The following is a 56,195-nucleotide window of genomic DNA, read 5'->3' on the forward strand; positions in this document are numbered from 1 at the left end:
GAGCAGTACGCTCCCAGGGATATCATGGCGTGGGCCAAGAGTTTTCTGTCGGAATTGTCCGACGCGTCCTTGCGGGCGTTCTACCTGCCCCGCATTGCGAGCGGGCTCGGGTTGTCGGAGGCTGATTTCAGGCGCGACGCGGGTGCGGCCACTCCGCAACAGCGCAATCCAAGGCATCAGCCCCGACAGACGCAACGAGTCGAACAGCAGCCGGGCATGGGCGTCGGCAAGGACTTTGCGGATGATCGGTATTTTTTGCGGTTTTCGATCCAGTACCCGGACTATGTGCCGGAGCTGGCCAAAAGGGGAATGACCCAGGTTCTTCGCACCCCATGGGCGCAGTCACTGTGGAAGAAGCTTGAAACAACGCAGCAAGGCCAAGTAACGAGCCTGCTGAACGAACAGGAAAAAGGCTTCTACATCCAGTGTCGCGAAGAATTTCGTGAGAATGTCCTCTCCGGCCGGGAACTGCTGGAAGAGTGGAATCATATTTGTCACACGATCGCGCTTGAACAGGAGAAACTGGACAAGCGCCAGCTCACTGAGGCCATACGTCAGGCACAGCAAAGCGGAGACACCGAACGGGCATTGCAATTACTGGCCCTGAAGGAATCCCGCAGGAGGGACGATGAGCAACATTAAGGAAATCCAACAGATCAAAGCTCTTATCGCCGAAGGTAAGAAAAAGGGATTCCTGACATACGAAGAGTTGAGCAAGGCCCTGCCTTCCGACTATAACAGCCCCGACCAGCTCGAGGAAATCCACGCCATCTTCGACCAGATGGATATCGCCCTGGTGGATTCGGACGATTCCGACAAGAAGCTGACCGACGATGACGACGACAAGGAATTGGAGTTCGACGATACCGACGACGATTCCTCCGAGTACGCCTCGCGGAGCACCGACCCCGTGCGCATGTACCTGCGCGAAATGGGCGCCGTGCCGCTCCTGGACCGCGAAGGCGAGGTGGTCATCGCCAAGAAGATCGAAAACGGCGAGATGGACGTCCTCTACTCTCTGGTGGAGGTGCCCGTGGCCGTGGAAGAGCTCATTTCCGTGGGCGAGGACCTGGAAGAGGGCCGCATAAAGCTCAAGGACGTGGTCAAGACCATCGAGGAGGACGACCCCTCCGAGGACGAGATGAACCAGCGCCAGCGGGTCATCTTCCTGCTCGCCGAGGTCAAGAAGCTCTACGGCAGGAAAAAGAAGATCTACGAGAAGCTCGACTACTGCGCCTGTCTGGACAAGCGCGTCTACGGCGTGCAGCAGGAGATTCTCAGCTATAAAGAGGACATCGTCACCCGGCTGCGCGACATCAAGCTGGAAAAGACCCTCATCGACCGGATCATCGAGACGGTCAACGACTACGTGCGGCAGATGCACAACTGCCAGCGCGACCTGTCGGCCTATGTCCTGTCCGTGGGCAAGACCAAGGCCGAGATCGAGGTGCTGTTCAAGCAGGTGGATGACCGCGAGATCAACCCGGTGGCGGCCTCCACCCAGCTCGGCATGACCGTGGAGGAGTTCTTCTCCTTCAAGGAAATGCTCGCTGGCAAGCTGGAGATCATGAACCGCCTGCAGGACAAGTGTTGCCACTCCGTGCACGACCTCGAAGAGGTCCTGTGGCGCATCAAGTCCGGCAACCGGACCGCCATGCAGGCAAAGCAGGAGCTCATCCGCGCCAACCTGCGCCTGGTGGTCTCCATCGCCAAGAAGTACACGAACCGCGGCCTGCAGTTCCTGGACCTCATCCAGGAGGGCAACATCGGCCTGATGAAGGCCGTGGACAAGTTCGAGTACCAGCGCGGCTACAAGTTCTCGACCTACGCCACCTGGTGGATCCGCCAGGCCATCACCCGCGCCATCGCGGACCAGGCCCGGACCATCCGTATCCCGGTGCACATGATCGAGACCATCAACAAGCTCATCCGCACCTCGCGCTACCTGGTGCAGGAGCTCGGCCGCGACCCGTCTCCGGAGGAGATCGCCGAGCGCATGGATTACCCGCTGGAGAAGGTCAAGAAGGTCCTCAAGATCGCCAAGGAGCCCATTTCCCTCGAGACCCCCATCGGCGACGAGGAAGATTCCAGCCTGGGCGATTTCATCGAGGACAAGAAGGCCACCGCGCCCGCCGAGGAAGTGGTCTCCACCAAGCTCAGCGAGCAGATCGCCTCGGTCCTGTCCGACCTGACCCCGCGCGAGGAGCAGGTCCTGCGCAAGCGCTTCGGCATCGGCGAGAAGTCCGACCACACCCTTGAGGAAGTGGGGAAGCTCTTCAACGTCACCCGCGAGCGCATCCGCCAGATCGAGGCCAAGGCGTTGCGCAAGCTCCGCCATCCCGTGCGGAGCGCGCTGCTGCGGTCCTACTTCGAGAACTAAAGACCATCAGGGCCGGGAAGAGACGCTCTTCCCGGCCCTTTTTTCATACCCAATGGAACATCCCGCCGCCGTCTTCCTCATCCCCGCCCTGGCCGTGGTCCTGGACCGCCTCCTCGGCGACCCCGTCAACTGGCCGCACCCGGTCCGGCTCATCGGCAAGGGGCTCGACCTCTTCGAGACGGCCGTCCGCCGCACGGGCGTCAATCTCCGCCTGGCGGGGTGGGGAGCCGTGCTCCTCTTCGCCTGGGCGGCCTGGTTCGTCGTGGCCGAACTCACGTCCATCCGCTACCTCGGCCCGCTCCTGGCCGTGTATTTCGCTTACGCGGGCCTGGCTCTGGGCTGCCTGCTGAAGGACGCCCGCCGGGTGGCTGAACTCCTCGATTCCGGCGACCTGAACGGCGCGCGCACGGCCCTGTCCATGCTCGTCAGCCGCGAGACCGCCGGGCTCGACGCGCCCGACATCCGCCGCACCCTGGCCGAGACGGTCAGCGAGAACCTCAACGACGGCTTCACCGCGCCCCTGTTCTACCTCGCGCTCCTCGGCCCGGGCGGACTGTGGGCCTACAAGGCCGTGTCCACCATGGACTCCATGTGGGGCTACCGCACGGACCGCTATATCGACCTGGGGCAGGGCGCGGCCAGGACCGACGATGTCCTGGCCTGGATTCCGGCCCGGCTGACCGCCTTTTTCCTGTTCATCGTCGGCAAGCGGCTCGGGCTGAAGGCGGCCACGGCCAGGGGACGCTACCGCGAAGACGCACGCAAGATGGAGAGCCCCAACGCGGGTTACCCCATGGCGGCCGCGGCCTGGCTCCTGGAGGGACGGATGGGCGGGCCCACCGTCTATTTCGGGAAGGTCAAGGACAAGCCCATGCTCGGGCCCGAAGGAACCTGGTGGGACGGCGTAAAACTCCACAAGCTGTTCCGCCTGGCCGGAAAGACCGGCACCCTGGCCGCGTGCGTGCTTATCCCGGTGCTCGGGCTGATCCGGTTGTTGTTCGCCTGACGGCGAATCGGGGGAAGGGAGGGGAAAAACTTTTGAGAAAGTTTTTCCCCTCCCTTCCCCCGAACCCCCATCCCTCCATTTTTCAAAACTTTTTGGGTCGCTGCGCGAGATGCGCGGGACCGCATCTTCCGTGCCGTTTCTCGGTACGCCCTAACCTGCGCCTAAAAAAAAGACGCGCATCCACTGACGCACGCCCTTGCCGAAGGCACACAAAAAGTTTGGGAAAGAGGGGGTTGGGGGGTACGGGGGAAGGGGGAGAAAAAACCTTTTCAAAGGGTTTTCTCCCCCTTCCCCCCGATTCTATTCGCTATTGTTCGCCCAGTTCGATGCTGCGGTAGTAGGACTCGAAGACACCGTCGATGATGTCGCCTTTGAGCGCCTGCCGGTCGAAGTGCATGAGCGCGCGGATGGTGGTGCCTCCAGGGGAGGTGACCATTTCGCGAAGTTCGGTCACGGAGTGTTCGCTCCGGTCGGCCATGGTGGCGGAGCCCAGGAACAAGCCCTTGACCATCTCCACGCTCTGCGGCCGGGTGAGCCCCAGGGCCACGCCGGACTCGATCATGGCTTCCATGAAGTAGAAGACATAGGCCGGGCCGGAGCCGATCACGCCGGTGAAGGCGTCGAACAGCTTTTCCGGCAGCACGTGGGTCTGACCGATGGAGGCGAAGAGTTCGGGCACAAACGCCTTCATCTCATCGGTCAGATTGTGGTTGTCCAGGCAGATGGCCGACACGCCCAGGCCGACCAGGGCCGGGGTGTTGGGCATGATGCGCACCACGGGGCAGCGGTCCTCAGTCCATTCCTCGTAGGTGGACAGGGGGATGCCCGCGCAGATGGCGGTCAGGCATTTGCTCATGTCGAGCAGGGGCGTCAACTCCTTGACCACGGGTTCGGCGTGCTGCGGCTTGACGGCCAGGACGATGTAATCGCACGCCTTGGCCAGGTCGGTCGCGCTCTCATGGATGATGAGCCCGTGCTCCTTGTTGAGCCGTTCGAGGTTGGCCTTGTTGAAGTCCGCCCCGTGCAGTTCGATGTCGTCACGCGAGGCCAGCCCCTTGACTATGGCCGACCCCATGTTGCCTACGCCTATGAACCCGATTTTCTTTGTCATTATCCCACCAGCTCGTCGTCGTTGAAGAAGTATGCCACCTCGGTCTTGGCGGTGTCGGGACCGTCGGAACCGTGGCAGGAGTTGTTCTGGATGTCCTGGCCGTAGGCGGCGCGGATGGTGCCGGGAGCGGCCTGGGCCGGATTGGTCGCGCCCATGAGGGTACGGTATTTCTCGATGGCGTTCTCGCCCTCGAGGCAGGAGACCACCACAGGCCCGGAGATCATGTAGTCCACCAGCTCGCCGAAGAAGGGGCGCTCCTTGTGCACCGCGTAGAAGCCTTCGGCCTTGGCGCGGTCCATGTGGATCATCTTCATGCCTTTGATCTTGAGGCCGGAGTCGGTGATCATTTTCAGGATCTCGGCGATGAGGCCGCGTTTGACCGCATCGGGCTTGATGATGGAAAAGGTCTTTTCGATAGCCATAGAAGCCTCCGTTTGTCTGTTTCCGTCTTATACGTGTCGGCAATGAATTGCCAGCATATGGATCGCGGCCCGCACCGGCCTCAACCCAACAACATGCGGTCGGAGACCCCCTCGTCCCCGCGCAGGCGCGAGAAGCGTTCCAGGAGATCTTCGACCTTGAGATTCTTCTTTTCCTCGCCGTCGATATCCAGGACCACCTCGCCGCGATGGAACATGATCAGCCGGTTGCCCATGGAGATGGCCTGCTTCATGTTGTGGGTGACCATGAGGGTGGTCAGATTGAGCGAGCCGACGATCTCGTCGGTCAGGTCCAGGACCATGCCCGCGGTCTTGGGGTCCAGGGCGGCGGTGTGCTCGTCGAGCAGCAGCAGCCGGGGGCGGACCAGGGTGGCCATGAGCATGGTCAGGGCCTGGCGCTGGCCGCCGGAGAGCAAGCCGGTGTGGCTTTTGAGGCGGTCTTCGAGGCCGAGGCCGAGGATGGCCAGCTTTTCCCGGTAGTATTCGCGGTCCTTGCTCTTGACGCCCCAGGAGAGGCCCCGGAACTTGCCGCGCTTGTTGGCCATGGCCAGGTTCTGTTCGATGGTCGCCCCGGCGCAGGTGCCGAGCAGGGGATCCTGGAAGACCCGGCCGATGAGCGAGGCGCGTTTGTGTTCCGGCCACCTGGTGATGTCCAGATCGTCGAGGATGATCTTGCCGGAGTCCACGGGGAAGGAGCCGGCCAGGGCGTTGAGGAAGGTGGACTTGCCCGCGCCGTTGGAGCCGATGATGGTGATGAAGTCGCCGTCCTTGACTTCGAGGTTCACGCCGTTCAGCGCGGTGACCTCGTTGACGTCGCCCCGGTTGAACGCCTTGGTGATGCGGGAGATGGAAATCATTTGGACCTCCCGGCCATGAACTGGCGTTTCATCTTGGGCATGACCAGGGCGAAGACCACCAGAATGGCGGTGATCAGGTTCAGGTCGCTGGGGGTGATGGCGAACGAGCCGAGCTTGAGGCCGAGCGCCAGGCCGATGGCGATGCGGTAGAGCACCGAGCCGAGCAGGGCGGCGATGAGCGCGCGGCCGATGGTCTTGTCGCCGAATACGGTCTCGCCGATGATGACCGAGGCCAGGCCCGCGACGATGGTGCCCACGCCCATGTTCACGTCCGCCGCACCCTGGTTCTGGGCCACCAGGGCCCCGGAGGCGGCCACCAGCGCGTTGGACAGGCCCACGCCGAAGATGATGACGTTGTCGGTGTTCACGCCCTGGCTGGTGATCATCTGCTTGTTGTCGCCCGTGGCCAGGAAGGCCAGGCCGAGCTCGGTGTGCAGAAACCAGATGAGCACGATGACCACGGCGAAGCAGATCAGGCCGAAGAGCAGCGGGGTGGAGTGCTGGGGCAGCATGTTGGTGAAATTCACGAACCAGTCGACCACGGTATCCTGCCCGAGCAGAGCCATGTTGGGCCGTCCCATGATGCGCAGGTTGATGGAGTAGAGCGCGATCATGGTCAGGATGGAGGCCAGCAGATGGAGGATCTTGAACTTGGTGTTCAGGATGCCGGTGGCCGCGCCCGCCAGGAACCCGGCCCCGGCGGCCATGAAGATAGCCAGGAGCGGGGAATAGCCCGAGGTGATGGCCACGGCCGACACGGCCGCGCCCAGCGGCAGGCTGCCGTCCACGGTCAGGTCCGGGAAATCGAGCACCCGGAAGGTCAGGTACACGCCGATGACCATGAGGCCGTAGGCGAACCCCTGTTCGATGGCGCCGAAAAATGCGTAGAGAGTCATGTGCTAATCCTAATGGTTACCGGGCCGGGCCGTATCCGGCGGGTCCGGCGAAAAAACGAAAAAGGCGCGTTGATGAAGCAACGCGCCTTGTATCGTTTATGGGCACAATTGGCAAATGCGTTTCGCGTCTACTCGATGACCTTGTCGGCCCGGTCGAGCACGGACTGGGGCACGGTCACGCCCATGGCCTTGGCGGCCTTCAGATTGACGCGCAGATTGAGATCGTTGAGGAATTCGACGGGCATGTCGGCCGGCTTCGCGCCGTCCACCAGGATGCGGGCGATCATGTCGCCGGTCTGCAAGCCCATCTTGTAATAATCCACGGCCTCGGCCGCAATGGCGCCACGCTCCACGGAGTCCACGTCGCCGACGATGAACGGCAGCTTGTTGTCCACGCAGACCTTCACGGCGGACTCGAGGGCCGAGACCACGGTGTTGTCGGTGCCCACGTAGACCGCGTCGCACCGGCCGACAAGGCTCTTGGCCGCCTGGTACACGCCGCTGGAGTTGGAGATGGTCGCCTCCTCCACGTTGATGCCGAGCTTGGCAGCCTCTCGCTTCAGGGCCTTCAGGATGGGCACGGCGTTGGGCTCGCCCGAGTTGTAGATGATACCGATGGTCTTGACGTTCGGCACGAGCTCGCGGATCAGGGCCACCTGCCTGTCGATGGGGCTGAAGTCGGACATGCCGGTGATGTTGCGGGCTCCCGTGTTTTGGAGGTCCTTGACCAGCCCGGCGGTGACGGGATCGGTCACGCCGGTGAAGACGATGGGGGTGTCATGGATCTTCTGGGCGCAGGCCTGGGCGCCGGGGGTGGCGATGGCCAGGACCACGTCGGGCCGCTCGCCGATGATCTGGCCGACGATCTGGGTGTTGGTGGCCATGTTGTTCTGGGCGTTGTGCACGTTGTAGTCGAAGTCGATGCCCTTTTCCTTGAGGCGGTCGGCCACCCCCTGGCGCATGGCGTCCAAGGCCGGGTGCTCCACGATCTGGGTCACGGAGATGACGTACTTCTTGCCGGCAAAGGCGGTGGAGGCGACCAGCAGGGCGGCCGCCAGGAACAACAATATCTTTTTCATCGGGAAACTCCTCCTCGAAGTGCTTTTCAAAAGGAAACTTTGACCGCGCTTCCGGCTTTTCGTCAAGGGATTTTGATTTGAAGCCGCGAATCGCGCCGAAGGCGAAAAAAGGGCCGCGCAAGGCGGCCCTCTGAAATACATTTTATCAGGGTGGGGTCAGAAACGGATTTCCTCTTCCTTGATGACCTTGAAGGACTTGTTGCCCTTGACCCGGCCGGGCAGCCCCTGGAACTTGCGCACGCCTTCCACCTCGGCCTCGAGGAGTTCGTCCTCGTCGGTGTCAAGCAGGATGATGTCGCCCTCCTGGAGATAGAGCAGCTGGCGGCCGGAGATGGTGGTCCGGCCCAGGCGCACGACCATTTCCACCGGAGTCTCCATGAGCCGCTCCTTGAAGCGGTTGATCCAGACGTGGTCCACTTCCAGGCGCTCGGACTGGAAGGAGGCGTGCAGTTTCGAGCGGATGGGCTCCATGGTGGCGTAGGGCAGGCAGACGATGAGCGAACCGATGGCGTTCTCCAGCTCGACCTCGAAGGTGACCACGATGACCACGTCCGAAGGCGGCACGATGGCCGCGAACTGGGGGTTCACCTCGGTGCGGACCAGCTCCACGTGGACCTCGTGCACCGGCTTCCAGGATTCCTCCATGTTGGCCAGGGCGATCTTGACCACGCGCTCGACAATGGCCTGCTCGATGGGCGTGAAGTCGCGGCCTTCGACCTTGGGCTGGCTGCCCGCGCCGCCGAAGAAGTTCTCCACCAGGGCAAAGACCAGGCGGGAGTCGACCACCAGCAGGGCGTTGCCGCGCAGGGGGTCCATCTTGAAGATGGAGATGGAGGTCGGCACCGGCAGGGAGCGCATGAAGTCGCCGAACTTGGACATGTCGATGGAGATGGGATTGATGTCCACCCTCTTGCGCATGGTGTTGGCCAGCGCGTTGGTGCACAACCGCGCGAAGCGGTCGTTGACGATCTCGAGAACGGGCATGCGGCCGCGAATGATCCTGTCCTGATTGGCCAGGTCGAACGAGACCACACCGGTATCGTCCTCCGGTATCTCGGTTTCGGTCTCGACATCCCCCCCGGAAAGACCCCGGAGCAGGGCATCAACTTCATCTTGTTCGAGGATTTTGCTCATCTGGACAAAGCCTCATGTTCGCCGATCATACGGCCCGTTTGACCGGCCTGTGCCGGAAAATTGAACGTCGCTAAAGAGTTAGCAAAAAACGGGCCGTCCCGTCTGATTCCTATCGGCCGAATGGTAAAAAATCCTTATGCGTCTCCATACCCCGCCAACGGGGTTCCTGGCAACGATTCGGCGGATTTTTCGCCCGATTTTGCTTGGGATTGTTTAGACAAAAACAAGAGTTAGTCAAATACCAATATCAGCATATCCGAATATTCCAACAAACACGGGAAAATAACAACCACTTTGACAAATCCGACCCGCTTCGGTCGGGAAAAAGCGAGGCGAAGAGGTGAGACGCCGATTTTGGGAACAGCGTCCCGAAATCCGAATCGAAGGGAGGCTATTCGGTGGAAAGTTTCGACAGGGGGATGACCTGAATGGACGTGTCCCGGCTGTCCTGCCACTGCCTGAGGGCGGCCAGAGTTTGCCGGTAGGGGTGGCCGATGGCTATGGCCCGGCCCTTTCGTTGGGCGACCCGCTCGGTCTTGCGCAGCTGGAGCAGGATGGCGTTCACGTCCTTGACGTTGTCCAGGAAGGTGTCCCGCTCGTAGAAGGGGATGCCCACGGCCTTGGCCGTGGCCCGGCCCACGCTCTTGCCCGAGGTCAGGCTGTCCAGGAAGAACAGGCCGTGCCGCTTGAACTCGGCCAGCGCCACCGCCATGTCCTGCCCGTCGGCGGTGAAGCGCGAACCCATGTGATTGTTCACCCCGATGGCCTCGGGGATGCGTCCGAGATTCTCCTCGATGCGCTGCCGAATCTGGTCGTCGGTCATGGAGACGAACAGGGCGTCGTCGCCGGGGTTGACCTTGGGATAGCCCATGGGCTCCATGGGGAAGTGGACGAGCAGGTCGTGGTGCGTGCCCGAGATCAGGTCCACGCATTCGCGGGTGTGGCTGGCGTGGGGCCAGACCGCGAAGGTCAGGGGCAGGTCGAGCCCTGCCAGCCCCTTGAGCACGCCGTAGTTCTCGCCCACATCGTCGATGACCACCACCAGCTTGGGCCCCTTGGCCTCGGGCCGGGCGATGATCTGCGGCGTGGCCTCGAGAAGCAGCAGGTGGGTGCGTTGGCCACTGATCTCGATGGCCGCCTCGGAGTCGCCGTTGTCCAACAGGACCGCGTCGGGCAGCCGTTCGTAGAGCCGCTTGCGCAGGGTGACCAGGAAGCGGTTACGGTCCTCAATCTTGGGGAACTGGAGCACCTGGTAATGGTAGCTGTGCTCCTCGAAACGGCGGAGCTCCACGTCCACCAGGTCGAGGTCACGCATCTTGAGGTCCAGGTCCCGCATGGTCTCGATGAGGGCCAGATCCGCCTGCTTGACCCGGTCCTCTATGTCGGAGGTGGTCTCTTCATAGACCTTGTCCGGGGCTTTGTCCGGCTCCGGCTCGGCCTTGCGCTTCTCGGCTACGGGCGTGATCACCTGGGGCGGCGGAGTCTTGGCGTTCAGGGCCATCCAGCCGAGTCCGGCCAGGGCCAGGAAGGCGAGGGTGAACAGGCAAATGAGAGGACCGGGCCGATAGATCCTCTTGAAGAATCCATCGAGCCCGGTCTGTTCATTCGTCTTGTTGTCGGGATTTTGGTCGTCCATGGGCGCGGCCCGGTCTCCCTACTGGATTTCCTTCATTCGCGGCAGGCTCTTGACCAGCTCCAGGGCCATACGCACCTGGTTGTCGCGGGCCAGCATGTCCTTGGCCTTTTCGGCGTCCTCGTCCTTCGCGCGCTTGGTGCTCTTCTGGCCGTTTTCTAGATGGCCGCTCAGATCCTTTTCGCGCACCGTGAAACGGTCGCGCAGGTCGTTCTCGTCATCCCTGGGTGCCTCGAAGGGGATGCGCAGGTCGGGGTCGATGCCCATGGCCTGGATGGAACGGCCGCTGGGGGTGTAGTAGAGCGCGGTGGTCAGCTTGATGCCGGAACCGTCGGACAGGGGGATGATCTGCTGGACCGACCCCTTGCCGAAGGAACGTTCGCCCACGAGCAGGGAGCGCTTGCGGTCCTGCAGGGCGCCGGCCACGATCTCGGAGGCCGAGGCGGAGCCCGCGTTGATCAGGGTGACCATGGGAACCTTGACGTCTTCGGCGTTCTTGGTGGCGTAAAAGTCCTTGCGGTCGGCCGGGTCGCGCCCCTGAATATAGACGATGGTGCCGTCCTCCAGGAACGTGTCGGCCACGGAGACAGCCTGGTTCAGCAGGCCGCCGGGGTTGTTGCGCAGATCGAAGACGATACCCTTGAGGGCGTGCTTCTTGCGGTACTCGGCGATGGCTTCACGCAGATTCTTGGTGGAGGACTCCTGGAACTTGGTCAACCGCAGGTAGAGATAGCCGTCTTCCAGGGACTGGGTCTTGACGTTGACGATGGGAATGGTCCCGCGGACGATGGCCACTTCCAACGGCTTGTTGGAGCCCTTGTGCAGGATGAGCAGGGTCACGGGTGTGCCCTTTTCGCCGCGGATCAGCTTGACCGCGTCCATGAGGGTCATGTCCTGGGTGGATTCGCCGTCGATCTCGAGGATGATGTCGCCCGCCAGCAGGCCCGCCTTGTAGGCCGGGGTGTCCTCGATGGGCGAGACGACGATGATGCGCCCCTGGTCCATGCTGATCTCGATGCCGATGCCGCTGAACTTGCCGGCGGTGTCCACCTGCATGTCCTTGAAATCCTCGGGCGAAAGATAGGTGGAGTGGGGGTCGAGCTCCTCGAGCATGCCCTTGATGGAATTATCGATGAGCTCCTTCTTGGTCACGGGCTTGACGTAGTTGCTTTCAACCAGGTCGAGCACCTGCGAGAAGGTTTTGAGCGCTTCGAATTGATCGCCCTTGGCCGCGATGGTCTGGGCCGGGGCAACAGTAAGGGTAAAAAGAAGCAGAAAAGTGACTATCCAAAGCGTTACACGCATGAATGCCTCCCGAATAACGGAGTCCTAATGTGTTGGGTTAACGACAATTCATCTCAGGGCTGTTAACCAAGTTTCTGGGTTAATTGGTTTTTGATGAAAACGCAATTCAAAATACAGTCCGGGCCCGTCCAGCTTGGGGAAATACCCCACGGTGCCCAGGGGTTCGTTCTTCTCCACCTCCTGGCCATTGCGCACGAAGGTGTCGGACAAGTATGCGTAAAGGCTATAATAATTATACCCATGGTAGATGATGACCACGTGTCCGAAACCACGCAGGGTATCGTTGTGCACCACCTTGCCCCAAAAAATAGACTGCACCGTGCTGCCGTCCGGAGCGCCGATGGCCAACCCGCGCGCCGGCGGTTTGGCCTTGAGGTTGAAGCCGGACACCACCCGGCCACGCACCGGCCAGGGCAGGGAGCGCTTGTACAGGGCGAAGCGCTTGGTCTTCTGGGACTGCAACTGGTACTTGAGGTCCTCTATGGTGGCCAGAATCCCGGTCAGCTCTTCCTCGGCGCTCTCCTTCTGCTGGTTGATTTTCTTGAGATTCCTGCGCAGGGCGTACTGGTTCCGGAGCAGCCGGTCCTTGCTCTCGTTCACCTGGCCCAGCTGCTTTTCGGCCTCCTCGGCCAGCTGGCGCTGGTTCTCCAGGTTCAGGGCGATCTTTTCGGCGTTGGCCTTGGCCTCGTCCAGCTTGCGGCTGGTGGCCGCATAGATGTCCGCCAGCCAGTTGAAGCGGCGGTCGAACATGGCCCAGTCCTCCACGCCCTCGAACCGCGAGCGGACGTTCTGCAGGTGCACCGGCCACAGGGTGCGCATAAGCCCGGACAGCTCCAGAGTAATCCGCTCCTTCTCCTTTTCCAGACTGAAATGATCCTGCTCGGCCTGGCGCTCATTCTTCCGGATTTCGGCCAGGGCGGCTTCCTGGTCCCGGATGCGTTGCCTGAGCAGCTTGACGTCGTCCTCGATGTCCGACAGCCGGGTGGAAATCTGGCCGGCCTTTCGGGTCAGCGCCCGGACCTTCTGTTCGTTCTCGTCCGCCTTCTGGTGCTCCTTCTGCAACGAGTCGCTCAGGACCTCGTCCTGGGCCTGGGCGCGCGCCAGGGCCGGGAACAGCAGAAGGCAGCAGACTGTCAGGACGAGAAATATACGCATGCGGGCCTATTGTTCAAGGAAAGGTTGAAGGGGGCAGGACTCGCACAAACCAGCCTTTTTCCGGCACCAGTTGGCGCCCACACGGACGATGAGGGCGTGAAATTCGTTATACAGTGCCACATCTTCCGGCAGGGCGTCCATGAAAATGGATTGCAGCCCGTGGTAATCGATGTCCTCCCAAGCCAGCCCATGGCGGCCCATGAGTCGGGCCGTGTAAGCGTCCACCACGAAGGTCGGGAAGTCCAGGGCGTAGAGCAGGATGCAGTCCCCGGTCTCGGGCCCGATGCCGTTGATGGAGAGCACCTTGGGCCGCAGTTCGGCCAGCTCGCGGTCCTTGAGGGCGAGCAGGTCGAATTCCGCTTCATCCTTCAGGAATTGCAGGAAGTTGTGAATCCGCTTGGCCTTGATGTTGTAGTACCCGGCAGGGCGAATTAATTCGGCCAGCTCGGCCACGGGCAACCCGTGCAGGGCTTCGGCCTCAAGCAGCCCCGCGTCCTTGAGGTTGGTCAGGGCCTTTTCCACGTTCTTCCAGTTGGTGTTCTGGGTCAGGATGGCCCCGATGGATATCTCGAAAGGGGTGTCGCCGGGCCACCACCTGCTCGGGCCGAGCGCGGCCAGCATGGCCTCGTACATCCCCATAAGCGTACCGTGCAGGGCCATGGCCTAGCTCCCCAGGTTTTCCCAGACAAGGCAGATCCACTCGCCCTCGACGAACCGCTGGGGCTCGCCCAGGCCGCGCCTGCCGTAGGCCTCGGCCACGGCGTCGGACTGCTTGTCGGCCAGGATGCCGGACAGGACCAGGGAACCGCCAGGCTTGACCCGGGGGATGATCTCCCCGGCCATCTCGATGAGCGGCCCGGACAGGATGTTGGCCACCACCAGGTCGAAGGTCAGGCCCGGTTCCACGCAGTCGATGGAGCCCACGGCCAGGCTCATGGAGCCGGAGACGCCGTTGGCCTCCAGGTTCTCCACGGCGCAGACCACGGCCTGGGGGTCGATGTCCAGGCCGATGCCGGTCAGGCCGAGCTTGGACAGCCCGATGCCGAGGATGCCGGACCCGGTGCCCAAATCGAGGAAGGTCTGGCCCTTGCCGATGGTCCCGGCCTGGACCAGCCTGCCGATGGTCGACAGGCAGAGCGAGGTGGTGGGGTGGTGCCCGGTGCCGAAGGCCATCTTGGGCTCGATGACGATGTGGGTGTGCTCGCTGTCCCCGTCGTCCAGCCACGGCGGATAGATGCGGAATGATTCCCCGCAGTTGACCGGGACGAAGAAGTCCTTCCAGGCCATGGCCCAGTCCTCGGCCTCCTGCTCGGCCCAGGTCACGCCCGCCTCGGGGAAACGGGCCTGGAACGCCTTGACCATTTCATGGCCCAGGGGATGGTCCTCCAGGTACAGGGTGAACTTGCGGTCTTCGCCCGCGGGCGTCTCCTCCCAGCCGTGGGGGACCTTGGCGGCGATGAAGACTCCGGCCTCGTCGGCGGCCTGTTCGGGGATGGTGAATTCGATCTTCAGCAGGGTGGACATGTGGTGGGTTTTCTCCGTGTAATATGACAAGGCCGGGAACATGCCCCGGCCTTGAATGGTTGCGTCATCAATGAGCCAAACTAGAATACCTTGTCGATGAACGAGCCCTTGCCCGTGTACCGGAAGTCGTAGAGGGTGGCCTGCTCGGCCAGCCTCGCCGCGTCCGACTTGACCTCGGGCACGGATTTGGCCTCCTCCTTGGGCTGCTCGGCCCGGGAGACCTTTGCCAGCTCCTTTTGCTGTTCCAGTTCGTGTTCGCGCCGGAACAGATACTCGGGCGTGGAACCTATGGGGGCGACGCCGCTCATGACTCGATACCTCAAATCATAGAATACGCCTTCGCCTCCGGACGGTCAAGCCGACCGCCTCCCGGCTATCCCTCCACCGAGGCCAGGACGTCGTCCAGGGCCTGCATGAAGGCCAGGATGTCGTCTTCGGTGACGGTCAGGGGCGGCACCAGCCGCAGGATCGTGCCCTGGGCCAGGTTGCAGACCACCTTATGCTCCAGCAGCCCCTTCCAGACCTCCGGGCCGTTCTTGGCCAGTTCGATGCCGAAGAGCAGCCCCAGCCCGCGCGTCCCGGCGATGATCTCCGGGTGCTTTTCCTTGAGCTTGGCGACCTGTTCGCCGAGGAAAGCGCCCATCTTGAGGGCGCGTTCGGCCATCTTCTCCCCGAGCATGATGTCCACGACCTTTGCGGCCACGGCCGAGACCACGGCCCCGCCCCCGAAGGTGGTGGCGTGGGAGCCGGGCGTGAACCCCTTGGCCACCTCGTCCGTGCACAGGACCGCGCCCATGGGCAACCCGTTGGCCAGGGCCTTGGCCGAGGTGAAGATGTCCGGGGTGATGCCGTAGTGCTGGTGCGCCCAGTACCGGCCGGTGCGGCAGACGCCGGTCTGGACCTCGTCGACGATGAGCAGGATACCGTTCTCCCTGCACAGGGCCACGATGTCGTTGACGTAGTCCGTGGGCAGGGGCCGCACGCCGCCCTCACCCTGGACCATCTCGATCATGATCGCGGCCGTGTGGGCGTTTATGGCTCCGCGCAGGGCGTTGACGTTGCCGAAGGGCACGGTCACGAACCCCTCGGGCAGCGGATTGAAGCCGTCCTTGATGGGGCCGTACTGGCCGGTGGCGGTCAGCGTGGACAGGGTCCTGCCGTGGAAGGACTTCTCCAGGGTGATGATCTCGTGCCGGTCCTCGTTGCGCACGGTGTGCATGTACTTGCGGGCCAGCTTGATGGCCCCCTCGTTGGCCTCGGCCCCCGAGTTGCAGAAGAAGACCTTGCCCGCCGCGCAGGTGGACAACAGCTTCTCGGCCAGGTCGAGCTGGGGCTCCTGGTAGAAGAGGTTGGAGACGTGGACCATCTTGCGGGCCTGCTCGGCCATGACCTCGGCCAGGTCCTCCCGGCTGTGGCCCAGGGAGCACACGGCGATGCCCGCCAGGAAATCGAGGTACTCATTGCCGTCCAGGTCGTACAGGCGGCAGTCCTTGGCCCTGGAAACGGCCAGGGGATAGCGGCCGTAGGTATGGCAGAGAAGGTTGGATTCCCGTTCTTTTATCGCTTCGAATTTATCAGACATTTTCGTTCTCTCTCGTATTAGTGTTTCCCTGTGGAACCGAACCCGCCCGCGCCGCGCGCGGTTTCGCCGAGTTCTTCCACCGGGCTGATTGTCGCTTGAAACACGGGCATGAAGACAAGCTGTGCGATGCGCTGTCCGCGCCTGATTCGTCGCACCTCGCCCGAGGTATTGAGCAGTGAGACCTTGATCTCCCCGCGATAGTCCGGATCGATGACGCCGACGCCCTGGCTGACGGTCAGCCCTTCCTTGGTGCCCAGCCCGCTGCGGGAGAACACGTATCCGGCCACGCTTGGCTCGCGGACCTCGATGGCCACGCCCGCCGGGATGGCGGCCTTTTCGCCAGGGCCGATCTCGATCTCGTCCTCGTCGATGCAGGCGCGCAGGTCCAGCCCCGCCGAATGTTCGGTGGCGTAGGCCAGTTTATTTTCTTGCCAAACCTCATGCAGGAACTTCACGTTCACGTCGATCTTGTTCATTGTGCGTCTCTATCCTTGTGTTGAACGAATGGTTGTTTATGTTCGCTTCAAAAGCAACTGTCAACAAAGCCGGCCAAGGCACCGCAGGTGCCCGTATGGGATGCAAGGGTGCGACCCCTTGCCCGCCGACAAACCCGCAGGACAGCGGGTTTGGACGCCGGGTTTCCCGGCGCCCCGAAGGGGTGAGCCCCATGGACGGGGCGAATCAAGGCGAAGTCATCCGTCTATCGCCGCGCAGCGGCTTTCCCATCAAAATTCTTCAACAAATTGTAACAAAAAGGCGCCGTCCCTCCCGGAACGGCGCCTTGCGATCACATCATTCGACGACGGATCAGCAGAGTCCTTCCCAGCAGAGTTCCAGGTGTTTCTCCTCGATTCGTCGGGTGGCCAGACTGACGCCCACGGCCAGGACCAGAGAGACGGGCAGGGCGACCACGTTGGGGTCGACCCACTGCATGAGCCACGCCCAGGAACCGGGCGCGGCGTCGGCCACCAGGGTGGCCTTGCCGAACATGGCCTGGCACAGGCCGATGAAGCCCGCTTCCTTGACGTGGACGAAGAGCAGCCAGAACATGGAGAAGCAGAACCCGCCTACCATGGAGACCTTGGCTCCGGCCTTGGTCATGCCTTTCCAGTACAGCCCGAGCACATAGATGGGCAGGAAGGAGGCCGCGCACAGGCCGAAGAAGAAGGCCGTGGCCCGGGCGATGACCCCGCCGGGCAGCAGCCAGGCCCAGACCAGGGTGGCGATGATGGCCACGGTCACGCCGAGGCGGTTCAGCTTCATGGACGAGCCGTTGTTGCCCACGCTCACGTACTGCTCCAGGAAGTCGCGGGAGAGCGAGGTGCCGCCCACGTGGTACTGGGAGCTCATGGTCGACATGGCCGCCGCGAACATGGCCACCAGGAACAGGCCGGAGAACCAGCCGGGCATGACCTTGTCGATGTACATCGGGATGATGGTGTCGAAGTTGCCCCCGGCCATGGTGATGGCGATCTTGCCGAACTTCTGGAAGAAGACCACGTTGGACAGGGCCCCGGTGACGAAGGCCACGCCGGTCATGAGCAAGATGAAGACCCCGCCGATGGCCACGGCGCGATTGAGCTCGCGGTCGCTGGGCACGGTCATGTAGCGGATGGCCAGCTGGGGCTGGGCCAGCACGCCGATGCCCACGCCGTAGATGATGGTCGTGTACACGGTCAGACCGATGGGCGACTGGAGGTTCGGCCCCGTGGTCCAGCCCGTGAGCCCGCCCTTGGCCAGATTGGCCGGGATCTGGGCGACCATGTCGGTCAGAGCCTGGTGGGCCTCGGTCACGCCGCCGAGCAGGGCGTAGGTGGTGACGATGAGGATGAGCATCATGACCGCCATGATGGTCCCTTGGAACGCGTCGGTGTACATGACGGCCTTGAGCCCGCCGGTGACCACGTACAGGGCCACGATGGCGGTGACGATGAGCAGCCACGCGCCGTAGTTCACGGCCGGGAAGGCCACCTCGAGCATGCGGCAGATGCCGATGAGCACGGCGGCCGCGTAGACCGGGATGAAGACAAAGATGACCACGCCGGAGAACTGCTGGATGAACTTCGAGCCGTACCGCCTGCCCAGGAACTCGGGGAAGGTGTGCGCGTCGAGCTTGAGCCCCATGCGCCGGGTACGCTTGCCGAAGAATACCATGGCCACGAAAATGCCCACGAAGATGGTCAGGAAGGTCAGCCAGAGCAGGGACATGCCGAACATGCCCGAGACGCCGCCGAAGCCGACGATGGCCGAGGTCGAGACGAAGGTCGCCCCGTAGGACATGGCCAGGACGAACGGGTTCATGCTGCGACCGGCGAGCATGTAGTCCGTGGACTCCCTGGTCTTGAGCCAGGCCCGGTAGCCGAGGTAGAAGATGATCCCGAGATAGATGAGGACGCCGATGATCTTGCCGGTCATTGGTTGCCTCCTCCGGTTTTGTCGGTGCCCTTGTTGTTCCAGTTCACAATTCCGTAAACGACGCACAGCACCGTGGCCCCCACGGATAGCCAGAAGGCCAGCGCGATCTCTACACTCCCCAATCCAAGCATCATGATGTTGCCCCTCGGTTGCGGGCCTCAAGCGCTTGGGCCGCAAACAAAAAGGGCCGCAAGCTTGTCGCCTGCGGCCCTGGTTGTGGATGAAACTACTGGTCAGCTACACGCACACCTTAAAACCGCAGGCGCTTCTAAAAAAGCGAAAGCTAAAAAAGAAAAAGAAGCGGATGCGGTTCATGTGCGGTTGCATGGTCGTTTCTTAAGCCGTGAAGCCCACGAAAGTCAAGGGATATCGGACGTTGCGTAGAGCAAGGGCGCTCCTGGATTCGGAGGCCTTCGATCGAGACGTTTAGGGTATTGGTCAAGACGCTTTCCAAATATATACATCACAAGTAAATTCAACAAGTTGAAACGGCCCTTGACAGGTAATAGGCGGATGTGTTTTGGTGACTCCCCTTTGCTATTCGGTATTATTGCCCGAATTGTGAAAGTTTCGGAGACGAGCTTCGACCATCTTGTCCGCGAGATGACTTTTTTGGCAACTAACGAGAGAGGATACCTGTCTTGCTTTTTCAGCCCATCAACAAGAATTACCATGAGTTCTGTATCGAACGGGACCCGGAGCTGTGCATCAACTGCAAGGTCTGCGTCCGCCAGTGTTCGTACGAGGCTCACTATTGGGATGAAGCCCGGCAAAAGGTCATGCACGACAACGCCAAGTGCATCGGCTGTCACCGCTGCGAGGCCCTTTGCCCGACCGCGGCCCTGAACATCGTCAAGAAGCGCTCGGACTTCCGGACGAACAGCCTGTGGCGCCCGGTGTTCCTGCAGAACATCTACAAGCAGGCCGACACCGGCGGGGTGCTGCTGGCGGGCATGGGCTCCCCGGTGGACATCCCGGTCTACTGGGACAGCATGCTGCTCGACGCCAGCCAGGTGACCAACCCGTCCATCGATCCTCTGCGCGAGCCCATGGAGCTGAAGACCTTCCTGGGCGCCAAGCCGCGCAGGGTGGAGCTCAAGACGGACAAGAAGACCGGCAAGACCTCGCTCAAGACCAAGCTCACCCCGCAGCTCGAACTGGACGTGCCGATCATGTTCGCGGCCATGAGCTTCGGGGCCATCAATTTCAATCTGCACCGGGCCATGGCCCGCGCGGCCACCGAATGCGGGACCTACTACAACACCGGTGAGGGCGGCCTGCACAAGTCCTTATATAAATACGGCGAGCACACCATCGTGCAGGTGGCCTCGGGTCGCTTCGGCGTGCACCGCGACTACCTCCGGGCGGGCGCGGGCATCGAGATCAAGGTGGGGCAGGGCGCCAAGCCCGGCATCGGCGGGCACCTGCCCGGCGAGAAGATCAACGACAAGGTCTCCGAGACCCGCATGGTCCCCATCGGCTCCGACGCCATCTCCCCGGCCCCGCACCACGACATCTACTCCATCGAGGACCTGCTCCAGCTGATCTACGCCCTGAAGGAGGCCTCGGAATACAAGGCCCCCATCTCGGTCAAGATCGCGGCCGTGCACAACGTGGCCGCCATCGCCTCGGGCATCGCCCGGGCAGGCGCGGACATCATCACCGTGGACGGCATGCGCGGCGGCACGGGCGCGGCCCCGGCCATGATCCGCGACAACGTGGGCATCCCCATCGAGCTGGCCCTGGCCCAGGTGGACCAGCGGCTGCGCGACGAGGGCATCCGCAACAACGTGTCCATCGTGGCCGCCGGCGGCATCCGCTGCTCCGGCGACGTCATCAAGGCCATCGCGCTCGGCGCGGACGCCGTGTACATCGGCACGGCCACGCTGATCGCCGTGGGCTGCACCATCTGCGGCCGCTGCTACACCGGCAAGTGCCCGTGGGGCATCGCCACCAACGACCCGAAGCTGTCCAAGCGCCAGAACCCGGACATCGCTGCCAAGAAGCTGTCCAACCTGATCCACGCCTGGGGGCATGAGATCGAGGAGATGCTCGGCGGCATGGGGCTCAACTCCATCGAGTCCCTGCGCGGCAACCGCGACAAGCTCAGGGGCGTCGGCCTTTCCGACACCGAACTCGACATCCTCGGCATCAAGCATGCCGGTCGCTAAGCGGAGGACATCATGAAGAGAGTCTATCCGGACAAGGAATACTGCATCGGCTGCCACCTCTGCGAAGTGGCCTGCATCACCGCCCACTCAAAGTCCAAGGACGCGATCATCGCCTTCCGGGAGGAGCAGGGCAAGGACGGGCTGACCGCCTGCAAGAAGGTCTTCGAGAAGGGCGACATCTGCGTGGCCATCTCCTGCCGCCACTGCGACGAGCCGTCCTGCGTGGCGGCCTGCATCTCCGGCGGCCTGCACAAGGACCCGGAAACCGGCCGCACGGTCTACGACCGCGAAAAGTGCGTGGGCTGCTGGTCCTGCCTGATGGCCTGCCCGTACGGGGCCATCAAGCGGCACCCGAACGAGAACAAGATCGTCAAATGCGACCTGTGCCAGGGGCGCGAGGGCGGTCCGGCCTGCGTGGCCGCGTGCCCGAACCAGGCCCTGAAATACGAGGAGAGATAGGGAGCGACCATGAAATACGTCATCATCGGCAACGGCATCGCCTCCATCGGAGCCATCGAGGGCATCCGCAAGGTCGATACCGAAAACGAGATCCTGGTCATCGGGGCCGAGGACGCCCCGGCCTACGGCCGCCCGCTCATCTCCTACCTGCTGGCGGGCAAGATCGGCCCGGACCGGCTGTCCCTGCGGCCCCAGGAATTCTACGAGAAGAGCAACGTCTCCCTGATGCTCGGCACCAAGGTCACCGGCATCGACGCCAAGGCCAAAACCGTGACCACGGACAAGGGCGAGAGCGTGGCGTTCGAGAACCTGCTCATCGCCACCGGCGGCATCCCGTTCACCCCGCCCATTCCGGGCTCCGACGGCTCGGACGTCTACAACTTCACCAACCTGGCCCACGCCCACACGCTCATCTCCAAGGCCAAGGAGATAAAGCGGGCAGTGGTCATCGGCGGCGGACTCATCGGCCTGAAGGCCGGCGAATCCCTGTTCGACCGGGGCGTGGACGTGACCATCCTGGAGCTCTCGCCTCGCATCCTGAGCCTGGCCTTTGACGAGAACGCGGCCGCCCTGGCCGGCTCCCGCCTGGCCGAGGTGGGCCTGAACGTGCGCTGCGGGGTGTCCGCCAAGGAGATCCAGCGCGACCACGACGGCAACCTCAAGGGCGTGCACCTGACGGACGGCGACTTTTTGCAGTGCGACGTGGTGGTCATCGCCATCGGCGTTGTCCCCAACTACAACCTGGCCAAGGAGGCCGGGATCGCCGTGGACCGGGGCATCAAGGTGGACGACCACATGCGCACCAGCGCGGCGGGCGTGTTCGCGGCGGGCGACGTGGCCCAGGCCAAGGACCTCCTGTTCGGCGACGATCGGGTCATCCCCATCTGGACCAACGCGTACAACCAGGGGTTCTGCGCGGGCAAGAACATGACCGGCGAGGACGTTCCCTTCACCGGGTCCCTGTCCATGAACTCCATTTCCTTCTACGGGCTGCCGACCATCTCCGTGGGCACGGTCAACCCGCCCGAGGGCGACCCGTCCTACGACACGGCCACCTTCCTGGATGAAAAGAAGAAGAGCTACCGCAAGCTCGTCTTCCACAACGACCGCCTGGTCGGCTACGTGCTGGTGGGCGACATCGACATGGCGGGCATGTACACCGCCTTCGTCAAGTTCCAGCTGGCCGTGCCCGAGGACGCCAAGAAGCAGATCCTGGCCGGAGCGCCCGACGTGCTCATGTGGCCGGACGAGTTCTTCAAGGAAACCTGGAACCCCGGCGTCGTCGAGCCCGACTAGAGGAGGCTGTTGAAAAACGCACGGTTGCTTCGTTGCGCAAAAGAGACAAACCCTCACGTACTGCCAGGTACGCTTCGGCCTTGCCTCTTTCCCGCGCCTCGCACTCGCACATTTTTGAACAGCCTCTAATGAGGAGAAATTATGAAAGCACCTGAAAGATATTATGATTTCCAGAAGGATATCTCCGGTTGCGGGATATTCGGCGTGATCAACAAGAAGCGGGGCCTGATCCCGGGCGACATGCCCATCCAGGCCATGACCTGCATGCACGACCGGGGCAACGGCCTGGGCGGCGGTTTCGCGGCCTACGGCATCTACCCCGAGCACGCCGAGAAATACTGCTTCCACATGATGTGCGACGACGACGCGGCCATCAAGGGCTCGGAAGAGATGATCAAGCAGTACTTCGACCTGCACTTCTACGAGCCCATCCCCACCCGCCGGACCCTGGCCATCGCCAATCCGCCCAAGTTCAACCGCTACTTCGTGACCGTGCCCGAAAAGCCGCGGAACGAATTCCGCGAACTGCCGGAAGAGGACTACGTGGTGGCCGTGGTCATGAAGATCAACACCTCCGTGGGCGGGGCCTTCGTGGTCTCCTCGGGCAAGAACATGGGCGCCTTCAAGGGCGTGGGCTTCCCCGAGGACATCGCCGACTTCTTCCGCCTGGAGGAGTACAAGGCGTACATCTGGACCGGCCACAACCGGTTCCCGACCAACACCCCGGGCTGGTGGGGCGGGGCGCACCCGTTCACCATCCTGAACTGGTCCATCGTGCACAACGGCGAGATATCCTCCTACGGCATCAACCGCCGCTACCTGTGCGAACACGACTACCTCTGCACCATGATGACCGACACCGAGGTCGTGGCCTACGAGCTGGACATGCTCATCCGCAAGCACGGCCTGTCCTGGGAGATGGCGGCCAAGGTCTTCGCCCCGCCTTTCTGGGACGAGATCGAGCGCATGGACGCCGAGGACAAGGAACTCTACACCACCTTGCGCGCCACCTACGGCCCGGCCATGCTCAACGGCCCGTTCGCCATCCTGGTGGCCGACAACACCCGGCTCATGGGCCTCAACGACCGCATCAAGCTCCGGCCCCTGCTGGTGGCCGAAAAGGACGACATGATCTTCATGTCGAGCGAGGAATCGGCCGTGCGCGATGTCTGCCCGGAACTGGACCGCGTCTGGATGCCCAAGGCGGGCGAACCCGTCATCGTGGACCTGGAGGATTAGATGGCAGCCAAGAAAAAACAGAAGACCCTCACGGCAGGGCGGACGTACTACAGGCAGTTCAACGAGGAAATCCGCGCCCTTGTCGCGGACGGGGTGACCGATTTCGTCATCAAAGAGTGCAACGGCCAGCGCTACCTGGTCACCGCGCTGGACGGCGAACTGAACTTCGACATCTTTGGTGTTCCCGGCCAGGACCTGGGCGCGTTTATGCGCGGCCCCAAGGTGCGAGTGCACAACAATGCCCAGGACGGCGTGGGCAACACCATGGACAACGGCCGGATCATCATCGAAGGCCTGGCCGGCGACGTCATCGGCTACGCCATGCGCGGCGGCGAGATATTCATCAAGGGCGACGTGGGTTACCGCGTCGGCATCCACATGAAGGCGTACCTCGACCACCAGCCCAAGATCGTGGTCGGCGGCAAGGCCGGAGACTTCCTCGGTGAGTATATGGCCGGTGGAATTATTTTGCTCTTGGGTATGTTTTCTGATAAGCCTGATGCGCCCATTGCGGGACGGAGTCTCGGAACGGGCATGCACGGCGGCGTGATCTACGTCCGCGGTTCCGTTCCCGAAGACCAGCTCGGTCCCGGGCTGACGGCCAACCCCGTGGACTCCGACGACCTCGAGGTCATCGAAGGGTTGGTCAACGAATACGCCAAGGAATTGAAGCTGGACAGCAAGGCAATTTTAAGCGAGAACTTCGTGAAAATTCGTCCGTTTTCGCACAGGCCGTACGGTAACCTGTACGTCCCTTGCTAGACGGCGGGGAAGATACAACACTCATTACCTCTGGAGGAACCAATGTTCTTCGATTCCGTAGCCTACGCCATGGCTCCGCCCGCGGGTGGCGATGGTGGCGCCGCAGGCGGCCTCGGCGGCATTCTCGGCGGCCCGCTGCCCATGCTGGTCCTGATGTTCGCCATTTTCTACTTCCTTCTCATCCGCCCGCAGCAAAAGAAGCAGAAGGCTCACAAGGCCATGCTCGATGAACTCCGCAAGGGCGACAAGGTCTGGACCAACGGCGGCATCCTCGGAACCATCACCGATATCGATGGCGACAACCTGACCATCGAGATCGCCTCCGGCGTCGACGTTGTCATCAAGCGCGGTTTCGTTGCCGACAAAGAGGGCGGCGCTCCCGCGGTGGACAAAAAGAAGAAGAAGTAGGTTCTTGCACCAGCACCTGAGACTTCCGTGCGGATCGGACCACACGCATAACGTGGCCCGGTCCGCGCTTGCGTTTGTCGGTGGAGCCCTCAGGCAGGCAGCAACCAGTTTGTATTACAGGGAGATTTCATGCAAAGTTTGCGTTTGAGAGCCATCCTCGCTCTCTTTATCGTACTCGTGGGGCTGGCCTTCATGCTCCCGTCCCTGCCCGGGGTCAAAGACTCCGCCCTCGGCAAGATTCTGCCGGGCAACGGGATCAACCTCGGCCTCGACCTCAAGGGCGGTATCCATCTGACCCTCGGCGTGGACATGAAAACGGCCATGGACAACAACCTGGCCCGCCTCGGCGACGACCTCAAGGCGTCTGCCCGTGAACAGGAAGTCTACATCCTGCGCCCGACCGTCCTGAACGAAACCGAAATTGAAGTCACGCTCATCAAGGCCGAACAAAAGGACGCCTTCGAGAGTGTGATCAAGGATTACACGCCGTTCGCCATCGAACAGAGCACCCCGCTTGACGGCGACAAGGTCAAATACGTTCTGTCCATACCGGCCAAGTACCGCAGCGAGATCGAAAAGCTGACCATGGACCAGGCCATCAAGACCATGCGGAACAGGATCGACCAGTTCGGCGTGGCCGAGCCGGACATCCGTAGGGAGCAGGGCAACCGCATCCAGGTCCAGCTGCCCGGTCTGAAGGACCCCGAGCGGGCCATCAAGATCATCGGGCAGACCGCGCACCTCGAATTCAAGATGGTCGACGACACCGCCGACCTGAAAAAGGCGCAGCAGGGCATCCTGGCCCCCGGCCGCGAGATCGCCAAGCTCCAGCACCGCCAGCCCAACGGCAGCTACACCGAGTCGGACATCGTTCTCAAGAAGGACGCGGTCCTCACCGGCGAATACGTGTCCGACGCCCAGGTCCGCCTGGACCAGTGGAACAACGCCTACGTCGCGCTGACCTTCAACGCGCGCGGCGCCAAGATCTTCACCGACCTGACCGCGGACAACGTCAACAAGCGCATGGCCATCGTCCTGGACGGCAAGGTCTATTCCGCGCCGGTCATCCGCGAACGCATCTCGGGCGGCAAGGCCTCCATCACCGGCAACTTTACCCGTGAAGAGGCCCGCGACCTGGCGGTCGTGCTCCGCGCCGGCTCCCTGCCCGCGCCCGTGACCATCCTCGAACAGCGCGCAGTGGGCCCGTCCCTGGGTCAGGAATCCATCAACAACGGCATCCTGTCCGCCATGGTGGGCATGGCCGCCGTCCTCGGATTCATGGTCCTTTACTACGGCTTCGGCGGCATGGTCGCCGACATCGTGCTCGTCCTGAACATCATGCTCATCATGGGCGGTCTGGCCGCGTTCGGCGCGACCCTGACCCTGCCGGGCATAGCCGGTATCATCCTGACCATCGGTATGGCGGTCGACGCCAACGTCATCATCTACGAACGCATCCGTGAGGAACTCAGGCGCGGCTTGTCCGCCAAGCAGTCCGTGGCGGAAGGATATGGCAGGGCCACCCTGACCATCCTCGACGCCAACGTCACCACGGTCATCGCGGCCATCATCCTGTACCAGTTCGGTACGGGACCCATCCGCGGCTTCGCCGTCACGCTGACGCTCGGCATCATCTCCTCCATGTTCACGGCCATCTTCGTGTCGCGCATCCTGTTCGATTTGTACCTGAAACACCGCGCCGACAACGCGAAGCTGAGCATCTAGGGGGAGACGACTATGGGACTTCAAATAATCAAACCCGATACAAAGATCGACTTCGTAGGCATCCGCAAACTCGCCTTCATCCTGTCGGCGGTCCTCATCCTGGCCGGCCTCGGCTCCCTGATAATCAAGGGCGGCCCCAAGTACGGCATCGACTTCGCGGGCGGCATGATCGTCCAGGTGAAGATCGACAAGGCCATCGGCGTGGGCGACATCAAGGACGCGGTGGAAGAACTCAAGCTGCCCGGCCTGGTCGTCCAGACCCTCGGTCTTGAGGGCGACCACGAATACCTGATCCGCACCTCCTCTTCGAACATCACCTCCGAAGAGGTCCGGGCCAAGATCGGCCAGGCGTTGACCACCAACCTCAAGGCGGGCTTCGAGATCCAACGGCTCGAAATGGTCGGCCCCAAGGTCGGCGCGGACCTGCGCTCCCAGGCCCTTGAGGCCCTGTTCTACGCGGTCCTGCTCATCGCCGTGTACATCTCCGGCCGTTTCGAGCAGCGCTGGACTGCGGCTGCGGTCATGGCCGCCGCCCTGGCCGGCGGCGTCTACGGCATCGGCCTGCTCGGCCTCGACATGGGCTGGCTCATCCTGGCCGCCCTGGTCATCACCCTGGGGCTGTGCTGGTACCTCAAACTGAACTACGCCCTGGGAGCGGTGGTGGCGCTGATACACGACGTGATGATCACGGTCGGCCTGTTCTCCATCATGAACAAGGAATTCGACCTGACCATCATCGCGGCGCTGCTGACCATCGTGGGTTACTCGCTCAACGACACCATCATCGTGTTCGACCGCATCCGCGAGAACACCATCGCCAAGCAGGGCAAGCTGTCCTTCGGCAAAATCATCAACCTGTCCGTGAACCAGACCCTGTCGCGCACCATCCTGACCTCGGGCACCACGCTCCTGGTCGTGCTCTGCCTGTACGTCATGGGCGGCTCGGTCATCCACGACTTCGCCCTGGCGCTGCTCATCGGCATCACCGTGGGTACCTATTCCTCCATCTTCGTGGCCAGCCCCATCCTCTACGGATTCGGCCCCAGCGAAATCCGGGAGGAAGACGACGCCTAACCGCTCGTTATCCGCAAATACGAAGAGGAGGGCCGCATGGTCCTCCTCTTTTTTTATTCCACCGGCAGCGGCGCCCGCCGCTTCTCGGAGACTCCATTGTGGCCGAGGGCGCATTGGGTTACCTCATGGAGACGGAGCAGCCATATGAAGGACTTGAAGGCCATAGCCACCGGTACCCACGGCGTATACGAGCGCAACGCCGTACAATTCGATCAGGAGCGCACCAAGAGATTGTTCGAGCGCAGCTGGCTGGAAAAATTCGAGGAGCTGCTGCCCGAAAACGCTTCCATCCTGGATGTCGGTTGCGGGACGGGCGAGCCGATCGCGCGGTATTTCATCGAGAAGGAATACGATCTGACCGGTGTGGATTACGCGCAATCCATGATCACGCTGGTCGGACGGCGCTTCCCGGAACAGCGCTGGCATCAAGCGGACATGCGTGAGCTTGATATGGGCCGGCGGTATGACGGCCTGCTGGGCTGGCACAGCTTTTTTCATCTGTCCCGCGAGGAGCAACGGGCGGTGCTCCCGTGCTTCTCCCGCCACCTCAACCCCGGCGGAGTGCTGCTGCTCACCGTGGGGCCGGAGGAAGGGGAGTGCGGCGGCCACGTCGCCGGTCAGGACGTCTATCACGCCAGCCTGTCGCCGGAGGAATATCGGAACATCCTGGAGAAACTGGATTTCAAGATCGAGGATTTCGTGTTTGAAGACCCCGAATGCGGTTTCGCAACCATCCTTCTGGCAAGGAAAAGGGACTGACGCCACCTCTGGGGATTCGGTTCCCTCCGTCTGTGGGACAATGATACGGCCGCAAGCCCCAAAAAAAGCCCCTCCGGCATGGCCGGAGGGGCTTTCTATAGTCAATCAATCAGCGCTTAGTCGAGCTGGCTGATGAGGTATTCCTTGATCTCGTTGATGGACTTTTCGCCGTCGAGCTGGATGTACTTGAAGTCGGCGCCTTTGAGATTCTTGAAGTAGTTGCAGGCGGCCATGGTGCCGGTTTCTTCATCGTAGTAGATGTTGTGACGGACGTCGATGGCGCCTTCGTCCTGGTCGTCCTGGCGGGCGGTCAGGGCGCCGCCGCAGACGCGGCACTTGTCGCCGTCGGGGGCGATGGCCGGGATGCCGACGTTGTTGGGGTGGTTCGGATTGTTCTCACACAGACGGCGACCCATGATGCGGGCCTTGGCGATCTCGCGGGGCAGCTTGATCTCGATGACGTAGTCGAGCTTCACGCCGTCCTTCTGCAGGGCTTCCCAGAGTTTTTCGCCCTGAACCAGGGAGCGGGGGAAACCATCCAGGAGCCAGCCGCTCTTGGAATTGGAAAGCACATCCAGGACCATGGGAATGGTGATATCATCAGGAACCAGTTCGCCCTTGTTGATGTACTCCTTGGCCTTCATGCCCAACTCGGTGCCGCCGCCGATGTGCTTGCGGAAGATGGCGCCGGACTCGATGTGGTCCAGTTTGTACTTGTCCTTGGCGATGTCGCCCTGGGTGCCTTTACCGGAGCCGTTGGGGCCGAAAATCAGAATATTCATAATTCCTCCTGATGATGAAAAAGCGAAATGCCGACAGGCCATTCCGACACATTGTGCAAAAGATCACATGCTCTTATACCGGGCCAGCCCGGAAGTCAATGCTTGGCGGAGAAAACCACGCCCGATGCGGTGATTGTGGCGGTCTTGTCGCCGGGGAACTGGAAGACCGCGGTATTGCGTTTATCCCGCCATGCCTCGTCGAGCTTGAACAAAGTGTCGGCCAGGGCCTGGCCCGGTCCGAGGCGGTCCAGGCACGCCTTGTACAGGTGCAGCCGCTCCGCCTTGTGCAGGGATTCGAGGCGGGAATTATCCAGGATTTCACAAGCCCCGGACTCGAGCTGTTCCCAGAAGTCCTGCTCCACGCGGCCGATGCGCCACAATCGGGCCACCGACTGCCAGAAGGCCGGGTTCTCCTTCTCGATGAGCGGCAGGATCTCGTTGCGCACGCGGTTGCGGGTCATGGACGAGTCGGCGTTGGACGCGTCCTCGCGCCAGCCGACGCCCACGTGGGTGACGAACGCCTTGAGGGTGGACTTGGGGATGAGCAGCAGGGGGCGGATCAGGGCGCGCGCGGGGTCGAAACCGGCCATGCCGGACAGGCCGGGCCAGCCCGTGCCCCGGATCAGGCGCATGAGCACGTCCTCGCTCAGGTCGTCCAGCTGATGCCCCAGGGCTACATAGTCGTACCCGCCGGACTCCCGCACCTCGGCGTAGAGCCGGTAACGCGCCTCGCGCCCGGCCTCCTCGAGCCCCACGCCGCGTTCCTCGGCCAGCCGGGCCACGTCACGCGACTCGACCGCGCAGTCGATGCCGAGGGCTCCGCACAGGGCGCGGGCAAAGTCGGCGTCCAGGGCGGATTCCGGGCGCAATTGATGGTCGAGATGGACCGCGCCGACAGTGAAGCCGACGCGCTTGGAAAGGTAGTGCAGGACCAGGAGCAGGGCGGTGGAGTCCACGCCGCCGGACAGGCCGACCAGGACGCGGCGCCCCTCCAGGTCGATGCCGAGTTCCTCTTCGACGAACCGGCCCGCGTACAGGCAGAAATGCGCCCACTTGGGCAGGAGGTCCTGCAGGGTCTGCGGGATGTCGGCGGGCGCGCTGGTCATGCTAGACGGAGACTTCCAGCTCCTCGATGAACTGGTCGAGGTATTCGATCATGTGCTTGCGCTGGGCCGAGTCGGCGTAGGATACGCAGGAGCAGCGGATCTTGTTCCGGGCGCGGACGAGCAGCTCCAGACGCAGGCTGTTCTGGTCCGGGGAATCCACGGCCTCCAGGGCCATGAAAAAGGGGCCGCATTCGCCCAGATGGGCCTTTTGCTCTCCCTGGAGCAGGTCCTCGGGCAGGGGCAGGTAGTAGATGCCGTCGATGGAGCCGCGCAGGCCGAGCTCGTCAAAGGCGTCGATGATGGTCCGGTAGTCCTTGTCGTTCAGGTCTTCTATGAGATAGGTGCGCATTATTGTTCCTTTTTAGAAATTTCGATGTACTGCTCGATGTCCTCGGGGGCGCAGGTCGCCGTCTTGCGGTCCAGATGGGCGTCTTCCGGCACGGACTCGTCGTCCAGGTTGAACATCCGCCGGGCCAGGTCGATGAACCGCTCGGCCGAGCCCTCTTCCTGGGTGCGGCGCTTGAGAAAACAGATGGGCTCGTGCAGGGACTTGTGGGCGATGGACAGGACCAGCCTTTCCAGGGCGTTGCGGGTCCCGTCGTTCACCGGGCCGATCTTTTTGAGGGTCTTGGCCAGCTCGCGCATGGCCACGTCCTCGGACTTGCCGACCAAGTCCACGATGGTGGGCTGAATATTGAGCGAATTGAGCCAGTTGCCGAAGGTCTCGGTCTCCAGGTCCACCACGGCGCGGGCCTTGGTGGCCTCTCCCTGGCGCTGGGCCATGTTCTCGTCCACCACTTCCTTGAGGTCGTCGATGTCGTAGAGATAGACGTTGTCCAGGGTGTTGACGTCCGGGTCGATGTCGCGCGGCACGGCGATGTCGATGAAGAACATGGGCTTGTTCTTGCGCTTGCGGAGCACGGCCTTGACGTCCTTGGCCTTGATCACGGCCACGGGGGAGCCGGTGGAGGAGATGACGATGTCCACCTCGTGCAGCCGGTCCGGCATGGCCTCGATCTGAATGGGCTCGCCGCCCAGGCTCTCGGCCAGGTCCTTGGCCCGTGACAGGGTGCGGTTGGCGATGATGATCTCCTTGACCCCGTTGCGCAGCAGGTGCATGGCGGCCAGCTCGGCCATCTCGCCCGCGCCGACCAGCATGGCCCTGGTGGGCTTGAGGTCGCCGAAGATCTTGCGCGCCAGCTCCACGGCCGCATAGCTGATGGACACCGCGCTCGAAGCGATGGCCGTCTCGGTGCGGATGCGCTTGGCCACGGAAAAGGACTTGTGCAGCAGCCGGTTGACGATGGTCTTGGCCGTCCCCTTGTCCACGGCGGACCGGTAGGCGTCCTTGAGCTGGCCGAGAATCTGCGGCTCGCCCATGACCATGGAATCCAGCGAAGAGGCCACGGTGAAGAGGTGCCTCACGGCGTCCAGGTCCGCATACTGGTAGAGGTTCTCCACCAGCAGCTCGGGCGAGCCGTTGCACGCCTCGGCCCAGTAGCCGACTATGGCGTCCATACATTCCCGCGCCGGGACCTTGCGGGCCACGGCCACGATCTCCACCCGGTTGCAGGTGGACAGGGCCATGCACTCCAGCACGGGACAGTGGGCCATGAGGCCCTGTTCGAAATTCTCGACGTCGGTCAGGGCGAATTTCTCGCGCACTTCCACGCCCGCCGTGCGGTGGTTGAGGCCTATGAGGATTATCTGCTTGTTCATGGTGCCGCCCTGAAGGTGATGGCGTGGTGAATGAGAGAGATGCACATCCCGGCAAAGACCCAGATGGCCAGGATGGCGGGCTTGCGTCCACGCCAGCCGAGCACCACGCGCTGATGGAAGAGAAATGCGTAGAGGAACCAGACCGCCAGGGAGCCGATTTTCATGATGTCCCAGGTAAAGGGCTTGAACGGGGCTATCAGGTACCAGCTGAAGGTGGAGAAGATGCCCAGGGTGTAGAGCGGGAACCCAATCAGCACGGCCCAGCGGTTGACGGTGTCGAACTTGTCCAGCGAGGGAACCGCGTTTCCTATGGCCGACAGCCCTTCCTTGGTCTTGAGCTTGTGATTGTAATAGAGAAAGGCCACGCCCGCGCCGAACGCCATCATCAGCGCCCCGAGGGTGAGCACGAGAGAGCCGATGTGCAGGCCGAAGAACAGGGCGGTCAGCCTCGGCGGCCAGATCACCCGGATGCCGCCCAGGGCCAGGGAGGCGATGAACAGCAGCAGGGCGAAGGGCAGGGCGGTGATGGCCAGGTACTCCAAGCGCAGCCGCCACCACAGGAAGAAATACACGGCCAGAGCGCACCAGCCAATGATGTTGAAATAAAAATTGCCGCCGCTCAGGACAGCCGGATCACGGCTCAGGGTCAGCCCCAGGTCCACGGTATTGAAGGTGAAGCCGAGGACGGCGAGCCAGATGGCGATGCGCTTGAGCCTGTCGTTCTCCGTGAACAGGGAGGTCAGGAACAGCACGGTGCCGAGCGCATAGAGCGCGATGATCACTATGTGGAGCGATTCAAACAAGCCCATCAAGCAACTCCGGGATGTTGTCGTGCAACGGGTCGGGCAACGATTCTTTAAGAATTTCCGTGGCCGCGTCAAGGTCGTGACCCTTCATGGCGTCGAGCAGGGCGGAATTGACCAGGGAGCGGAAGACCGCCGTGTTATCGGCCGTGGTCAGCCCCAGGGAGAGCATGAGCGGCCGGATGCGGCCCATGGCGGTCAGCAGGTGGGCGTACTCGTCACCGAAACTCTCCTGCAATTCCTTGCGGATGCGCTTTGCCATGGCCGGGCTGCGGCCCGCCGTGGAGATGGCCACCGTCAAATCCCCGCGCTTGACCGTGGCGGGCACGATGAAGCTGCACTTCTCGGGCTGGTCCACGATGTTGCACAGGATGCCCCGGTCGCGACACAGGTTGCTGATGCGCCAGTTGACCTCCTCGGAAGAGGTGCAGGCAATGACCAGGAATTTCCCGTCCAGGTCCGTGTCCGCGAACTCGCGGCAATGAAAATCCACGTTGGGCAGGGCCGTGACCGAGTCGAACTCCGGCCCCGGCTCGCGGGTGTCGATGATGGTCACGTGACCGGCCCCGGAATCGATCAGGGACTGGATCTTGCGCTTGCCGACCTCGCCCGCGCCGATCACCAGACAGCCCTTGTTTTCCAGGTTCACGAAGATGGGGTAATATCGCATGCGTCTTGATAACCAATGCGCGCAAACATGTAAAATGGGAAATTGCCCGGTTCTTGCAAGAATCATTGGAATTACGCTAGTGTTTTGACACGCGCGAAACAACATGAAGAATTACCTCGTCATACAACTCGCCCGGTTCGGGGACCTGATCCAGACCAAGCGGCTGCTCGCAACCCTTGCGGCACGCCCCGAGGCCACGGTCCACCTGTGCCTGGACGCTTCCCTGGCCCCCCTGGCCCGGCTGGTCTATCCCGACGCGGTCCTGCACCCGATCACGGCTCACGGCACGGGATTGAGCAACGGTGAGGCCTCGCTCAGGATGCTCCTGGACAACCGGCGCGCCTTTGCCGAGCTGGCGGCCCTGAACTTCGAGGCCGTCTACAATATCAATTTTTCGGCCCTGAACTTCCGCCTGGCCGCCCTGTTCGATCCCGAGAGGGTAGAAGGGTACGCGTGGCGCAACGGCCAGGAGATCACCGGCCGCTGGCCCGCCATGGCCATGCGCTGGTCCGGCTTCCGCCGGTTGGGCATGAACCTGGTGGACTTCTGGGGCGCGTACTGCCCGGACATGCTCCCCGCGCCCGCGATCAACCCCGAGGCCACTCCCAAGGGCGGCGGCATCGGCGTGGTCCTGGCCGGGCGCGAATCCCGGCGCTCGCTGCCCGCGCCGTTGCTGGCGCAGATCACGGCCACCCTGGCCGGTTCGCGCAAGACGCGGTCCATCAAACTCCTGGGCGGACCGGCCGAACGCGCCGCAGGGCAGGCCGTAGCCAAGGAACTGCCCGCAAACCTGCAAGCCGTGACCGAGAACCTGGCGGGCCGGACGGACTGGCCACAGCTGGTGGACGTCGTCGACGGCCTGGACCTGCTGATCACCCCGGACACAGGGACCATGCACCTGGCCGCCCATCTGGGCACGCCCGTAGCCGCCTTTTTCCTGTCCTCGGCCTGGTGCTTCGAGACCGGCCCCTACGGCCTCGGGCACACGGTCTACCAGGCCGTGACCGACTGCCTGCCATGCCTGGAAACCGCGCCGTGCCAGGAAAACGTCAAGTGCCTGAACGGATTCGCCGACCCGGGCTTCCGCCGTTTCCTGGCCACGGGCAAGGCCGAACACGCGCCCCAAGGGCTCCTGGCCCTGCGTTCCGCGTTCGACGGTCTGGGCCAGACCTACGACCCCTTTGCCGGGACCGATACGGACGCGCCCAGGCGGGCCGTGCTGCGCAATTTTCTCCTCCACCACCTGACCGGTGCGGAACCGCGCTTCGACCGGCTGGAACAGGCCTTTGCCGGGCAACTTTACCGGGAAAAGGATTGGATGACCGCTGAAAAGCCCTCAAAGGCACAGGAATAACCTCATGGAAACGCTCCGTATTCTCGTCGTGTTGCCGCTCTACGGCGGCTCCCTGCCCATCGGCCGGTACGTGGCCTCGGCCCTGAAGCAGGAAGGGCACCTGGCCGAGGTCTTCGAGGCCCCGGACTTCTACCCGGCCTACACCGCCATGAACGACCTCAAGGTGACCACGGACCGCCTGGATTACTTGCAGAATTCCTTCCTGAACGTTATCAGCCAGGCCATCCTGGCCAAGGTCGAGACCTTCGAGCCGGACCTAGTCCTGGCCATGGCCCAGGCTCCGCTCAATCCGCAGGCCCTGAAACGGCTCAAACGCGACGGGGTGGCCACGGCCATGTGGTTCGTGGAGGACCACGACCTGTTCACCTATTGGAAATCGTTCGCGCCCCTGTACGACGTCTTTGCCGTGATCCAGAAAGGGCAGTTCTTTGAGGACCTTGCGGACATCGGCCAGGAGAACGCCCTGTACCTGCCCCTGGCCGCCCAGCCGGATTTTCACTGCCCGGTGGAGTTGAGCCCGGTGGAGCGGCGCAAATTCGGCTCCGAAGTCTCGTTCATGGGCGCGGGCTATCCCAACCGGCGCAAGGCCTTCCATGAGCTGGTCAATTTCGACTTCAAGATCTGGGGCACGGAGTGGGAGGGCGACCACGTGCTCGAACCGCTGGTCCAACTCAAGGGCGCACGCGTAACCTCCGAGGATTGCGTGAAAATATTCAACGCCACAACCATCAACCTGAACCTCCACTCGTCCATCCAGGCCGACGCACTGGTCACCTTCGGCGACTTCGTCAACCCGCGCACCTTCGAACTGGCCGCCTGCGGTGCGTTCCAACTGGTGGACAAACGCACCCTCATGGAGGAGGCGTTCACGGAGGAAGAATTGGCGACCTTCTCGTCAATCGAAGAGCTCATCGAAAAAATTGAATATTTTTCCTCGCGACCAGAGGAGCGCCAGGCCTTCGCCGACCGGGCGCGGGCCCGCGCCCTCAAGGACCACACCTATGCGCAGCGCATGCGCACCCTGCTCGAATTCACGGCCGAGCGCATTCCGGGCTGGCCCACGTCCCGCGAAGGCTCCCCGGTATTCGGCCAGGACTATCCGCCCGAATTGCAGGCGGACATCCGCGCGCTCCTGGCCCGGCTCGGCCTGCCCGAGGACGTGGCCTTCGAGGATCTGGTCTGGGCGGTCCGGCAGCAGCGGGGCAGGCTGGACGACCTGGATACGGCCATTCTTTTCCTGGACGAGTGGCGGAAACTGTACCGGAAGCAGTCCTGAAAAAGCTGAAGTAGCTCATGAAGAAAAGGCCTGGTTGAAATTTCAACCAGGCCTTTTCATTGGGCAAATTATCGCTGCTTCTTGAATTGCCGCAGCCAGGCGGTAAGCCGGGGTTCCTCGCCCTGGTCCTTGGGATGATAGAACTTGCGGCCCAGCAGTTCGCTCGGCAGGTAATCCTGATCCGCCCACCCCTTGGGGAAGTTGTGGGGGTACAGGTAGCCGCGCCCGTAGCCCCATTCCCGCTGCAGGGAGCTGGTCGCGTTGCGCAGATGCAGGGGCACCGCAAAGGTGCCGTTCTCGCGGACCTCCTTCTGGGCGGTGCGGTAGGCGGCGTAGGTGGAATTGCTCTTGGGCGCCAGGGCGAGATAGACGGCGGTCTGGGCCATGGGGATGAGCCCTTCGGGCATGCCGATGGCCTCCACGGCCTGATGGCAGGCCACGGCCTGGTTCAGGGCGAACGGGTCGCCGAGCCCCACGTCCTCCGTGGCCGAGATGATCAGCCGCCGGGTGACGAAACGCGGGTCCTCGCCGCTCTCCAGCAGACAGGCCAGGTAGTACAGGGCCGCGTCCGGGTCCGACCCCCGGATGGACTTGATCATGGCCGAGACCAGCTCATAGTGCGAATCGCCGTCGCGGTCGCCCCGAACCACGATCTCGGGCAAAGACTCGCGCAAACACTCCGGGCAGCGCCTTTCCTTGGGCAGCTCCGCCGTATACTCCAGCAAATTCAGCAGGGTGCGCGCATCGCCTCCGGCCATGGCCGCGAGCATCCTGTGGCTCTCCTCCTCAAGCTCCACGCCCAGTTCCTGGGCCCCGCGATGGGACACGCCCACCAGTTCCTCGCGGCTGAGCTGGCGCAGACGCAGGACGTGCAGCCGGGAGAGCAATTGGCGGGTGACGCTGAACGAGGGGTTCTCCGTGGTGGTGGCCAGCAGGGTGATTTCGCCGCTCTCCAGGATGGGCAGGAAGAAGTCCTGCTGGGCCTTGGAGAAGCGGTGCAGCTCGTCGAGAATGAGGATTTCCTGGCCGGGCAGCATCTTGCGCAGGGCGGTCAACCCCGCCTCGGGCGCGCTGACCCGCAGGTATTTCTTGCCCGTCAACTGGGCCAGGAGCAGGGCCAGGGTGGACTTGCCGCAGCCGGGGGGGCCGAAGAGCAGCAGGCTGGGCATGCGCTTGGACTGGGCAAAGGCATCGATCCGGTTGCGGATGTGGCCCTGGCCCACGAAATCGTCCATGGTGGCCGGACGAATCCTGTCGGCAAGCGGTTGGCTTTCTTCTATTTCCAGCTTCATGACCTGTCCTGTGCGCCGAACATGGCGAGACTCAAACAATACACGGCGGCGGTCTCCCAGCGCAGGATGGAGGGGCCGAGCGTCACCGGTCCGAATCCGGCATGGATCAACTTGTCCGCCTCCACGGGGTCGAAGCCGCCTTCCGGTCCGATTACTACAAGAGTGCGCCCTTTGGAAAGCATGCCCGGCGACAGGGGTGTGGTGGCCTCTTCGGCCTCCCAGGCCAGGTAGCAGCGGTCGAACTCCCCGGCCATGGCCAGGAGGCCGTCCACGCCGCCGGACACGGTGTCGAGCTCGGGCAGCCGGACGACTCCGCACTGCTTGGCCGCCTGGATGAACTTCTCGTTCCAGGTCGCCTTGGGGTCCTCGGGGAGGGCTCCCTGGCTGCGTATGGCCTGCCAGAAGATCACGCCACGCCCCTGGAGTTCTACGACTTTTTCCAGAAGATAGTCCCGCCGCTTGGACTTGCCCCAGCCGATGGCCAGGGTCAGTCCGCCAGCCGGGGCAGGGTGCTCGGCCAGTTCCAGGGCCTCGAGTTCGGCCCGGTTTTTGGCGATGTCGCGCACCGAGAACAGCCCGTCGCGCCCCTGTCCGTCGAAGAGCCGGACCGTCTGCGCCTTTTCCGTGCGCAGGATGGTGCCCATATGCCGGGCTTCGGGCCCGGTCAGGCGGACCACGTCGCCCACGCGGGCGGGCCACTGGTCGGTGGGGAGATGGAAGGTGTTCAGTCGCGCCATGTCGGGACCCGAAAAAAAAGCCGGGGGCGAACCCCCGGCCGTTTGAGCTAGAGTTCGTTCATTATGAGATCGTCATACGTCTCTCGCCGACGGGCGACAATGACCTTGTCGCCGTCCACGATGAGCTCGCAGGCGCGCGGCCTGGAGTTGTAGTTGGACGACATGGTGAAGCCGTAGGCCCCGGCCGAATAGCAGACCAGCCGCTCGCCCTGTTCCACGGCGGGCAGCTCGCGGTCGCGGGCCAGGAAGTCGCCGGACTCGCAGATAGGGCCGACCACGTCATAGACCTTGGGCTCGCGACCCTTTTGCTCCACCTCCTCGATGCGGTGGTAGGAGCCGTACAGGCTGGGGCGGATAAGGTCGTTCATGGCCGCGTCCACGATCAGGAAATTCTTGGTCGGATTGGACTTGGTGTAGACCACCTTGGTGACCAGGATGCCCGCGTTGCCCGCGATGACCCGGCCCGGCTCCAGGATGACCTTGAGCTGCAACCCCTTGAGCTTGTCGCTGAGCGCCTTGCCGAACTCGGCGGGGTGGGGCGGCTCTTCCTCGTTGTAGGGGATGCCCAGGCCGCCGCCCAGATCCAGGTACTTGATCTCGATGCCGAGATCCTTGAGCCGGGCGTGGAAGGCCAAAAGCTTGTCCAGGGCCTCCAGGAACGGATCCAGGGAGGTCAGCTGGGAGCCGATGTGGCAGTCCATGCCCACGGGCTCGATGTTCTCGAGTTCGGCGGCCCGCTTGTAGGCCTCCAGGGACAGATCGATGTCCAGGCCGAACTTGTTCTTCTGCATGCCGGTGGAGATGTAGGGGTGTGTCTGCGGGTCCACGTCCGGGTTGATGCGGAAGCTGACGCGCGCGGTGGTGCCCATTTCCCCGGCCACCTGGTTGATCCGCTCCAGTTCGGCCATGGACTCCACGTTGAACATGAGGATGCGGGCCTCCAGGGCCTCGCGGATCTCGGAGTCGCGCTTGCCCACGCCGGAATAGACGATGCGGCTGGCGTCCACACCGGCCTGCAGGGCGCGGTAGAGCTCGCCGCCGGACACGATGTCCATGCCCGCGCCTTCCTTGGCCAGCATCTTGAGCACGGACAGGTTGGAGTTGGCCTTGACCGAGAAACAGGTCAGGTGATCCAGCTCGCCGAAGGCGGAGTCAAAGGCGTGAAAATGCCGCTTGAAGGTCGCTGCGGAATAGATATAGAGCGGAGTGCCGTACTGCTCGGCCAATTCGGTGACGCTCACCTCTTCGGCAAACAGCACGCCGTCCCGATGTTCGAAATGATGCATATGATTCGATCTCCTGATAAAGATGTATGGGGATCAATACGCCTTATGAAACGATATCATCCAATACTTTTCCGATATAAAACAGGGGACCGGGCTCAGGGCTCGGCCTTGTATACGTCGGTGTACTGCAGGGCCATGGTCGGGATTTCGCTCTTGCCGGACACCCGGAAGCGGTACTCAACGCCGGGCTCGAGCCCACAGATGCTCAGCCGCAGGACATTGCCCTGCAGGTCGAACCCTTCCTGGCCACGGGTGAAATGCTGCGCCGCGCGGGGAACGAACGGGCAGCCCTCGCAGCCCTGGCCCTCTTCGTCGCCCACGGCCTCGTAGAGCACGCTGGCCCGCCACAACCGGTCCACCGAGCCCGACACGGCCACCTGGACAACCAGGCAATCGTCGATGCGCTCGCCGTCCATGAGTTTCAGGGTGAACCGGTCCTGGCTTTTGGCTGCCTCCGGCCACTGCTTGCGGCCCAGGGCGCACCCGGACAGCGAAGCCAGGGCAAAGAGGAGCAGGGTGGTGATGACAATGGATTTACGCATGGGTCAGTCCTTGATCATGTCCTTCCACTGATTGAGCAGCATCAGCGCCTGGATGGGGGTCATGCCGTCCACGTCCAGGTCCGTGAGCTGGGTGATGATCGGGTGCTCGCAGAGCTCGCGGTCGATCTTTATGGGCGGCGCGCCGAAGCCGGGCAGCAGGGTCTGCGAAGCCCGGTCCACGGCCCCTTTAGCCTGGCTATCCTGCGATTTTTCTTCGAGTTCCGCAAGGATTTCCCGGGCGCGCTCCACCACGGGACGGGGCACCCCGGCCAGCCGGGCCACCTCAATGCCGTAGCTGCGGTCGGCGGGGCCGGGAACAAGCCTGCGTAAAAACACGATATCCCCTTTCCACTCCTTGACCGCGATGTTCAGGTTCCGCAGTCCCTCGATCTTGCCTTCCAGGCTGGTCAGCTCGTGGTAGTGGGTGGCGAACAGGGTGCGCACCGAGCCGCCCGCGCGGGTGGACAGTTCCTCGACCACGGCCCAGGCCAGGGACAGGCCGTCATAGGTGCTGGTGCCACGCCCGATCTCGTCCAGGATGACCAGGCTGCGCCGGGTGGCCTGCCTGAGAATGCGCGCGGTCTCGGTCATCTCGACCATGAACGTGGAGTGGCCCTGGGCCAGGTTGTCCGAGGCCCCCACGCGGGAAAAGACGCGGTCCGCCAGGCCGATGCGCGCGCTGCGGGCCGGGACGAAGGAACCGATCTGGGCCATGATGGTCATGATGGCCACCTGACGGAGAACCGTGGACTTACCGGCCATGTTCGGGCCGGTGATGAGCAGGATGCGGCGGCTCTCGTCCATGCGCAGGTCGCCGGGGATGTAGTTGGACGCGCCCATGGCCGCCTCGACCACTGGATGCCGCCCTTGCTCGATCTCAATGTCCAGCGCCTCGTGCAGCATGGGGCGGGCCCACTCGTTGACCCGCGCGGCCTCGGCAAGTCCCTGCCAGTAATCCAGGGAGGCGACCACGTCGGCCATGAACAGGAATCGGGAGCGGGCCTTGGCCAGGCGCTCGCGCAGTTCCTGGAAAAGTTTGTATTCCAGGCTCTTGCGTTCTTCGGAGGCGGAGATGATCCGGTCCTCCATCTCCTTGAGTTCCGGGGTGATGTAGCGCTCGCTGTTGACCAGGGTCTGGCGGCGGATGAAATGGTCCGGAACCTGCCCCTTGTACGCCTTGGAGACCTCGAAATAGTAGCCGAAGACCTTGTTGAAGCCGAGCTTCAGCTTGGGGATGTCGTTCTTGGCCAGTTCCGCCTGGTGCAGGGCCTTGAGCCGGTCCTCGCCGTGTTCGTTGAGCTCGATGAGTTCGTCGAGCACCGGGTCGTACCCCTTGCGGAACAGGCCGCCGTCCGTGATCACGGGCGGGGGGCTGTCCACCAGGGCGGCGTCGAGCAGGGAGCACAGGTCGTCCATGGCGTCCCACTTGCCGAAGATGCGCTTGAGCTCCGGGGCCGCGTCCAGGTTCTCCCCGCTCAGCAGGGTATGGAGCAGGGGCAGCTGGGACAGGCTGCGGCGCAGGGCGATGAAATCCTTGGGATTGGCCCGGCCCAGGAAGATGCGGGTGGAGAGGCGTTCCAGGTCGTAGACCGAGTCCAGGCCGTGGCGGATGTCGGCCCGCAGCCGGTCGCGCTCGAACAGAAAGGCCACGCACTCCTGGGTCTTCTCGATGGGCGCGAGGTTGCGCCACGGCTGGCGCAGGCGGGCCTCGAGCAGGCGGCCGCCCATGGGCGTCATGGTCCTGTCCATGACCTGCCACAGGGTGCCGAGCCCGGCCCGGCCGTCAAGCCGCCGGAAAATTTCGAGATTGCGCTCGGTGACTTCGTCCAGCAGGAGGTGCTTGCCGAGATTGAGCGGCTTGAACTCGCCCAGGTGGCCGAACTCGCCCTTCTGGGTCTGGTCCAGATAGTGGAGCAGGGCGCCGCAGGTCCGGACCAGCTCGTTCTTGCCCGCCAGGCCGAGGCTGTCCAGGTCGGCCGCGTGCTGGGCCTCCAGGATGCGGGTACGCGCCCCGGCCAGGTCGAAGAAGGTGCCCGGGGCCACGCTCGTGACCTGGCCCGACAGGTCGCTGAACTGGGGCGGGACCTTGACGCCCTGGGGCAGGAGCAGCTCGCTCGGATTGATCTTGACCATCCACTGCCACAGCTCGGGCTCCTTGCGGCTGTAGAGCCCGGACCACTGGCCCGTGGAGAAGTCGAGCCAGGCGATGCCCCCCGCCTCCTTGGCGTCATCCCAGTAGAACGCGCCCAGGTAGTTGTTGGCCTTGGACTTGAGGTTGGAGTCCTCGACCACGGTGCCGGGCGTGAGCACGCGGGTCACATCGCGCTTGACCAACCCCTTGGCTTCCTTGGGATCTTCGATCTGATCACAGATGGCGATCTTGTATCCCTTGTCGAGCAGCTGGCTCAGGTACGGCTCCACCGAGTGGTGGGGCATGCCGCACATGGGGATGGGATTCTCGTCGTTGGGATTGCGGCTGGTCAGGGCGATCTGGACCGCGCGGGACACGACTTCGGCGTCCTCGAAAAACAGTTCGTAGAAGTCGCCCATGCGGAAGAACAACAGGCAGCCCGGGTTCTCCTCCTTGAAGCGGAGGTACTGCTCGAGCATGGGAGTCAGTTTTCTTTGTACCACGAGATCGTCGATGCGGTGTCTTTATTCGGTGATGTCGGTTCGAAAGGCAATGGAGTGCCAGCTGTGGCAGCGCGGGCAGTTGAAGAAAATCTGGTCGCGCTTCAGGCCGCAGTGGTGGCAGAAGAACCGCCGGACGCGCCGGGCCCTGCCGAGGAAAAAGGAAAGCTGTTCCTTGAAGAAGGGCGTCAGGGTCTGGTCGGCACGGGAGAGGTCGAACAGTTCCAGCCGGGCCTGCCAGAAATCAGCATTGAGCATGAGCGCCTTCTCGAACCACGACCGGGCGTTGTCCGTGTCCTCGACGCGCAGCAGGAGCATGGCCCCGTAGTAGAGCAGCAGGACGTCCGGCTCCTGGGTCTCGATGATCGGCACCACCACCTCGACGACCTTCTCGTCCGGGCACGCCTTGGACCACTCGGTCTCCTCGCCGAAGGAATTGACCCGGGCCTTTTCCGCCTGCCCGAGGGCCAGCAGCAGTCCTTCGAACAGGACGAAGCGCAGTTCCGGGGCCACATGGTCCAGGGCATGGGCCAGGACGTCGCCGACCTTGCCCGCGTTGCCCGCCTTGTAGGCCTGGGTCATCTGCTCGAGCCATGCCTCCACCGAACCGGGATAGGCCCGGATGGCGTGGCGCAGGGCCCGGCTGCCCTGGGATGCGTTGCCCTCGGTGAAGCGGTCCTTGGCCAGACGGACCAGGTAGTGCGCCTGGGGCAGGGGAAGGTCGAGCTGGCCGTAGGATTCGGCGGCCTTTTCATAGTCGCCGCGCTCGGCCGTGAGCCGGGCCATTTCCCTATGGATGGAGATGGGATCCTGGCCCAGGGAGCGGGCCTCGTGGAAGGCCTTCTCCGCCCGGTCCAGGAACCCGGCGCGCCGGAAGTCCCGGCCCAGCTCGAACCAGGCGCGGGCCTTGAACTCGCGGTCCAGGCCCGGCCTGACGATAAGGCTGTTTCTGATCTGGATGGCGCGTTCGATTTCGCCCTGGGAACGGTACAGGCTGCCGAGGGCAAGATAGATTTCAACCGCCTCGGGGTCGTTCTGGACGACCTTGCTGAGCTCCTCGATGGCAGCGCGGGTGTCCTGCACCGGCGGAGACTCGCCGCTGCCCGACATGCGAACCCGGTCCAGGAGGGCGCTCTGCGCCTTTTTGCGGTTGAAGATATTCCAGCCCATGGTGTCTCCTAGAGGTTCTCCTCTTCCTTGGTCTCGGTGGAGGAGAAGGAGGGAGCTTCGCTGATGGGCATGTTGCGCAGGGAGTTGAGTTCCTGCTCCAGACTGGCCATGCGGGTGCGGCATTCCTTGAGCTTGGCCACGCCCCGGAACTTGTCGACCGCGAAGTAGATCATGGTCAGCAGACAGCCGGCCACGAAGGCGGTCAGGATCAGGACGCCGAAGGGCAGGGGGATGGAATGCAGGGTGGCCACGTAGGGTATATCGAGAATCAGTGTCAGGTTCTGCAGAAGGACATCGTTGTTCTGGCTGAAGAACAGGATGGAAAAGACAAAAAGTGCCAACAGAAACAGGACCTTGATAAAACGCATGCGGTTCTCCTTACGCGGTGATTGCATCGAACAGCGGCTTGAGGCGGCTGTAGGTTGAGTACAGGTGTTCGGGGATGACCGTGGTCTCGCCGAAGACGGCCATAAACGAAGCGTCCCCATTCCATCGGGGGACAATCTGAAAATGCATGTGCTGGGCGATGCCGGAACCTGCCGCCTCGCCCAGGTTGAGCCCCATGTTGACCCCGTGGGGATGGAAGGCGTCTTCCAGCACCTGGATGCTCCGCCTGATCCACAACATGCAGTTGTTGGACTCTTCCAACGTCAGGTCCGTCAGGTGGCTCACGTGACGGTAGGGAGTAACCATGAGATGCCCGTTGTTGTAAGGGAACTTGTTCATGATCACGAAACAATGCTCGCCACGGGCGAGGATGCACCGCTCCTCGTCCTCGTCCGTGCTCTCGGGAATGCAGAAGACGCACTCCTCGGGCTTGGGGCCGAGTATGTATTCAAGACGCCAGGGCGCCCACAAAACATCCATGATTTACTTCCATTTAATTTTCAAGCCGATTGCGGTTTAGCCGCGCGATGCCGGAGGCGTCGACGCAGACTAACCAACATCTTGATTTTCTACACGGCTTGCCTGTCGAGGGCAAGAGGGGAAAGCGTCTAGTCACCGTTCTCGTCCCTGAGGTTCACCGACAGTTCCTTATTCAATTTTTTCGCCAGATTCAATTGTTCATGGCGGGTTTCCGCGCGCCCGTCGATCTTGGCCGTCATCAGCCGGTCCAGGATAATCGTATAGATCGGGCCGGGCTCGATGCCGATATTCTTGAGGTCCTTGCCGTTCACCTCGATCTCGATGTACTGCAACCTGGCGAGATACTGTGAAATATTTCGCCGGATGTATTCCTTGCGGCTGCGCGCCATGAGAAACAGGATGCCTTCCACCGGGATGGGATGGAGGATCTTGTACAACCGGCTGAGGCGGGAACGGCCCTCCTTCCAGCCCATGAGCTTCATGAGCGCCTCGCCGATCATGTCCCGCAGCTGGAGAAAGTCCCGCTCCTCCCGCTGGGTGAAATGAAGGCGGCTGGTCACCTTGCTGATCTCGTCCCGCTTGATGCCCGCGGTCATGCCCAGGATATACAGCTTCCACGGGACCACTGCGGGGTCCAGGTAGAGGAGCTTGTACCAGTTGTGGACCTTGACCAGCTCGGTCAGGATCTGGATGCGCTCCTTGTCCAGGGAGAGCAGGGGGTGGATGGCCTCCATGATGCCCAGCTCCTGCATGCGCAGCAGGCAGGCCAGGGGGTCCTCCTCGTTCATGATCAATTGCAGCTCGTGCATGACCCGGGTGCCGGAGAGCTTGCTGAACAACTTGAGGTTCAGCGCGTTCTTGATCAGCCGCATGGTCTGGCCGCCGATCTGGAAGTCGAAGCGCCGCTCGAAGCGGATGGCCCGGAGGATGCGGGTCGGGTCCTCCACGAAGCTCAGGGAATGGAGCACGCGGATGGTCCGGTTGCGGATGTCCCGCTCGGCCCCGAAAAAATCCACCAACTGCCCGTAGCGGCCCGGATTGATGCGCAGAGCCAGGGCATTGACCGTAAAGTCGCGGCGGTACAGGTCCATCTTGATGGACGAGAGCTCCACCGTGGGCAGGGCGGCGGGGTATTCGTAGTATTCGAGCCGGGCCGTGGCCACGTCCACCCGCTGGCCGTCGTCCAGGATGACCACGGCGGTCTTGAACTTGGAGTGCGCCTTGACCCGGCCGCCGAGCCTGGCCGCGAACCGTTTGGCGAAGGTGATGCCGTCGCCCTCGACCACCAGGTCGAGGTCGAAGTTGGGCCGACCTAACAGGATGTCACGCACGAACCCGCCCACGGCGTAGACCTCCCAGCCCATTTCCGACCCCAGTTCGCCCGCCTCCCTGAGCAGGTCGAGCATGCGCTGGGGCAGCCGGTTCCTGACCTGGGAGGCGATGTTCCGCTCCCTGCGGTGGTCCGGCATGAGGGAGTCAGGGATGCGCGCGGGCTCCTCGATGAGCATGTTCATGAGGTCCGTGCGGGTGATGACCCCGACCAGTTCTCCGTTCTCCACCACGGGCAGCATGCGCTGGCGGTTGCTCAGAATAATCTCCATGACCCGGTAGAGATCTGTCTTGGCCTCCACGGTCTCGAAGGTCCGGGTCATGTATTCGCTCAGGCCCACGTCGCCCAGGTGGTGGGATATGGCCTTGTCCGCGATTTTATGGCCGATGATGCCGACGCATCGCATGCTGTCCTTTTCCACCACGGGTACGTCCTTGAGCCCGTAGCGGGTCATCAGCTCCACGGCGTCGGCCATGGTCTTATCGCCCTCGATGACCACGGGCGGACGGGACATGAGGGAATCCACCACGATCTGCGGATTGATCTGGGAGTAGAACAGGGCGAACAGGTCGTCGCGCACCTCGGCAAGGGTGCGGTCCTTGACCGTGGCCGAGGCCGCCGCGTCGTGCCCGCCGCCGCCCAGGGAGGCGCAGATGCGGCCCACGTTGACGTCCGGGTTCCTGGACCGGGCCACCAGGTGGATGCGGTCGGCCATGCGCCCCAGGGCGAAGACCACCTTGATCTTCTCCATGTCCATGAGCTTGTGGACCAGCAGGGCGAAGTCCGGCACGAACTTGTCCGTGGACATCTCGGTGATGACCACGTCCACGCCGTGGATGTCGTAGGTCTTGGCGTTCTTGAACAATTCGCCGAGATAGGTGACCTGTTCGGCGGACAGTTCGTGGGACAGCAGGTCGGTGATGACCTCGATGTCCATGCCCTGGGACTTGAGCCAGCCAGCGGCTTCGAAATCCTGCGGTGTGGTGGTGTTGAAGCCGAAGGAACCGGTGTCCTCGTAGATGCCGATGCCGAGCAGGGTGGCCTCTTCCGTGTTCAGGGTCAGGCCGCGCTCCTTGATCTCGTGCACAATGATGGTCGTGGTGGAGCCCCAGTCGCGGACCACGGTCTTTTCGGCGGGCAGGTCCTCGTCGCTGTCCGGGTGGTGGTCGTAGAGGTGAATGCGCAGCCCCTCGTTGTCCAGCACGGGCCGGACGTGGGGAATCCGCGAACGCTGGCGGGTATCCACGACCACCAAGAGCTTCACGGACTCGGGCTCGATGTCCTTGAAGGCCTTGAAATTGAAGAGATAGGTGGTGCTCTCGATGAAGAAGTTGCGCAGGCTGGACTCCTGGCTGCCCGGAAAGATGAGCACCGCTTCCGGGTAGAGCTTGCTGGCCGCGACCATGGCCCCCAGGGCGTCGAAATCCGCGTTGGCATGGGCCGTGATCACGGTCGGGGCCTGTATCCTTTCCTGTTTATTTTTCATTTCATATTCTGCGTTATTACGATGATCACATGGTTGATCGCGGATGGAATTTCCGGTGCAGGGTCTTGAGCCGGTTGGCCTCGACGTGGGTGTAGATCTCGGTGGCGCTGATGTCCGCGTGCCCCAGGAGAATCTGCACGGTGCGCAGGTCCGCGCCGCCCTCCAGCAGATGGGTGGCGAAGGAATGGCGGAAGGTGTGCGGTGAAATGGACCGCTTGATTCCGGCGGCCTCGGCGTATTTCTTGATCAGCTTCCACACGCCCTGGCGGGTCAGCCCCTTGCCCGAGCGGTTCAGGAACATGAAATCCTCGCGCGGCTTGAAGCCGGGCCGGGTGAATTCGAGGTAGCGGTTGAGGTAGTCCTGGGCCGTGTAGTGGATGGGGATGAGCCGGTCCTTGGATCCCTTGCCGAAAACCTTGAGCATGCCCACCTGCGGATCATAGTCCAGGACCTTCATGCCGATGAGCTCGGACACCCGCAACCCCGCCGCATAGAGCAGCTCCAGCATGACCTTGTCGCGCATGCCGAGCGGGGTGGAGGTGTCGGGCAGGGCGAGGACGCGGGAAATCTCCTCCCGGCTCAGGAATTCCGGGAGCTTGCGCGGCAGCTTCGGGTTTTCCAGGAGCTGGCCCGGGTCCTCCTTGTACCATTTCTCGCCCACGGCGAAGGCGAAGAACCCGCGCAGGGAGGAGAGATGCCGGGCCAGGGAACGGCTCTTCAGCCCCCGGGCCCGCAGATGGGTCAGGTAGAGGAACAGGGTCCTGTCCGTCAGGTCCTTCAGGGCGAAGGACTTGTCCTCGAGGAAGGCGAGCAGGGACCCCAGGTCGTTGGCGTAGCCGGTCAGGCTGTTCTCGGACAGCCCCTTTTCGATCAGCAGGTGCTCAAGATACCGGTCCACCCAAGGGTGGTTGTACTCATTGATGTTTTTTTCTTTGTCTGGGCGCGCCATGATCACTGCCGGACCGGTTTGATACTATTAAAGTATTGGATAATATCCACGGGAAAAGGGTATCTGCCACACTGCATGGAAACCAAGCACGGCTGCCTACATCCTTGCTACCAAGGTGAGGGTCAAAGCGCAATGGTTCGCATTGACACTGGGTCATGCCGCCATTATGAAAGTGCTTCAATATCGGATTTCAAGGAGAGATCATAGATGTCTGAATTCAAGTTGGCCGACCGCCTTTCGGCGCTGCCTCCGTACCTTTTCGCAGCCATCGACAAGGCCAAGGCCGAAGTCGCCAAGAAGGGCATGGATATCATCAGCCTGGGCATAGGCGATCCCGACCTGCCCACCCCGGAGTTCATCATCGAGGCGCTGTACGAAAGCGCCAAGAAGCCGAAGAACCATCGCTATCCGGACTACGTCGGCATGCTGGCCTACCGCCAGGCCGTGGCGGACTGGTACAAGCAGCGGTTCAACGTCGACCTTGATCCCGAGACCGAGATCGTCAGCCTGATCGGCTCCAAGGAGGGCATCGCCCATTTCCCGCTGGCCTACGTCAATCCCGGCGACACGGTCCTGGTGGCCACCCCGAACTACCCGGTCTACGGCGTCGCCACCGAGTTCGCCGGGGGCAGGGTGGAGTACCTTCCCCTGCTCGAGGAAAACGACTTCCTCGTGGACCTGGACGCCATCTCCGACGACACCTGGGCCAAGGCCAAGATGATCTTCGTCTGCTATCCGAACAACCCGACCGCGGCCACGGCGACCAAGCCCTTCTATGAAAAGCTGATCGCAAAGGCCAAGGAATTCGACGTGATCGTCGTCTCCGACGCGGCCTACACCGAAATTTACTACGATCCGGACAACAAGCCCATGTCCATCATGGAATGCGAGGGCGCCAAAGACGTCTGCATCGAGTTCCACTCCCTGTCCAAGACCTACAACATGACCGGCTGGCGCATCGGCATGGCCGTGGGCAACAAGAGCCTCGTCGCCGGTCTGGGCAAGATCAAGGAAAACGTCGACTCCGGCATCTTCCAGGCCGTCCAGGAGGCGGGCATTGCCGCCCTGCGCGAGGGCGAGCCCTTTGCCGAGAGCTTCCGGACCATCTACAGGGAGCGCCGGGACGTGGTCAGCGCCGCGCTGAACAAGATCGGCATCAAGCACCGTGTGCCGGACGCCTCCTTCTACCTGTGGTGCAACGTTCCGGAAGGGTACAAGTCTGCGGAATTCGTGACCAACGTGCTCATGAAGACCGGCGTCGTCCTGACCCCGGGCAACGGTTTCGGCACGCCGGGAGAAGGGTACTTCCGCATCTCCCTGACCGTGAACAACGACAAGCTCGAGGAGGCCGTATCCAGAATTTCGAAACTGTGATCTGCTACGTGAGCCTCGGCTCCAACGTGGGAGACACCGAAGACAACCTCCATGAGGCCCTGGTCCTGCTTGAGGACTACGGTGACGACATCCGCCTGCGAAAGGTCTCGGAATACTACGAAACCGAGCCTCAGGGCGAAGTCAAGGATCAGCCGTGGTTCACCAACCAGGTGGTCCAGCTCGAAATCGACGCCGAGATATGGTCGCCGGCGGGCTTTCTGTCCACCTGTACGGCCATCGAGGCCAAGATGGGCCGCACCCGGGCCGTTCCCGGCGGCCCCAGGCCGCTCGACATGGACATCATCGCCTGGGGCGACACCGTCATGGACATGGACTTCCTGACCCTGCCGCATCCGCGCGCCAAGGAAAGGGCGTTCGTGCTCGTGCCGCTCAAGGAGATCGCCCCGGATTTCGTCTTCCCGGACGGAACCACCGTGGACGAGGCCCTTGCCGCCATCAAGTATCGCCAGGAAGGGCGCAAGCTCTGGCAGGACTCCTAAAACCAACCAACGAGGCTACCCATGCTTAAATTCCTGGTCATCGCCGCCGCATTGTATCTGGTCTACAAGCTCTTCATGGGCGACAAGCGCAAGAAGGACATGCAAAACGACAAATCCTTCAAGCAGAAGGTGGCCTCCGGCGAAATGGTCAAGGACCCGTCGTGCGGGACCTACGTCGACAAGGACGGAGACATCCGCGTCCGGGAAGGGGACAAGGTCCACGTGTTCTGTTCCTACGAATGCCGGGACAAATACCTCAAGCGCATCGGCGCGGCAGCCCCGAAACAGGAAGAAGAGTAGTCTCACCCACCAATCCGAAAGAAAAGGCCCCTTGCAAGGGGCCTTTTTTTGGGCCTGATGTTCGGCGCGGAGGCCCACCCATCAAGTGCCCGCATTCCTCACCATCGGTCGACCGCCCGCGCCGCTTAGCCCTCCCAGCCGCCCGACCTTTCCGCCTCCCTCCACAGAAAGAATAATTGTTTTTTTTAATGCATAACAGCGTATTCACAATCAAGTGGTGGGGATATACACGGCAAGCTTGAGAAAAAAGTCTGCCGATTAAGCCGGACATCCCCGGACGGAAAGCTGGTCCGGAAGGAAGAATACCGTGAAGCGCCCAAGGGTCAGGCGACGTCTGACCGGCGAGCCTTGCGGTGCCAAAAACGGAGTCTGGACAAGGAACGGCTATGCGACTTAAGTTTTCGATATATTTGACGGTATTGTTTCTCGTGTTGTTCTCAGTCGATCTCGTGCTGCAGGAACTCCTTTTGCGCGAGTACCGTAGTCAACAGGTGGTTGACGTCTCGCAGAGGATTGCGCCGATCCGGGTCGGCATGGAAAAGGAGATTGTCAACAACCTCCTTCTTATCCAAGGAACGGCAAACTACATCTCGGTTCATCCCTATATCACGGCCAAGGAATTCAGTCTGTACGCGCAGGGGGCGTTGCAGGATAACAATCTCCTGAGGAATTTGGGTGCCGCGCCGGATTTGGTCATGCGATTCGTGTATCCCTTACGAGGAAATGAAAATGTCATAGGTATCAATTACCGCAACCTGCCCAACCAGTGGCCCCAGGTCCAACTTGCCATGCAGAACAAGACCATGGTGGTTGCCGGGCCGGTCAAACTTGTGCAGGGAGGGATGGGACTCATCGGCCGCGCACCAGTCTTCATAGACAACGGTTCAACAGCGGACGGCGGCCGCAACAAATTCTGGGGCATCGTTTCCGCAGTCCTTGACACGGATCGGTTATTTCGCGTTCTGGATGCGAAGAATATTTCGGATCTGCGCATCGCCATCCGTGGAAAAGACGGAAAAGGGGTCCAAGGGGAGGTCATTTTCGGTGACAAGAGCCTTTTCGATCCGTCCTCCGAAGCGATCCTCTCGGACATCTTTTTCCCCTCTGGTTCTTGGCAGATGGCAGCGCTTCCCCAAAAGGGATGGCCGGTTCACCATCCCTTGTCCAGGTATATCCACCTGGCGTTCCTGTTCTTTTTCTTCATCTTCCTCTATGTGGGCTACCGCGACCTGAGGCAGCGTCTCGAAGTGATGCAGGGAAAGACGGATCTCGACGAAGCGCAGGCTCTCGCCCATCTCGGCAATTGGGCCTATGATCCCCGGACCAACCGTGTCGACTGGTCCGAGGAAACCTACCGCATCTTCGGGGTGGACCAATCGGAGTTCACGCCATCCCTGGACGCCTTTTTCGAAATGGTGCACCCAGCGGACAGGGAGCTTATGCAAAACGCCTATTGGCACTCCATCGAGTCCCGTGAAAAGCTTTCCGTCGACCATCGGATCATTCGGCCGGACGGGTCGGTCCGGCACGTTCATGAGCGGGGCGAGAACCGGTACGATGGGGCAGGGGAGTGGCTCCGTTCTTTCGGAACTGTACACGACATAACCCAGCGTGAAGTCATCGCCAAGAAGCTGGCGGCCGAACAGTCGAAGATTCAGGCCATGGCCGAGGCCACATATGACCCCCTCATCATGATCGATGCCGAGGACACGATCCTGTTTTGGAGCCCGGCTGCGGAAAAGGTCTTGGGATGGACGTCGGAGGAAGCCGTCGGCCAAAAGATGCACCCGCTCATCACACCTCCGGAGTATCTCGACCCGGCCCAGAAGGGGCTCCGACAATTTGCGACGACGGGCAAGGGCCCGGTGCTCGATTCGGTCATGGAGTTTCCGGCGATTCGAAAAGACGGGAAGACCATTCCCGTGGAACGTTCCGTCAGTGCATTTCAGGTCGACGGCGAGTTTTTCGCTGTGGGAATGCTCCGCGACATTACAGAGCGGAAAAAAACCGAAAACAAGCTTGAGCTCATGGCGAGCACGGATGAACTCACCGGTTTATACAACCGGCGCTATTTCATTGAACAACTGGAAGATGAACTCCTGCGGACGCGGCGGTACAAAAGAAAAACCAGCCTCATCCTGTTCGATGCCGACAATTTTAAAAATGTCAACGATACCTATGGACATGATGTTGGCGATGACGTTCTCGTCTTCATTGCGAAAGCAGCCGGAAAAAGCCTCCGTACTGGAAGAGGCGTTGATCGTCGCCGAACGAATCCGCAAATGCATTGAACACGCCGAATTCTTCATGGAAGACGGAAACCTTCTTCATTTCACGGTCAGCCTCGGGGTGACGGAAATTCAGAGTGAAGAGGAAGGGCATAGTATGGTCATCAAACGAGCAGACACCGCCATGTATCGCGCCAAGCAAGGCGGCCGCAACAAAGTGGAGTCGGAATAACTCCACATAAGAGCGCCTACAGCATTCAGAACGGCAACGGGCAGAGTCTGTGGGGGGTTCGATTTTGCCTCCGCCAAGGGTGACGGGGATTGTCGCGCATGCCCAGATTCCAGCTGTTGACAACTTACCAATGCCTCCTTTGATGACTTACCAATGCATCTTTGACTTTTGAGAGCATTCCTTCATGTGTGTTCTTAAAACTTCATGAATTCAAATGTTTGTATATTTGTCTCATAATGTAAATTATGTAAACTTTTAATAATGCGGGGACAGGCAGGACCAATCGGCACCGTGCGGAACCGGACGAATTTGCCCTTCCCGCTTTTGTTCGTCCCGTCCATCAAGGACCGCAGATTGAATGTCCGGATTGAAGAAACGCCTTTGCTGCCCATTGAGCATTTTTTTCGCGGCTGGTAAGGATGACCCCATCGCAAACAGACAAAATGCCGTCACGGCTGATTTGAGGAAAAATGAAATCACGCATCGCGTTTTCGCTTCTGACCGTTTTTCTGGCCCTGACCGGACTGAACCCCGCCTTTGCCGCGGAAAAACAGTCCTTTCAGGAATGGCTCGAGCACTACCGCGCCTGGGACCGTCTGGAAAAGCAATATGCCCAGGAGTCCGCCGCCGACACGCCCGAGGCCGTGCTCAAGCGCGCCCAGGTCTACCTGAACCTCAACTCCCCAGCAAAGACCCTTGAAATCATTGAGATGACACCGGCCTTCACCGGCAAGGACGAAGCCGACCGGCTGTGGCTGGGCGGCCAGGCCCACCGGGGACTCGGCGACCTGACCAAGGCCGTGCTCTGGTATACCCAGGCGACCAAGTTCATGGCCGACGATGAGATCCGCGCTCGCTTCAAGGGGGAACCCGCCCTGGAGACCATCTGGCACGACGTCTGGGTCAAGATGTACTGGTCTTATCTTGCCAACCATACCCTTTCCCGTGATTCCCAGAAGGAAGCCCTGGACATGATCATGGTCGTGGGCCGCAAGGTCTGGTCGAACGACTTCTGGAACAAAGCCAATTTCATCATTAATCCCGATATGTTGCCCTCGGCCAGCACTGCGGCCAAGGCCCCCGCTGAAGCCCCGGCGACCACCGCGCCCATGGTGCCGCCCGCCGACACGCAACTGATTGCCCAGGCCCTGGCCGCCGCTTCCCTGGAGAAATTCGATGAGGCCGCAGGGTATGTGGCCAAGCTGTCCAATGAGACGGTCCGTACGTTCTGGACAGCGGTTCTGTACTTCCTTGATAGCGGTAACACACCGGAAAAGCTTGATGTATTCCTTGAAGGGAACTACCTCAAGGCCCACGCCTTCTGGGCGGGCAACGTCCTGGCCCCCTATTCCAAGTCCCGCAGCGACTGGTTCCTGGGCAATCCGGACTCCGCAGCCTGGACCAAGTTCCGCAACAACATCCTGACCATGGCTCCCGCCGATGCGGAAAAGGCCATCGACAACGAACTTGGTTCCATGCTCATCTCCGAACAGACCGCGGCCCTGCTGCGCAACTTCAAACTCGCGCTGTCCCTGGCCAACGGCAACACCCAGGTTGCTACAACCACTTGGAATTCAACAGATAAGAACACCCTGCCCATCTGTCTGCGGTTGGCCGGGTTGCTGGCCTTCAAGGATAACTTGAACAAAATTCTGCCCGACAAACCGGCCGAAGCCTTTGCCCTGTACCCGGTTCTGACCGCCCTCTCCGGGGCCGCCGGCGAGGACATCCTCCCCGAAACCGAGGCCCCCTTCTGGACCGCCGCACCGGCGAACCAGCTGCAAGCCCTGTCCGCCGAGCAGTATCCCCTGGACCGGCTGCTTCTCCTCGCCTACTGGCAACAGCGCTTCGCGGCCGAGCCGTCCGTGGGGCTGGCCAAGCGCGCCGCCTATCTCTTCGACGACTCCTCCTTCGGCATCCGCAGCCTGATCTACCTGGCCGACGACGCGGTCAAGGCCAAGGACCTGCAACTCGGGGCCTTATACCTGAACCGGATCGACGAACCCGCCCTGCCGCCCGAACTGCGCATGGCCTGGCTGGACATCAAGACCCGCCTGGAGCTCGACGCCGGGCATCAGGGCCAGGCCCTCGAAACCTATCAGGAAATGGCCAAGACCGGCGAGCCCGTCCCGGTCATGACCCGGCTGCGCATGGCCCTGCTCTACCAGCAGCGCCGTGAATACGAGACCGCGCAGAAGGAGCTGTTGGCCCTGTGGGACGCCAGGGCGACCATGCCCACGGCCCTGCAGGCCGAGACCCTGTTCTGGCTGGGCGAGGGCGAACAGGCCATGCGCAACCCGGACAAGGCGCTGGATTATTACCTTAAATTGGCGTGGCAATATCCCGAGGAAAACATCTGGTGCCTGACCGCCATGTACCGCGCCTCCCTGATCTATGAAAAAAGGGGCAAGTACGAGACCGCCAAGCGGCTGCTCGGCACCGTGGTGCGCAACGCCTCCCGCAAAGAGCAGCGCGTGGCCGCCCAGGCGCGCATTGACGCCATCGACAAGAAAATGGGGGCGGAAAAGGACGAGGACAAAAGCACGCTCGTCTATCCGTTCTAGCCGGTGAACGCCCGCCTGACATTGGATTCAGCCCGGCAGGGAGCCTTGCGCACCCTGCCGGTCGCCCTCAGCGTGTTCGCCTACGGCATGGTCTATGGCCTGCTCACCCGTCAGGCCGGGCTGACCATGGCGGAATCGGCCCTGTCCAGCGGCCTGATCTTCGCCGGGTCGTCCCAGTTCGTGGCCCTGGACATGTGGTCCCACCCCCTGCCCATAACCGCTCTTGTTTTCACCACATTCATCGTCAATCTGCGGCACGTGCTCATGAGCGCGTCGCTGACGCCGTGGATGCGCGGACTCCCCTCCCGCACCGCCCTTCCCCTGCTCTTCCTGCTGGTGGACGAGAGCTGGGCCATGACCTACGGGGCCGTGAGCCGTGGCAAGTCCGACCTGGGCTTTCTCCTGGGCAGCGGCCTGCTCCTCTGGGCCGCCTGGATGGGGGCAACCATCACCGGCAGGCTGGCCGGAGCCGTCATCCCCGACCCGGAGGCCTTCGGGCTCGACTTCGCCTTCACCGCCGTGTTCCTGTCCCTGCTGGCCGGGCTGTGGAAAGGCAGGGGCGACATCCCGCCCTGGGCCGTGGCCGC

51 protein-coding genes and 1 pseudogene (2 of these 52 only partly in view) are annotated in these 56,195 nt (G+C 62.3%); 20 read left to right on the forward strand and 32 right to left on the reverse strand.

The features are described from left to right. The 3 genes in view from dnaG to cbiB are tightly spaced (at most 52 nt apart) and all read left to right on the forward strand, a layout consistent with a single transcriptional unit that may run on beyond the window. Positions 1 to 642, forward strand: the final stretch of a protein-coding gene (dnaG, locus tag AB6M95_RS02690; RefSeq protein ID WP_371385188.1) for a DNA primase. The gene continues 1,110 nt to the left of window position 1, outside the view; only the last 642 of its 1,752 coding nucleotides appear in the window; the start codon falls outside the window, past its left edge; the stop codon is at positions 640 to 642. After that, positions 629 to 2,380: an RNA polymerase sigma factor RpoD gene (gene rpoD / locus AB6M95_RS02695; RefSeq protein ID WP_371385189.1), complete on the forward strand. Its 1,752-nt coding sequence runs from the start codon at positions 629 to 631 to the stop codon at positions 2,378 to 2,380. Before dnaG ends, rpoD begins: the two co-directional genes overlap by 14 nt. Before the next feature lie 52 nt (positions 2,381 to 2,432). After that, complete coding sequence (cbiB, locus tag AB6M95_RS02700; protein ID WP_371385190.1) at positions 2,433 to 3,386, forward strand: adenosylcobinamide-phosphate synthase CbiB; 954 nt, start codon at positions 2,433 to 2,435, stop codon at positions 3,384 to 3,386. Positions 3,387 to 3,693: 307 nt separating this feature from the next. Here the strand turns inward: cbiB and proC are convergent, their stop codons facing one another. The 16 genes from proC to AB6M95_RS02780 form a co-directional block, all read right to left on the reverse strand. Next, complete coding sequence (gene proC, locus AB6M95_RS02705) at positions 3,694 to 4,497, reverse strand: pyrroline-5-carboxylate reductase (protein WP_371385191.1); 804 nt, start codon at positions 4,495 to 4,497, stop codon at positions 3,694 to 3,696. Then, the gene (gene ndk, locus AB6M95_RS02710; protein ID WP_371385192.1) at positions 4,497 to 4,919 is read right to left on the reverse strand and encodes a nucleoside-diphosphate kinase; all 423 of its coding nucleotides are present in this window, start codon (positions 4,917 to 4,919) and stop codon (positions 4,497 to 4,499) included. Before ndk ends, proC begins: the two co-directional genes overlap by 1 nt. An 80-nt stretch (positions 4,920 to 4,999) precedes the next feature. Beyond that, complete coding sequence (locus AB6M95_RS02715; RefSeq protein WP_371385193.1) at positions 5,000 to 5,794, reverse strand: ABC transporter ATP-binding protein; 795 nt, start codon at positions 5,792 to 5,794, stop codon at positions 5,000 to 5,002. After that, positions 5,791 to 6,690: an ABC transporter permease gene (locus AB6M95_RS02720; RefSeq protein ID WP_371385194.1), complete on the reverse strand. Its 900-nt coding sequence runs from the start codon at positions 6,688 to 6,690 to the stop codon at positions 5,791 to 5,793. Before AB6M95_RS02720 ends, AB6M95_RS02715 begins: the two co-directional genes overlap by 4 nt. 128 nt (positions 6,691 to 6,818) lie before the next feature. Next, entirely contained in the window at positions 6,819 to 7,769 is a 951-nt protein-coding gene (locus AB6M95_RS02725; protein WP_371385195.1) for an ABC transporter substrate-binding protein, read from the reverse strand. A gap of 156 nt (positions 7,770 to 7,925) precedes the next feature. After that, positions 7,926 to 8,903, reverse strand: a complete 978-nt coding sequence (gene fliM / locus AB6M95_RS02730) for a flagellar motor switch protein FliM (RefSeq protein ID WP_371385196.1) — start codon at positions 8,901 to 8,903, stop codon at positions 7,926 to 7,928. Positions 8,904 to 9,294: 391 nt separating this feature from the next. Next, the gene (locus AB6M95_RS02735; RefSeq protein ID WP_371385197.1) at positions 9,295 to 10,539 is read right to left on the reverse strand and encodes a divergent polysaccharide deacetylase family protein; all 1,245 of its coding nucleotides are present in this window, start codon (positions 10,537 to 10,539) and stop codon (positions 9,295 to 9,297) included. 18 nt (positions 10,540 to 10,557) lie between these two features. Continuing rightward, complete coding sequence (locus AB6M95_RS02740; protein ID WP_371385198.1) at positions 10,558 to 11,841, reverse strand: S41 family peptidase; 1,284 nt, start codon at positions 11,839 to 11,841, stop codon at positions 10,558 to 10,560. Between the two features lie 48 nt (positions 11,842 to 11,889). Then, positions 11,890 to 12,996, reverse strand: a complete 1,107-nt coding sequence (locus tag AB6M95_RS02745; RefSeq protein ID WP_371385199.1) for a murein hydrolase activator EnvC family protein — start codon at positions 12,994 to 12,996, stop codon at positions 11,890 to 11,892. Positions 12,997 to 13,002: 6 nt separating this feature from the next. Continuing rightward, positions 13,003 to 13,656, reverse strand: coding sequence for an endonuclease III domain-containing protein (locus AB6M95_RS02750; protein ID WP_371385200.1), 654 nt, complete (start codon positions 13,654 to 13,656; stop codon positions 13,003 to 13,005). Positions 13,657 to 13,659: 3 nt separating this feature from the next. Further along, positions 13,660 to 14,520, reverse strand: coding sequence for a 50S ribosomal protein L11 methyltransferase (locus AB6M95_RS02755; RefSeq protein ID WP_371385201.1), 861 nt, complete (start codon positions 14,518 to 14,520; stop codon positions 13,660 to 13,662). 80 nt (positions 14,521 to 14,600) lie between these two features. Continuing rightward, positions 14,601 to 14,828, reverse strand: a complete 228-nt coding sequence (locus tag AB6M95_RS02760; RefSeq protein ID WP_371385202.1) for a hypothetical protein — start codon at positions 14,826 to 14,828, stop codon at positions 14,601 to 14,603. 65 nt (positions 14,829 to 14,893) lie between these two features. Further along, entirely contained in the window at positions 14,894 to 16,102 is a 1,209-nt protein-coding gene (locus AB6M95_RS02765) for an aspartate aminotransferase family protein (RefSeq protein WP_371385203.1), read from the reverse strand. 17 nt (positions 16,103 to 16,119) lie between these two features. Next, complete coding sequence (dut, locus tag AB6M95_RS02770) at positions 16,120 to 16,578, reverse strand: dUTP diphosphatase (protein WP_371385204.1); 459 nt, start codon at positions 16,576 to 16,578, stop codon at positions 16,120 to 16,122. 331 nt (positions 16,579 to 16,909) lie between these two features. Continuing rightward, positions 16,910 to 18,517, reverse strand: a complete 1,608-nt coding sequence (locus AB6M95_RS02775) for a sodium:solute symporter family protein (RefSeq protein WP_371385205.1) — start codon at positions 18,515 to 18,517, stop codon at positions 16,910 to 16,912. Next, complete coding sequence (locus AB6M95_RS02780; protein WP_371385206.1) at positions 18,514 to 18,651, reverse strand: symporter small accessory protein; 138 nt, start codon at positions 18,649 to 18,651, stop codon at positions 18,514 to 18,516. The genes AB6M95_RS02775 and AB6M95_RS02780 overlap by 4 nt, the downstream gene beginning before the upstream one ends. Positions 18,652 to 19,158: 507 nt before the next feature. On the opposite strand from AB6M95_RS02780, the gene AB6M95_RS02785 reads away from it, so the two are divergent. The 9 genes from AB6M95_RS02785 (at position 19,159) to AB6M95_RS02825 (ending at position 28,410) form a co-directional block, all read left to right on the forward strand. After that, the gene (locus AB6M95_RS02785) at positions 19,159 to 20,688 is read left to right on the forward strand and encodes a glutamate synthase-related protein (RefSeq protein WP_371385207.1); all 1,530 of its coding nucleotides are present in this window, start codon (positions 19,159 to 19,161) and stop codon (positions 20,686 to 20,688) included. Positions 20,689 to 20,700: 12 nt separating this feature from the next. Next, positions 20,701 to 21,147, forward strand: coding sequence for a 4Fe-4S dicluster domain-containing protein (locus AB6M95_RS02790; protein WP_371385208.1), 447 nt, complete (start codon positions 20,701 to 20,703; stop codon positions 21,145 to 21,147). 9 nt (positions 21,148 to 21,156) lie between these two features. Continuing rightward, entirely contained in the window at positions 21,157 to 22,443 is a 1,287-nt protein-coding gene (locus tag AB6M95_RS02795) for an NAD(P)/FAD-dependent oxidoreductase (protein WP_371385209.1), read from the forward strand. Between the two features lie 141 nt (positions 22,444 to 22,584). Beyond that, on the forward strand, positions 22,585 to 23,682 hold the full coding sequence (locus tag AB6M95_RS02800) for a class II glutamine amidotransferase (protein ID WP_371385210.1): 1,098 nt from the start codon (positions 22,585 to 22,587) through the stop codon (positions 23,680 to 23,682). Next, positions 23,683 to 24,444, forward strand: coding sequence for a GltB/FmdC/FwdC-like GXGXG domain-containing protein (locus tag AB6M95_RS02805; protein ID WP_371385211.1), 762 nt, complete (start codon positions 23,683 to 23,685; stop codon positions 24,442 to 24,444). Between the two features lie 42 nt (positions 24,445 to 24,486). Further along, positions 24,487 to 24,852 carry a preprotein translocase subunit YajC gene (yajC, locus tag AB6M95_RS02810; RefSeq protein WP_371385212.1) on the forward strand — a complete coding sequence of 122 codons (366 nt, stop codon included), beginning with the start codon at positions 24,487 to 24,489 and terminating at the stop codon, positions 24,850 to 24,852. Positions 24,853 to 24,981: 129 nt separating this feature from the next. Next, a complete protein-coding gene (secD, locus tag AB6M95_RS02815) occupies positions 24,982 to 26,577 on the forward strand; it encodes a protein translocase subunit SecD (protein WP_371385213.1) in 1,596 nt (531 codons plus the stop codon). Positions 26,578 to 26,589: 12 nt separating this feature from the next. Continuing rightward, positions 26,590 to 27,651, forward strand: a complete 1,062-nt coding sequence (gene secF, locus AB6M95_RS02820) for a protein translocase subunit SecF (protein WP_371385214.1) — start codon at positions 26,590 to 26,592, stop codon at positions 27,649 to 27,651. Between the two features lie 144 nt (positions 27,652 to 27,795). Next, positions 27,796 to 28,410 (forward strand): class I SAM-dependent DNA methyltransferase, encoded by a 615-nt coding sequence (locus AB6M95_RS02825; protein ID WP_371385215.1) that lies wholly within the window; start codon positions 27,796 to 27,798, stop codon positions 28,408 to 28,410. 116 nt (positions 28,411 to 28,526) lie between these two features. On the opposite strand, the gene AB6M95_RS02830 is transcribed toward AB6M95_RS02825, so the two are convergent. The 6 genes from AB6M95_RS02830 to AB6M95_RS02855 form a co-directional block, all read right to left on the reverse strand. Further along, positions 28,527 to 29,192: an adenylate kinase gene (locus AB6M95_RS02830; protein ID WP_371385216.1), complete on the reverse strand. Its 666-nt coding sequence runs from the start codon at positions 29,190 to 29,192 to the stop codon at positions 28,527 to 28,529. A 95-nt stretch (positions 29,193 to 29,287) separates the two neighbouring features. Continuing rightward, positions 29,288 to 30,298, reverse strand: coding sequence for a tRNA lysidine(34) synthetase TilS (gene tilS, locus AB6M95_RS02835; RefSeq protein ID WP_371385217.1), 1,011 nt, complete (start codon positions 30,296 to 30,298; stop codon positions 29,288 to 29,290). A 1-nt stretch (position 30,299) separates the two neighbouring features. After that, complete coding sequence (locus AB6M95_RS02840; RefSeq protein ID WP_371385218.1) at positions 30,300 to 30,647, reverse strand: hypothetical protein; 348 nt, start codon at positions 30,645 to 30,647, stop codon at positions 30,300 to 30,302. Next, positions 30,647 to 32,017 carry a glutamyl-tRNA reductase gene (hemA, locus tag AB6M95_RS02845; protein ID WP_371385219.1) on the reverse strand — a complete coding sequence of 457 codons (1,371 nt, stop codon included), beginning with the start codon at positions 32,015 to 32,017 and terminating at the stop codon, positions 30,647 to 30,649. The genes AB6M95_RS02840 and hemA overlap by 1 nt, the downstream gene beginning before the upstream one ends. Further along, positions 32,014 to 32,826, reverse strand: coding sequence for a cytochrome C assembly family protein (locus AB6M95_RS02850; protein ID WP_371385220.1), 813 nt, complete (start codon positions 32,824 to 32,826; stop codon positions 32,014 to 32,016). Before AB6M95_RS02850 ends, hemA begins: the two co-directional genes overlap by 4 nt. Continuing rightward, complete coding sequence (locus AB6M95_RS02855) at positions 32,813 to 33,490, reverse strand: precorrin-2 dehydrogenase/sirohydrochlorin ferrochelatase family protein (RefSeq protein ID WP_371385221.1); 678 nt, start codon at positions 33,488 to 33,490, stop codon at positions 32,813 to 32,815. The genes AB6M95_RS02850 and AB6M95_RS02855 overlap by 14 nt, the downstream gene beginning before the upstream one ends. Positions 33,491 to 33,593: 103 nt before the next feature. On the opposite strand from AB6M95_RS02855, the gene AB6M95_RS02860 reads away from it, so the two are divergent. Beyond that, on the forward strand, positions 33,594 to 34,844 hold the full coding sequence (locus tag AB6M95_RS02860) for a glycosyltransferase family 9 protein (protein ID WP_371385222.1): 1,251 nt from the start codon (positions 33,594 to 33,596) through the stop codon (positions 34,842 to 34,844). Positions 34,845 to 34,848: 4 nt separating this feature from the next. Continuing rightward, a complete protein-coding gene (locus AB6M95_RS02865) occupies positions 34,849 to 36,120 on the forward strand; it encodes a CgeB family protein (protein ID WP_371385223.1) in 1,272 nt (423 codons plus the stop codon). 68 nt (positions 36,121 to 36,188) lie between these two features. Here AB6M95_RS02865 and AB6M95_RS02870 read toward each other — a convergent pair whose 3' ends face one another. The 10 genes from AB6M95_RS02870 to xerD form a co-directional block, all read right to left on the reverse strand. After that, positions 36,189 to 37,412 (reverse strand): replication-associated recombination protein A, encoded by a 1,224-nt coding sequence (locus AB6M95_RS02870; protein WP_371385224.1) that lies wholly within the window; start codon positions 37,410 to 37,412, stop codon positions 36,189 to 36,191. Beyond that, positions 37,409 to 38,149, reverse strand: a complete 741-nt coding sequence (locus AB6M95_RS02875; RefSeq protein ID WP_371385225.1) for an RsmE family RNA methyltransferase — start codon at positions 38,147 to 38,149, stop codon at positions 37,409 to 37,411. The genes AB6M95_RS02870 and AB6M95_RS02875 overlap by 4 nt, the downstream gene beginning before the upstream one ends. Before the next feature lie 47 nt (positions 38,150 to 38,196). Beyond that, positions 38,197 to 39,435, reverse strand: a complete 1,239-nt coding sequence (lysA, locus tag AB6M95_RS02880) for a diaminopimelate decarboxylase (protein ID WP_371385226.1) — start codon at positions 39,433 to 39,435, stop codon at positions 38,197 to 38,199. A 95-nt stretch (positions 39,436 to 39,530) separates the two neighbouring features. Continuing rightward, complete coding sequence (locus AB6M95_RS02885) at positions 39,531 to 39,977, reverse strand: hypothetical protein (RefSeq protein WP_371385227.1); 447 nt, start codon at positions 39,975 to 39,977, stop codon at positions 39,531 to 39,533. A 3-nt stretch (positions 39,978 to 39,980) separates the two neighbouring features. Further along, on the reverse strand, positions 39,981 to 42,587 hold the full coding sequence (mutS, locus tag AB6M95_RS02890) for a DNA mismatch repair protein MutS (RefSeq protein WP_371385257.1): 2,607 nt from the start codon (positions 42,585 to 42,587) through the stop codon (positions 39,981 to 39,983). A 45-nt stretch (positions 42,588 to 42,632) separates the two neighbouring features. Beyond that, a complete protein-coding gene (locus tag AB6M95_RS02895; protein ID WP_371385228.1) occupies positions 42,633 to 43,778 on the reverse strand; it encodes a tetratricopeptide repeat protein in 1,146 nt (381 codons plus the stop codon). Between the two features lie 8 nt (positions 43,779 to 43,786). After that, positions 43,787 to 44,146, reverse strand: a complete 360-nt coding sequence (locus AB6M95_RS02900; protein WP_371385229.1) for a LapA family protein — start codon at positions 44,144 to 44,146, stop codon at positions 43,787 to 43,789. A gap of 10 nt (positions 44,147 to 44,156) precedes the next feature. Further along, a complete protein-coding gene (locus tag AB6M95_RS02905; protein WP_371385230.1) occupies positions 44,157 to 44,645 on the reverse strand; it encodes an HIT family protein in 489 nt (162 codons plus the stop codon). A 128-nt stretch (positions 44,646 to 44,773) separates the two neighbouring features. Next, positions 44,774 to 47,461: a CBS domain-containing protein gene (locus AB6M95_RS02910; RefSeq protein ID WP_371385231.1), complete on the reverse strand. Its 2,688-nt coding sequence runs from the start codon at positions 47,459 to 47,461 to the stop codon at positions 44,774 to 44,776. Between the two features lie 25 nt (positions 47,462 to 47,486). Beyond that, complete coding sequence (gene xerD / locus AB6M95_RS02915) at positions 47,487 to 48,410, reverse strand: site-specific tyrosine recombinase XerD (RefSeq protein ID WP_371385232.1); 924 nt, start codon at positions 48,408 to 48,410, stop codon at positions 47,487 to 47,489. Positions 48,411 to 48,617: 207 nt separating this feature from the next. On the opposite strand from xerD, the gene AB6M95_RS02920 reads away from it, so the two are divergent. The 6 genes and pseudogenes from AB6M95_RS02920 to AB6M95_RS02945 all read left to right on the forward strand — a co-directional run. Continuing rightward, positions 48,618 to 49,784 (forward strand): LL-diaminopimelate aminotransferase, encoded by a 1,167-nt coding sequence (locus tag AB6M95_RS02920; protein ID WP_371385233.1) that lies wholly within the window; start codon positions 48,618 to 48,620, stop codon positions 49,782 to 49,784. Beyond that, positions 49,781 to 50,284, forward strand: a complete 504-nt coding sequence (folK, locus tag AB6M95_RS02925) for a 2-amino-4-hydroxy-6-hydroxymethyldihydropteridine diphosphokinase (protein WP_371385234.1) — start codon at positions 49,781 to 49,783, stop codon at positions 50,282 to 50,284. Before AB6M95_RS02920 ends, folK begins: the two co-directional genes overlap by 4 nt. Before the next feature lie 21 nt (positions 50,285 to 50,305). After that, the gene (locus AB6M95_RS02930; RefSeq protein WP_371385235.1) at positions 50,306 to 50,584 is read left to right on the forward strand and encodes a transcriptional regulator; all 279 of its coding nucleotides are present in this window, start codon (positions 50,306 to 50,308) and stop codon (positions 50,582 to 50,584) included. Between the two features lie 695 nt (positions 50,585 to 51,279). Then, positions 51,280 to 53,044, forward strand: a pseudogene (locus AB6M95_RS02935) (diguanylate cyclase). Between the two features lie 470 nt (positions 53,045 to 53,514). Beyond that, complete coding sequence (locus tag AB6M95_RS02940; RefSeq protein WP_371385236.1) at positions 53,515 to 55,608, forward strand: tetratricopeptide repeat protein; 2,094 nt, start codon at positions 53,515 to 53,517, stop codon at positions 55,606 to 55,608. A gap of 45 nt (positions 55,609 to 55,653) precedes the next feature. Beyond that, positions 55,654 to 56,195: the 5' portion of an AzlC family ABC transporter permease gene (locus AB6M95_RS02945; RefSeq protein ID WP_371385237.1), read on the forward strand. 109 nt of this gene lie beyond the right edge of the window; only the first 542 of its 651 coding nucleotides appear in the window; the start codon lies at positions 55,654 to 55,656; its stop codon lies beyond the right edge, outside the window.

It is taken from the genome of Pseudodesulfovibrio karagichevae (genome assembly GCF_041414475.1).
In the GTDB taxonomy this organism is placed as follows: Bacteria; Desulfobacterota; Desulfovibrionia; order Desulfovibrionales; family Desulfovibrionaceae; genus Pseudodesulfovibrio; species Pseudodesulfovibrio karagichevae.

What these genes read in the sequence shown, in the direction of transcription:
- AB6M95_RS02900 (WP_371385229.1), bottom strand. Translation starts at nt 44,146, where the DNA reads ATGCGTTTTATCAAGGTCCTGTTTCTGTTGGCACTTTTTGTCTTTTCC.
- dut (WP_371385204.1), bottom strand. Translation starts at nt 16,578, where the DNA reads ATGAACAAGATCGACGTGAACGTGAAGTTCCTGCATGAGGTTTGGCAA.
- AB6M95_RS02720 (WP_371385194.1), bottom strand. Translation starts at nt 6,690, where the DNA reads ATGACTCTCTACGCATTTTTCGGCGCCATCGAACAGGGGTTCGCCTAC.
- secF (WP_371385214.1), top strand. Translation starts at nt 26,590, where the DNA reads ATGGGACTTCAAATAATCAAACCCGATACAAAGATCGACTTCGTAGGC.
- AB6M95_RS02870 (WP_371385224.1), bottom strand. Translation starts at nt 37,412, where the DNA reads ATGAAGCTGGAAATAGAAGAAAGCCAACCGCTTGCCGACAGGATTCGT.
- AB6M95_RS02895 (WP_371385228.1), bottom strand. Translation starts at nt 43,778, where the DNA reads ATGGGCTGGAATATCTTCAACCGCAAAAAGGCGCAGAGCGCCCTCCTG.
- AB6M95_RS02910 (WP_371385231.1), bottom strand. Translation starts at nt 47,461, where the DNA reads ATGAAAAATAAACAGGAAAGGATACAGGCCCCGACCGTGATCACGGCC.
- AB6M95_RS02790 (WP_371385208.1), top strand. Translation starts at nt 20,701, where the DNA reads ATGAAGAGAGTCTATCCGGACAAGGAATACTGCATCGGCTGCCACCTC.
- xerD (WP_371385232.1), bottom strand. Translation starts at nt 48,410, where the DNA reads ATGGCGCGCCCAGACAAAGAAAAAAACATCAATGAGTACAACCACCCT.
- proC (WP_371385191.1), bottom strand. Translation starts at nt 4,497, where the DNA reads ATGACAAAGAAAATCGGGTTCATAGGCGTAGGCAACATGGGGTCGGCC.
- AB6M95_RS02930 (WP_371385235.1), top strand. Translation starts at nt 50,306, where the DNA reads ATGCTTAAATTCCTGGTCATCGCCGCCGCATTGTATCTGGTCTACAAG.
- cbiB (WP_371385190.1), top strand. Translation starts at nt 2,433, where the DNA reads ATGGAACATCCCGCCGCCGTCTTCCTCATCCCCGCCCTGGCCGTGGTC.
- lysA (WP_371385226.1), bottom strand. Translation starts at nt 39,435, where the DNA reads ATGCATCATTTCGAACATCGGGACGGCGTGCTGTTTGCCGAAGAGGTG.
- AB6M95_RS02940 (WP_371385236.1), top strand. Translation starts at nt 53,515, where the DNA reads ATGAAATCACGCATCGCGTTTTCGCTTCTGACCGTTTTTCTGGCCCTG.
- rpoD (WP_371385189.1), top strand. Translation starts at nt 629, where the DNA reads ATGAGCAACATTAAGGAAATCCAACAGATCAAAGCTCTTATCGCCGAA.
- AB6M95_RS02875 (WP_371385225.1), bottom strand. Translation starts at nt 38,149, where the DNA reads ATGGCGCGACTGAACACCTTCCATCTCCCCACCGACCAGTGGCCCGCC.
- AB6M95_RS02825 (WP_371385215.1), top strand. Translation starts at nt 27,796, where the DNA reads ATGAAGGACTTGAAGGCCATAGCCACCGGTACCCACGGCGTATACGAG.
- AB6M95_RS02830 (WP_371385216.1), bottom strand. Translation starts at nt 29,192, where the DNA reads ATGAATATTCTGATTTTCGGCCCCAACGGCTCCGGTAAAGGCACCCAG.
- AB6M95_RS02775 (WP_371385205.1), bottom strand. Translation starts at nt 18,517, where the DNA reads ATGACCGGCAAGATCATCGGCGTCCTCATCTATCTCGGGATCATCTTC.
- mutS (WP_371385257.1), bottom strand. Translation starts at nt 42,587, where the DNA reads ATGCTCGAGCAGTACCTCCGCTTCAAGGAGGAGAACCCGGGCTGCCTG.
- secD (WP_371385213.1), top strand. Translation starts at nt 24,982, where the DNA reads ATGCAAAGTTTGCGTTTGAGAGCCATCCTCGCTCTCTTTATCGTACTC.
- tilS (WP_371385217.1), bottom strand. Translation starts at nt 30,298, where the DNA reads ATGACCAGCGCGCCCGCCGACATCCCGCAGACCCTGCAGGACCTCCTG.
- AB6M95_RS02850 (WP_371385220.1), bottom strand. Translation starts at nt 32,826, where the DNA reads ATGGGCTTGTTTGAATCGCTCCACATAGTGATCATCGCGCTCTATGCG.
- AB6M95_RS02860 (WP_371385222.1), top strand. Translation starts at nt 33,594, where the DNA reads ATGAAGAATTACCTCGTCATACAACTCGCCCGGTTCGGGGACCTGATC.
- ndk (WP_371385192.1), bottom strand. Translation starts at nt 4,919, where the DNA reads ATGGCTATCGAAAAGACCTTTTCCATCATCAAGCCCGATGCGGTCAAA.
- AB6M95_RS02780 (WP_371385206.1), bottom strand. Translation starts at nt 18,651, where the DNA reads ATGATGCTTGGATTGGGGAGTGTAGAGATCGCGCTGGCCTTCTGGCTA.
- AB6M95_RS02840 (WP_371385218.1), bottom strand. Translation starts at nt 30,647, where the DNA reads ATGCGCACCTATCTCATAGAAGACCTGAACGACAAGGACTACCGGACC.
- AB6M95_RS02805 (WP_371385211.1), top strand. Translation starts at nt 23,683, where the DNA reads ATGGCAGCCAAGAAAAAACAGAAGACCCTCACGGCAGGGCGGACGTAC.
- AB6M95_RS02715 (WP_371385193.1), bottom strand. Translation starts at nt 5,794, where the DNA reads ATGATTTCCATCTCCCGCATCACCAAGGCGTTCAACCGGGGCGACGTC.
- AB6M95_RS02755 (WP_371385201.1), bottom strand. Translation starts at nt 14,520, where the DNA reads ATGTCCACCCTGCTGAAGATCGAATTCACCATCCCCGAACAGGCCGCC.
- yajC (WP_371385212.1), top strand. Translation starts at nt 24,487, where the DNA reads ATGTTCTTCGATTCCGTAGCCTACGCCATGGCTCCGCCCGCGGGTGGC.
- AB6M95_RS02905 (WP_371385230.1), bottom strand. Translation starts at nt 44,645, where the DNA reads ATGGATGTTTTGTGGGCGCCCTGGCGTCTTGAATACATACTCGGCCCC.
- AB6M95_RS02725 (WP_371385195.1), bottom strand. Translation starts at nt 7,769, where the DNA reads ATGAAAAAGATATTGTTGTTCCTGGCGGCCGCCCTGCTGGTCGCCTCC.
- AB6M95_RS02855 (WP_371385221.1), bottom strand. Translation starts at nt 33,490, where the DNA reads ATGCGATATTACCCCATCTTCGTGAACCTGGAAAACAAGGGCTGTCTG.
- AB6M95_RS02795 (WP_371385209.1), top strand. Translation starts at nt 21,157, where the DNA reads ATGAAATACGTCATCATCGGCAACGGCATCGCCTCCATCGGAGCCATC.
- AB6M95_RS02760 (WP_371385202.1), bottom strand. Translation starts at nt 14,828, where the DNA reads ATGAGCGGCGTCGCCCCCATAGGTTCCACGCCCGAGTATCTGTTCCGG.
- fliM (WP_371385196.1), bottom strand. Translation starts at nt 8,903, where the DNA reads ATGAGCAAAATCCTCGAACAAGATGAAGTTGATGCCCTGCTCCGGGGT.
- AB6M95_RS02800 (WP_371385210.1), top strand. Translation starts at nt 22,585, where the DNA reads ATGAAAGCACCTGAAAGATATTATGATTTCCAGAAGGATATCTCCGGT.
- AB6M95_RS02745 (WP_371385199.1), bottom strand. Translation starts at nt 12,996, where the DNA reads ATGCGTATATTTCTCGTCCTGACAGTCTGCTGCCTTCTGCTGTTCCCG.
- AB6M95_RS02735 (WP_371385197.1), bottom strand. Translation starts at nt 10,539, where the DNA reads ATGGACGACCAAAATCCCGACAACAAGACGAATGAACAGACCGGGCTC.
- AB6M95_RS02765 (WP_371385203.1), bottom strand. Translation starts at nt 16,102, where the DNA reads ATGTCTGATAAATTCGAAGCGATAAAAGAACGGGAATCCAACCTTCTC.
- AB6M95_RS02920 (WP_371385233.1), top strand. Translation starts at nt 48,618, where the DNA reads ATGTCTGAATTCAAGTTGGCCGACCGCCTTTCGGCGCTGCCTCCGTAC.
- AB6M95_RS02750 (WP_371385200.1), bottom strand. Translation starts at nt 13,656, where the DNA reads ATGGCCCTGCACGGTACGCTTATGGGGATGTACGAGGCCATGCTGGCC.
- AB6M95_RS02740 (WP_371385198.1), bottom strand. Translation starts at nt 11,841, where the DNA reads ATGCGTGTAACGCTTTGGATAGTCACTTTTCTGCTTCTTTTTACCCTT.
- hemA (WP_371385219.1), bottom strand. Translation starts at nt 32,017, where the DNA reads ATGAACAAGCAGATAATCCTCATAGGCCTCAACCACCGCACGGCGGGC.
- AB6M95_RS02885 (WP_371385227.1), bottom strand. Translation starts at nt 39,977, where the DNA reads ATGCGTAAATCCATTGTCATCACCACCCTGCTCCTCTTTGCCCTGGCT.
- AB6M95_RS02865 (WP_371385223.1), top strand. Translation starts at nt 34,849, where the DNA reads ATGGAAACGCTCCGTATTCTCGTCGTGTTGCCGCTCTACGGCGGCTCC.